This window comes from Mycobacterium sp. E1747 (assembly GCF_001667775.1).
Classification (GTDB): domain Bacteria; phylum Actinomycetota; class Actinomycetes; order Mycobacteriales; family Mycobacteriaceae; genus Mycobacterium.
This window is the reverse complement of record NZ_LZJI01000203.1, coordinates 1-57,671: the sequence shown is the minus strand read 5'-3', so window position 1 is coordinate 57,671 and position 57,671 is coordinate 1. Positions and strand designations below refer to the sequence as shown.

General features: G+C 66.6%; 51 protein-coding genes and 4 pseudogenes (1 of these 55 running past the window's edge). 27 read left to right on the top strand and 28 right to left on the bottom strand.

From position 1 onward, the window contains the following. Both purF and A5695_RS21035 read right to left on the bottom strand, forming a co-directional pair. A protein-coding gene (purF, locus tag A5695_RS21040; RefSeq protein WP_068086672.1) for an amidophosphoribosyltransferase crosses the window boundary here: on the bottom strand, nucleotides 1-1,025 show its 5' portion. The gene continues 502 nt to the left of window position 1, outside the view; 1,025 of the gene's 1,527 nt are visible here — the first part of the coding sequence; its start codon is at nucleotides 1,023-1,025; its stop codon lies beyond the left edge, outside the window. 138 nt (nucleotides 1,026-1,163) lie between these two features. Further along, nucleotides 1,164-1,553, bottom strand: coding sequence for a sterol carrier family protein (locus A5695_RS21035; protein WP_068086670.1), 390 nt, complete (start codon nucleotides 1,551-1,553; stop codon nucleotides 1,164-1,166). A 19-nt stretch (nucleotides 1,554-1,572) separates the two neighbouring features. Here A5695_RS21035 and A5695_RS21030 point away from each other — a divergent pair, with 19 nt between their 5' ends. Next, on the top strand, nucleotides 1,573-2,787 hold the full coding sequence (locus A5695_RS21030) for an MCE family protein (RefSeq protein WP_068086667.1): 1,215 nt from the start codon (nucleotides 1,573-1,575) through the stop codon (nucleotides 2,785-2,787). Here A5695_RS21030 and A5695_RS21025 read toward each other — a convergent pair. The 3 genes and pseudogenes from A5695_RS21025 to A5695_RS29205 all read right to left on the bottom strand — a co-directional run. Further along, entirely contained in the window at nucleotides 2,769-3,404 is a 636-nt protein-coding gene (locus A5695_RS21025; RefSeq protein ID WP_068086664.1) for a CPBP family intramembrane glutamic endopeptidase, read from the bottom strand. The genes A5695_RS21030 and A5695_RS21025 overlap by 19 nt on opposite strands. A gap of 19 nt (nucleotides 3,405-3,423) precedes the next feature. After that, a complete protein-coding gene (gene purL, locus A5695_RS21020) occupies nucleotides 3,424-5,721 on the bottom strand; it encodes a phosphoribosylformylglycinamidine synthase subunit PurL (RefSeq protein ID WP_068086658.1) in 2,298 nt (765 codons plus the stop codon). After that, nucleotides 5,718-5,882, bottom strand: a pseudogene (locus A5695_RS29205) (hypothetical protein); the annotation flags it as partial. The gene purL and the pseudogene A5695_RS29205, both read right to left, overlap by 4 nt. Nucleotides 5,883-6,156: 274 nt before the next feature. On the opposite strand from A5695_RS29205, the pseudogene A5695_RS27900 reads away from it, so the two are divergent. After that, a pseudogene (locus A5695_RS27900) lies at nucleotides 6,157-6,503 on the top strand (deazaflavin-dependent nitroreductase). Between the two features lie 45 nt (nucleotides 6,504-6,548). Further along, on the top strand, nucleotides 6,549-6,917 hold the full coding sequence (locus A5695_RS21010) for a DoxX family protein (protein WP_068086650.1): 369 nt from the start codon (nucleotides 6,549-6,551) through the stop codon (nucleotides 6,915-6,917). Nucleotides 6,918-6,941: 24 nt separating this feature from the next. On the opposite strand, the gene A5695_RS21005 is transcribed toward A5695_RS21010, so the two are convergent. Next, a complete protein-coding gene (locus A5695_RS21005) occupies nucleotides 6,942-8,204 on the bottom strand; it encodes a M18 family aminopeptidase (protein ID WP_197515575.1) in 1,263 nt (420 codons plus the stop codon). Between the two features lie 166 nt (nucleotides 8,205-8,370). On the opposite strand from A5695_RS21005, the gene A5695_RS21000 reads away from it, so the two are divergent. Genes A5695_RS21000 through A5695_RS27895 form a run of 3 tightly spaced genes read left to right on the top strand, consistent with a single transcriptional unit; the run spans nucleotide 8,371 to nucleotide 10,390 of the window. Then, the gene (locus tag A5695_RS21000; RefSeq protein ID WP_068086644.1) at nucleotides 8,371-9,378 is read left to right on the top strand and encodes a Dyp-type peroxidase; all 1,008 of its coding nucleotides are present in this window, start codon (nucleotides 8,371-8,373) and stop codon (nucleotides 9,376-9,378) included. After that, complete coding sequence (locus A5695_RS20995; protein ID WP_068086642.1) at nucleotides 9,378-10,175, top strand: family 1 encapsulin nanocompartment shell protein; 798 nt, start codon at nucleotides 9,378-9,380, stop codon at nucleotides 10,173-10,175. Before A5695_RS21000 ends, A5695_RS20995 begins: the two co-directional genes overlap by 1 nt. A gap of 38 nt (nucleotides 10,176-10,213) precedes the next feature. Continuing rightward, nucleotides 10,214-10,390, top strand: coding sequence for a hypothetical protein (locus A5695_RS27895; RefSeq protein ID WP_197515588.1), 177 nt, complete (start codon nucleotides 10,214-10,216; stop codon nucleotides 10,388-10,390). Between the two features lie 14 nt (nucleotides 10,391-10,404). Here the strand turns inward: A5695_RS27895 and A5695_RS20990 are convergent, their stop codons facing one another. Continuing rightward, nucleotides 10,405-12,108, bottom strand: a complete 1,704-nt coding sequence (locus A5695_RS20990; RefSeq protein WP_068086639.1) for an MOSC and FAD-binding oxidoreductase domain-containing protein — start codon at nucleotides 12,106-12,108, stop codon at nucleotides 10,405-10,407. 218 nt (nucleotides 12,109-12,326) lie between these two features. Here A5695_RS20990 and A5695_RS20985 point away from each other — a divergent pair, with 218 nt between their 5' ends. The 9 genes from A5695_RS20985 (at nucleotide 12,327) to A5695_RS20945 (ending at nucleotide 19,972) form a co-directional block, all read left to right on the top strand. After that, nucleotides 12,327-13,199 (top strand): alpha/beta fold hydrolase, encoded by an 873-nt coding sequence (locus A5695_RS20985; protein WP_068086636.1) that lies wholly within the window; start codon nucleotides 12,327-12,329, stop codon nucleotides 13,197-13,199. Nucleotides 13,200-13,266: 67 nt separating this feature from the next. Beyond that, nucleotides 13,267-13,956, top strand: a complete 690-nt coding sequence (locus A5695_RS20980) for a TetR/AcrR family transcriptional regulator (protein WP_068086632.1) — start codon at nucleotides 13,267-13,269, stop codon at nucleotides 13,954-13,956. After that, nucleotides 13,953-14,627 carry a TetR/AcrR family transcriptional regulator gene (locus A5695_RS20975; RefSeq protein WP_068086630.1) on the top strand — a complete coding sequence of 225 codons (675 nt, stop codon included), beginning with the start codon at nucleotides 13,953-13,955 and terminating at the stop codon, nucleotides 14,625-14,627. The genes A5695_RS20980 and A5695_RS20975 overlap by 4 nt, the downstream gene beginning before the upstream one ends. Before the next feature lie 142 nt (nucleotides 14,628-14,769). Beyond that, the gene (locus tag A5695_RS20970) at nucleotides 14,770-15,816 is read left to right on the top strand and encodes a zinc-binding dehydrogenase (RefSeq protein ID WP_068086627.1); all 1,047 of its coding nucleotides are present in this window, start codon (nucleotides 14,770-14,772) and stop codon (nucleotides 15,814-15,816) included. A gap of 42 nt (nucleotides 15,817-15,858) precedes the next feature. After that, nucleotides 15,859-16,740 carry a DUF427 domain-containing protein gene (locus A5695_RS20965; RefSeq protein ID WP_068086624.1) on the top strand — a complete coding sequence of 294 codons (882 nt, stop codon included), beginning with the start codon at nucleotides 15,859-15,861 and terminating at the stop codon, nucleotides 16,738-16,740. A 23-nt stretch (nucleotides 16,741-16,763) separates the two neighbouring features. Then, on the top strand, nucleotides 16,764-17,357 hold the full coding sequence (locus A5695_RS20960; RefSeq protein WP_068086621.1) for a TMEM175 family protein: 594 nt from the start codon (nucleotides 16,764-16,766) through the stop codon (nucleotides 17,355-17,357). A gap of 2 nt (nucleotides 17,358-17,359) precedes the next feature. Continuing rightward, on the top strand, nucleotides 17,360-18,034 hold the full coding sequence (locus A5695_RS20955; RefSeq protein ID WP_068086619.1) for a haloacid dehalogenase type II: 675 nt from the start codon (nucleotides 17,360-17,362) through the stop codon (nucleotides 18,032-18,034). A gap of 24 nt (nucleotides 18,035-18,058) precedes the next feature. After that, nucleotides 18,059-19,510, top strand: coding sequence for an NAD(P)/FAD-dependent oxidoreductase (locus A5695_RS20950; protein ID WP_068086616.1), 1,452 nt, complete (start codon nucleotides 18,059-18,061; stop codon nucleotides 19,508-19,510). A 3-nt stretch (nucleotides 19,511-19,513) separates the two neighbouring features. Continuing rightward, nucleotides 19,514-19,972 (top strand): cupin domain-containing protein, encoded by a 459-nt coding sequence (locus A5695_RS20945; RefSeq protein WP_068086613.1) that lies wholly within the window; start codon nucleotides 19,514-19,516, stop codon nucleotides 19,970-19,972. Here the strand turns inward: A5695_RS20945 and A5695_RS20940 are convergent. After that, nucleotides 19,966-20,364: a VOC family protein gene (locus A5695_RS20940; RefSeq protein WP_068086611.1), complete on the bottom strand. Its 399-nt coding sequence runs from the start codon at nucleotides 20,362-20,364 to the stop codon at nucleotides 19,966-19,968. The genes A5695_RS20945 and A5695_RS20940 overlap by 7 nt on opposite strands. Nucleotides 20,365-20,567: 203 nt before the next feature. Here A5695_RS20940 and A5695_RS20935 point away from each other — a divergent pair. After that, nucleotides 20,568-20,856 (top strand): annotated as a pseudogene (locus A5695_RS20935) (UTRA domain-containing protein); the annotation flags it as partial. A 115-nt stretch (nucleotides 20,857-20,971) separates the two neighbouring features. After that, nucleotides 20,972-21,439 carry a hypothetical protein gene (locus tag A5695_RS20930; RefSeq protein ID WP_068086603.1) on the top strand — a complete coding sequence of 156 codons (468 nt, stop codon included), beginning with the start codon at nucleotides 20,972-20,974 and terminating at the stop codon, nucleotides 21,437-21,439. Between the two features lie 141 nt (nucleotides 21,440-21,580). On the opposite strand, the gene purQ is transcribed toward A5695_RS20930, so the two are convergent. The 3 genes and pseudogenes from purQ to A5695_RS20915 all read right to left on the bottom strand — a co-directional run bounded on the left by purQ (nucleotide 21,581) and on the right by A5695_RS20915 (nucleotide 23,289). Beyond that, nucleotides 21,581-22,255 carry a phosphoribosylformylglycinamidine synthase subunit PurQ gene (purQ, locus tag A5695_RS20925; protein ID WP_068086600.1) on the bottom strand — a complete coding sequence of 225 codons (675 nt, stop codon included), beginning with the start codon at nucleotides 22,253-22,255 and terminating at the stop codon, nucleotides 21,581-21,583. Beyond that, entirely contained in the window at nucleotides 22,252-22,491 is a 240-nt protein-coding gene (purS, locus tag A5695_RS20920) for a phosphoribosylformylglycinamidine synthase subunit PurS (RefSeq protein WP_068086597.1), read from the bottom strand. Before purS ends, purQ begins: the two co-directional genes overlap by 4 nt. 61 nt (nucleotides 22,492-22,552) lie before the next feature. After that, nucleotides 22,553-23,289: pseudogene (locus A5695_RS20915) on the bottom strand (ATPase). Here A5695_RS20915 and A5695_RS20910 point away from each other — a divergent pair. Further along, nucleotides 23,266-23,904, top strand: coding sequence for an MBL fold metallo-hydrolase (locus A5695_RS20910; protein WP_068086589.1), 639 nt, complete (start codon nucleotides 23,266-23,268; stop codon nucleotides 23,902-23,904). The pseudogene A5695_RS20915 and the gene A5695_RS20910 overlap by 24 nt on opposite strands. A gap of 70 nt (nucleotides 23,905-23,974) precedes the next feature. Here the strand turns inward: A5695_RS20910 and A5695_RS20905 are convergent, their stop codons facing one another. Both A5695_RS20905 and A5695_RS20900 read right to left on the bottom strand, forming a co-directional pair. Continuing rightward, the gene (locus A5695_RS20905) at nucleotides 23,975-25,642 is read right to left on the bottom strand and encodes an FAD-binding dehydrogenase (protein ID WP_068086586.1); all 1,668 of its coding nucleotides are present in this window, start codon (nucleotides 25,640-25,642) and stop codon (nucleotides 23,975-23,977) included. A gap of 41 nt (nucleotides 25,643-25,683) precedes the next feature. Beyond that, nucleotides 25,684-26,388, bottom strand: coding sequence for a DUF2334 domain-containing protein (locus tag A5695_RS20900; protein WP_068086583.1), 705 nt, complete (start codon nucleotides 26,386-26,388; stop codon nucleotides 25,684-25,686). A 147-nt stretch (nucleotides 26,389-26,535) separates the two neighbouring features. Between A5695_RS20900 and A5695_RS20895 the strand changes: the two genes are divergently transcribed. Both A5695_RS20895 and A5695_RS20890 read left to right on the top strand, forming a co-directional pair. Further along, nucleotides 26,536-28,155 (top strand): DHA2 family efflux MFS transporter permease subunit, encoded by a 1,620-nt coding sequence (locus tag A5695_RS20895; RefSeq protein WP_068086580.1) that lies wholly within the window; start codon nucleotides 26,536-26,538, stop codon nucleotides 28,153-28,155. Between the two features lie 185 nt (nucleotides 28,156-28,340). Continuing rightward, entirely contained in the window at nucleotides 28,341-29,954 is a 1,614-nt protein-coding gene (locus A5695_RS20890) for a DHA2 family efflux MFS transporter permease subunit (RefSeq protein WP_068086577.1), read from the top strand. A 54-nt stretch (nucleotides 29,955-30,008) separates the two neighbouring features. On the opposite strand, the gene A5695_RS20885 is transcribed toward A5695_RS20890, so the two are convergent. Together A5695_RS20885 and A5695_RS20880 are read right to left on the bottom strand one after the other, a co-directional pair. Further along, nucleotides 30,009-32,153, bottom strand: coding sequence for a S9 family peptidase (locus A5695_RS20885; protein WP_068086574.1), 2,145 nt, complete (start codon nucleotides 32,151-32,153; stop codon nucleotides 30,009-30,011). Further along, a complete protein-coding gene (locus A5695_RS20880) occupies nucleotides 32,150-33,037 on the bottom strand; it encodes a phosphoribosylaminoimidazolesuccinocarboxamide synthase (RefSeq protein WP_068086571.1) in 888 nt (295 codons plus the stop codon). The genes A5695_RS20885 and A5695_RS20880 overlap by 4 nt, the downstream gene beginning before the upstream one ends. A 64-nt stretch (nucleotides 33,038-33,101) precedes the next feature. Between A5695_RS20880 and A5695_RS20875 the strand changes: the two genes are divergently transcribed. Beyond that, nucleotides 33,102-33,722 (top strand): hypothetical protein, encoded by a 621-nt coding sequence (locus A5695_RS20875; protein WP_068086568.1) that lies wholly within the window; start codon nucleotides 33,102-33,104, stop codon nucleotides 33,720-33,722. A gap of 160 nt (nucleotides 33,723-33,882) precedes the next feature. On the opposite strand, the gene adhP is transcribed toward A5695_RS20875, so the two are convergent. The 6 genes from adhP to A5695_RS20845 form a co-directional block, all read right to left on the bottom strand. Then, nucleotides 33,883-34,944, bottom strand: a complete 1,062-nt coding sequence (adhP, locus tag A5695_RS20870; protein ID WP_068086565.1) for an alcohol dehydrogenase AdhP — start codon at nucleotides 34,942-34,944, stop codon at nucleotides 33,883-33,885. Between the two features lie 29 nt (nucleotides 34,945-34,973). Further along, nucleotides 34,974-36,497: an aldehyde dehydrogenase family protein gene (locus A5695_RS20865; RefSeq protein WP_068086562.1), complete on the bottom strand. Its 1,524-nt coding sequence runs from the start codon at nucleotides 36,495-36,497 to the stop codon at nucleotides 34,974-34,976. Between the two features lie 98 nt (nucleotides 36,498-36,595). After that, nucleotides 36,596-37,885: a transcriptional regulator gene (locus A5695_RS20860; RefSeq protein WP_369830218.1), complete on the bottom strand. Its 1,290-nt coding sequence runs from the start codon at nucleotides 37,883-37,885 to the stop codon at nucleotides 36,596-36,598. Between the two features lie 286 nt (nucleotides 37,886-38,171). Next, a complete protein-coding gene (locus tag A5695_RS20855) occupies nucleotides 38,172-39,419 on the bottom strand; it encodes a cytochrome P450 (protein WP_068086555.1) in 1,248 nt (415 codons plus the stop codon). Then, nucleotides 39,416-40,834, bottom strand: a complete 1,419-nt coding sequence (gene purB / locus A5695_RS20850; RefSeq protein ID WP_068086552.1) for an adenylosuccinate lyase — start codon at nucleotides 40,832-40,834, stop codon at nucleotides 39,416-39,418. Before purB ends, A5695_RS20855 begins: the two co-directional genes overlap by 4 nt. A 385-nt stretch (nucleotides 40,835-41,219) precedes the next feature. Then, on the bottom strand, nucleotides 41,220-41,882 hold the full coding sequence (locus A5695_RS20845) for a TetR/AcrR family transcriptional regulator (protein ID WP_068086549.1): 663 nt from the start codon (nucleotides 41,880-41,882) through the stop codon (nucleotides 41,220-41,222). A 73-nt stretch (nucleotides 41,883-41,955) separates the two neighbouring features. Here A5695_RS20845 and A5695_RS20840 point away from each other — a divergent pair, with 73 nt between their 5' ends. Together A5695_RS20840 and A5695_RS20835 are read left to right on the top strand one after the other, a co-directional pair. After that, a complete protein-coding gene (locus tag A5695_RS20840) occupies nucleotides 41,956-42,864 on the top strand; it encodes an alpha/beta hydrolase-fold protein (protein ID WP_068086546.1) in 909 nt (302 codons plus the stop codon). Nucleotides 42,865-42,939: 75 nt separating this feature from the next. Beyond that, the gene (locus tag A5695_RS20835; RefSeq protein ID WP_068087055.1) at nucleotides 42,940-44,523 is read left to right on the top strand and encodes a gamma-glutamyltransferase family protein; all 1,584 of its coding nucleotides are present in this window, start codon (nucleotides 42,940-42,942) and stop codon (nucleotides 44,521-44,523) included. Here the strand turns inward: A5695_RS20835 and purD are convergent. Further along, nucleotides 44,517-45,788, bottom strand: a complete 1,272-nt coding sequence (gene purD / locus A5695_RS20830; RefSeq protein ID WP_068086543.1) for a phosphoribosylamine--glycine ligase — start codon at nucleotides 45,786-45,788, stop codon at nucleotides 44,517-44,519. The two genes, A5695_RS20835 and purD, sit on opposite strands and share 7 nt — an antisense overlap. Nucleotides 45,789-45,838: 50 nt before the next feature. Further along, nucleotides 45,839-46,201, bottom strand: a complete 363-nt coding sequence (locus A5695_RS20825; RefSeq protein ID WP_231974922.1) for a MarR family winged helix-turn-helix transcriptional regulator — start codon at nucleotides 46,199-46,201, stop codon at nucleotides 45,839-45,841. 127 nt (nucleotides 46,202-46,328) lie between these two features. Between A5695_RS20825 and A5695_RS20820 the strand changes: the two genes are divergently transcribed. Next, nucleotides 46,329-47,414, top strand: coding sequence for an aldo/keto reductase (locus A5695_RS20820; RefSeq protein WP_068086537.1), 1,086 nt, complete (start codon nucleotides 46,329-46,331; stop codon nucleotides 47,412-47,414). Here A5695_RS20820 and A5695_RS20815 read toward each other — a convergent pair. Further along, nucleotides 47,408-48,616: a serine hydrolase domain-containing protein gene (locus A5695_RS20815; protein ID WP_068086534.1), complete on the bottom strand. Its 1,209-nt coding sequence runs from the start codon at nucleotides 48,614-48,616 to the stop codon at nucleotides 47,408-47,410. The genes A5695_RS20820 and A5695_RS20815 overlap by 7 nt on opposite strands. 141 nt (nucleotides 48,617-48,757) lie before the next feature. Between A5695_RS20815 and A5695_RS20810 the strand changes: the two genes are divergently transcribed. Next, the gene (locus A5695_RS20810) at nucleotides 48,758-52,081 is read left to right on the top strand and encodes a LuxR family transcriptional regulator (RefSeq protein ID WP_068086531.1); all 3,324 of its coding nucleotides are present in this window, start codon (nucleotides 48,758-48,760) and stop codon (nucleotides 52,079-52,081) included. Here A5695_RS20810 and A5695_RS20805 read toward each other — a convergent pair whose 3' ends face one another. The 4 genes from A5695_RS20805 to A5695_RS20790 are packed head-to-tail and all read right to left on the bottom strand — an operon-like array spanning nucleotide 52,082 to nucleotide 55,652. Continuing rightward, entirely contained in the window at nucleotides 52,082-52,516 is a 435-nt protein-coding gene (locus A5695_RS20805) for a carboxymuconolactone decarboxylase family protein (RefSeq protein WP_068086529.1), read from the bottom strand. Then, nucleotides 52,516-53,373 (bottom strand): NAD(P)-dependent oxidoreductase, encoded by an 858-nt coding sequence (locus A5695_RS20800; protein ID WP_068086526.1) that lies wholly within the window; start codon nucleotides 53,371-53,373, stop codon nucleotides 52,516-52,518. Before A5695_RS20800 ends, A5695_RS20805 begins: the two co-directional genes overlap by 1 nt. Before the next feature lie 44 nt (nucleotides 53,374-53,417). Next, entirely contained in the window at nucleotides 53,418-54,167 is a 750-nt protein-coding gene (locus A5695_RS20795; protein ID WP_067269394.1) for an SDR family oxidoreductase, read from the bottom strand. A gap of 18 nt (nucleotides 54,168-54,185) precedes the next feature. Beyond that, nucleotides 54,186-55,652 (bottom strand): aldehyde dehydrogenase, encoded by a 1,467-nt coding sequence (locus A5695_RS20790; protein ID WP_068086523.1) that lies wholly within the window; start codon nucleotides 55,650-55,652, stop codon nucleotides 54,186-54,188. Between the two features lie 208 nt (nucleotides 55,653-55,860). On the opposite strand from A5695_RS20790, the gene A5695_RS20785 reads away from it, so the two are divergent. Together A5695_RS20785 and A5695_RS20780 are read left to right on the top strand one after the other, a co-directional pair. After that, nucleotides 55,861-56,499 carry a TetR/AcrR family transcriptional regulator gene (locus tag A5695_RS20785; protein ID WP_068086520.1) on the top strand — a complete coding sequence of 213 codons (639 nt, stop codon included), beginning with the start codon at nucleotides 55,861-55,863 and terminating at the stop codon, nucleotides 56,497-56,499. Then, on the top strand, nucleotides 56,496-57,671 hold a 1,176-nt coding region (locus tag A5695_RS20780), incomplete at its 3' end, for a cytochrome P450 (protein ID WP_068086517.1). The genes A5695_RS20785 and A5695_RS20780, both read left to right, overlap by 4 nt.

Genomic DNA, 57,671 nt, shown 5'->3' with positions numbered 1-57,671 from the left:
ATGGTTTGGGACGGCTGGATGAAGGTCCGTCCGACGTAGGCGTTCTTCATCAGACCCTGGCCATAGGGAATGCCGGACTCCTGCGCGTATCCGACCGCGGCGGGGGTGCCCGACTCCGGGACCCCGATCACCAGGTCGGCATCGACGCGGCATTCACGGGCCAGCCGGCGACCGATCTCCACCCGGGTGGCGTGCACGGACCGGCCGGCGATCGTGCTGTCCGGGCGCGCCAGGTAGACGTACTCGAAGACGCAGCCCTTCGGGGTGGGGTTGGCGAATCGGGTGGAGCGCACGCCGTCGGCGTCGATCGCGAGCAACTCACCCGGCTCGATATCGCGCACAAACGACGCGCCGACGATGTCGAGCGCGGCCGTTTCGGAGGCCACCACCCAGCCGCGGTCGAGGCGGCCGAGCGAAAGTGGCCGCACCCCATGGGGATCGCGTGCGGCATACAGGGTGTTCTCGTCCATGAACGTCAGGCAGAACGCGCCGCGCACGGTCGGCAGCAGGTCCAGCGCGGACTGTTCGAGGGTGGAATCCGCGGCGCCGTGGGCGAGCAGGGCGCCCAGGATGTCGGAGTCCGTCGTCGCAGGGGCGGGGCAACGCCGCGCGATCAGCCCCGCGTCGCGGGCGCGGGCGGCAAGTTCGGCGGTGTTGACCAGATTGCCGTTGTGTCCCAGCGCAACACCCGTGCCGGCGGCGGTGTTGCGGAACACCGGCTGTGCGTTCTCCCAAGTGGTGTCGCCCGTGGTGGAGTAGCGGCAATGCCCGATGGCGACGTGGCCCGGCATCGCCGCGAGGGTCTGCTCGTCGAACACCTGACTGACCAGACCCAGGTCTTTGAAGACGAGAACCTGCGAGCCGTCGGCGACGGCGATACCGGCGGCTTCCTGCCCGCGGTGCTGCAGGGCGTACAAGCCGTAGTAGGTGAGTTTTGCGACATCCTCGCCGGGGGCCCAGACCCCGAATACACCACACTCTTCACGAGGCGAGTTCAGGTCCTGCTCGGGTTCCTGCACGGTCACGATTGGGCGGCTCCCTGGGGAACGATTGGTGACGTAACGGAGTCTACGGGTCCGACGCCGCCGACTGCGAATTGGCAGCGCGTGTTGCGCGCCGAAAATTCCCTTTTCCGTCCCTAAACCTGCAGTTCAGGGTTATATTCAGCTGACATCGAACAGGGGCAGCCAGTGTTCGATCTCACCCGCGCGCGACCCGGAAAGGCTCAGCACACCGGCGCCCTTCGCCGCTTGGAACGACAGCGTCCCGGTCGCCAACTGCAGCCACGTTCGCGGATCGGTCTCCACCACGTTGGGCGGCGTGCCGCGGGTGTGCCTGGGCCCGGCGATGCATTGCACCGCGACGAACGGCGAGATCCGCACCTCCACGCTGGCCCCCGGCGCCACTGCGGCCAGGGTACGGGCCGTGAGCCGCACGGCGGCGCCGAGGCTCTCGCGGTCGGGAGCGGGCCGGGACGCGTCCCGCAACCAATCCGCAACGGCCAACACGGCCTGGCGGGTCTTTGCCGGATCGGCCTTTTGACGGGCGGCCATACCCTAGGGTCTCAAACTCATGAAGCGTCGTCGCTTGCGGCGCGAGCCACCGTACAAGTCCGTCGGCCTCGTGACGCTCGTCGTCGCGGGGTTGGTCGGGTCGCTGCTGTATCTGCAGTTTCGCGGGGAGCTCACGCCGACAACGAAGCTGACGATGGTGGCTCCCCGGGCCGGCCTGGTGTTGGATCCCGGTTCCAAGGTCACCTACAACGGCGTCCAGATCGGCCGCGTGGCGGGCATTTCCGAGATCACCCGCGACGGCAGGCCGGCCGCCAAGGTGACGCTGGATATCACCCCCAGGTATCTGAAGCTGATCCCCGCCAACGTGGCGGCCACCGTCAAGGCGACCACGGCATTCGGCAACAAGTACGTCGCCTTGAGTTCGCCGCTTAAGCCCGCGGCCCAATCGATCACATCGTCGATCGTGGTCGACGCGACTGCGGTCACCACCGAGTTCAACACCGTGTTCGAGACGCTCACCTCGATCGCGGAGAAGGTGGATCCGGTCAAGGTGAGCCTGACCCTCAGCGCGGCGGCGCAAGCGCTGGCCGGATCGGGTGGGAAGTTCGGCGCCGCTTTGGTCGACGGCAACGCGATACTGGACGACGTAAACCCCAGGATGCCGGCCATCCGCACCGACGTCGCGCGGTTGGCCGCCCTCGGTGAGACCTACGCCAACGCCTCGCCGGACCTATGGGACGCCCTCGACCACGCGGTGACCGCGGCACGCACGCTGAACCGGCAACAGGCCGATCTGGACGCGGCGCTGCTCGCGGCGGCGGGGCTGGGCGGTGCGGGCGCCGACGTTTTCGGGCGCGGCGGCCCTTATCTGGCGCGCGGTGCCATCGATCTGGTCACCTCCAGCCAGCTTCTCGACGAGTACAGCCCGGAAATCTTTTGCACCATAAGGAATTTCGGTGAAGTTGGGCCAAGGATCCACAACGCGCTCGGCGACAACGGCTACTCGCTCGGCGCCCATGCGGCCGGCGGCATCACCGGTGCGCCAAGCCCGTACATCTGGCCGGAGAACCTGCCCCGCACCAACGCTCGGGGCGGACCCGGTGGCCGGCCGGGCTGTTGGCAGACGATCACCCGAGAACTGTGGCCGGCCCCGCTGCTGGTGATGGACACCGGCGCGAGCATGGCCCCCTACAACCACTTCGAGCTTGGCTCCCCACTTTTCACCGAGCACGTGTGGGGCCGGCAGCTAGGTGACTACACCATCAACCCGTGACGCCGCACGACCAGTGCGGCGATAGCGCCGGCCTCGTTGATGGCGAAGTGCACCAGCATGGGTGCGGCCACACTGCCGGAACAGTCTGCGAGCCAACCGAATAGCCAGCCCGCGACGCCCGTCACCAAGACGGTACCCAGCACCGGATCGCCTGCCGCCCGCGCGTCCGCAACATGGGAGAGCCCGAAGCTCGCCGCTTGCAACAACCTCGCGCCGGACCTGCCGTAGGCACCTGAAGCGGCGGTGGCCAGCGCCGCGCGGAACGCGGCCTCCTCCGCCCATACGGTGCCGACGGGGATGCGCACCAGCAGCCAGCCGGCCGCCGACCCGGTGAGCTGCCGGCCGGCCATGGACGACCGCACCCGCGGAACCGCCGTCGTAGCGGCGATCGAACTCGCCACGGCCGCGCCGGCCGCGGACCCTACCCGCAGCCCGGCACACAGCCGCGGCGGAGAAAGCCCCAGCGGTGCACGCGTCACAACCACCAGCACCCCGGCCGCGGCCGCCTGCATCGTCACCCGCCATGCCGTGGGCAGGCGGGGGGCGACGAAACTCCAGCCCACCAGGGCGGCGGCCAAGGACAGCGCACGGACCCGACGGGAATCGTGCTTGCCCATCAGGAGTCGCCGCTACCGCTCATCCGAAGAGGCGGGGCAGCACCGCCTCGGACGTCTCGCGCAGTTCGGCCAGCGACACGGTGAACAGGCCCTGCACCTCCACCGCGTCCGAGGCTTGATCGACGACGCCGATGCGCACCGCCGGCAGCCCGCGCGCCTCACACATCGCCCGGAACCGGCTTTCCTCGGTGCGCGGCACCGCCACCAAGACCCTGCCCGCCGACTCGGAGAACAACGTCACGAAGGGATCGACACCCTCGGGAAGCACTATGCGGCAACCCGTTTCACCGGCGAGTGCCGCCTCGACGATGGCCTGCGCGAGCCCACCTTCGGACAGGTCATGCGCGGCCGACACCAGCCCGTCGCGTGAGGCCGCGCTCAGCACTTCGGCCAGCAGCTTTTCGCGCGCAAGGTCGACCGCGGGCGGCAGCCCGCCCAGGTGGTCGGCGCTCACCTGCGCCCAGACGGAACCGTCGAATTCGTCGCGCGTATCGCCCAGCAGCATCAGGGTCTCGCCGGGCTCGTCACCCAGGCCCGTCGGAATGCGCCGGCCCACATCGTCGAGGACGCCGAGCACACCGACCACCGGCGTGGGCAGGATCGCCGCCGACCCGGTCTGGTTGTAGAAGCTGACGTTACCGCCGGTCACCGGAATGCCAAGGGCGGCACAACCATCGGCCAGCCCCCGCACCGCCTGCGAGAACTGCCACATCACCCCGGGATCTTCCGGCGAACCGAAGTTGAGGCAGTTGGTCACCGCTACGGGGGTCGCGCCCGTGACGGCGACGTTGCGGTAGGCCTCCGCCAGGGCGAGTTGGGCTCCGACATAGGGATCCAGCAGTGTGTAACGACCCGACGCGTCGGTCGACAGCGCGATGCCCCGGCCCGTGGCCTCGTCGACGCGAAGCACGCCGCCGTCGGCATGCTCGGCCAGGACGGTGTTGCCGCGGACGTAGCGGTCGTATTGTTCGGTGATGAATGCGCGGCTGCAGAGGTGCGGGCTGCCCAGCAGTGCAAGCAAAGTGGCGCGCAGCTCCTTCCCCGTTTTCGGCCGCGACAGACCCGTCGACCGGTTGGCGTTCAGCGCGTCCTGCGAGTCTGGGCGCGCGACCGGCCGCTGATACACCGGCCCCTCGTGCGCCACCGTGCGCGGCGGCACGTCCACGACAGTCTCGCCGTGCCAGGTGATGCGCAACCGGTCGCCATCGGTGACCTCGCCGATCACGGTGGCCAGAACTTCCCACTTGCGGCACACCGCCAGGAACGCGTCTACGTTCTCCGGGGCGACGACCGCGCACATCCGCTCCTGCGACTCGCTGCAGAGCACTTCGGCGGGAGTCATATCTTTGGCTCGCAGCGGAACGGTGTCGAGCTCGATGGCCATCCCGCCGTCGCCAGCCGACGCGAGTTCTGAAGTGGCACATGATAATCCGGCGCCGCCGAGGTCCTGGATGCCGATCACCAGGCCGCCCGCATAGAGCTCGAGGCAGCACTCGATGAGCACCTTCTCCATGAACGGGTCGCCCACTTGCACCGAAGGCAGCTTCTTGCGGGATCCCTCGCTGTCGAACGTGTCCGACGCCAGCACCGACACCCCGCCGATGCCGTCCAGACCGGTGCGCGCACCGAACAGGATGATCTTGTTGCCGGCACCCGAGGCGAACGCCAGGTGCAGGTCTTCCTGACGTAATACGCCCACGCACAACGCGTTTACCAACGGATTGCCGGCGTAGCACGCGTCGAAGACGGTCTCGCCGCCGATGTTGGGCAGCCCCAGCGAGTTGCCGTAGCCGCCGATGCCGCGGACCACCCCGTCGACCACCCGGCGTGTGTCTGGTGCGTCGGCAGCGCCGAACCGAAGCTGATCCATCACCGCGACGGGTCGCGCGCCCATCGCCATGATGTCGCGGACGATGCCGCCGACGCCGGTCGCCGCTCCCTGGTAGGGCTCGACGTACGAGGGATGGTTGTGCGATTCCACCTTGAAAGTGACGGCCCAGCCGTCGCCGATGTCGACCACGCCGGCGTTCTCGCCGATGCCGGCGAGCATGCCCGCGCGCATCTCGTCGGTGGTGGTCTCGCCGAAGTAGCGCAGGTGCACCTTGGACGACTTGTACGAGCAGTGCTCACTCCACATCACCGAGTACATCGCCAGCTCGGCGTCGGTGGGCCGGCGGCCCAGGATCTCGCGGATTCGCTGGTACTCGTCGTCTTTAAGGCCCAGCTCGGCGAAGGGCTGCGGCTGGTCGGGGCTGGCAGCGGCGTGCTCGACGGTGTCGATCGCCTGGGCGCGGGCGCTCGTCCCGGGGACTGTCACGCCAGACAGTCTAGGGCGGTGCTCCCGCCACCGTCGGGTCGACGTGGAGGCGATTGGCCGACCACGCAGAAGACGTTGCCCTCGGGGCCGGCCAGCACCACCCAGCGGAAATTGTCGCCGAACTTGTGCCGGCTGACCTCGGTGGCACCGGCAGCCGCCAGAACGCGGCTTGAGCCAGCGCCAGCGATGCCAACCTTGCGCTGGTGGCGCGGGCGAATCACCCGGGGCCAACGCGAGGCGGTGCCAGTCATCCGCCGTCATCAATCCTCCTCGCCGAGATTGCGCGCTGAGAGGACGACGAGACGACGCGTCGAAAAGTGGCGCACCCGTGTGTAACTTTTCGCGCCACCTATCCGTCCTTGGATACGGGTTGCCGTTCGGCCGGCCACGCCGGCGGGCCCGCCCTCAACAGCGAAATACGTGACAGGAGAAGAAATGTCCCGCCCGCGGCCCCCTCGTTGGCTGAAGCCAATGAACAAGTTCATGATCGCCCTGCAAAGACTTGGCACACCGACTGGACCGCCCATGGTTTTGACGGTGCCGGGCCGTAAAACGGGGCGACCCGAACGCTTGGCAAGGGCCGAAAGATAGGACGCGTCAGGATAACCGAGTTGACGGCCGACGAAGCTCGCCCAGTGTTGCGCCAATATCCGGCGGAAGTGCCGGTCGGTGTGGGGTTTCTGAAACGCTCCGACCTGGTGCGCCAGGGCAATCCCGAAGAAGTCGAGGCGCTGGCCGGCCGGATCGCCGTGTTCCGACTAGATCCGATCCCGGCGAACTGATACCGAACGATTTCCCACTGACCGACCAGCTATGGAAGCCGCAATATGCACACCGCATACCTCGTCGTGACGATACCTGCCATCGTTCTCAACGGCTTTTCCGGCGTGAGCGCACTGGTGCACTTCGCACCCATCATTGCGCCCATGCAACGGGCCGGCGTCCCGGTGTCCTGGTTGACCTTTCCGATCGGCACCCTGAAAACCCTGGGCGCCCTTGGGCTGATCGCCGGCCTGTGGGTCCCGGGAATCGGCGTCGCCGCGTCAGCGGGACTGAGCATCTTCTTTATCTGCGCGATGTACACGCACGTCCTGGCCCACGACATCTCCGGGCAGTTCGCACTGGCCGGGTTCCTGCTTGCCTTCAACGTCGCGACCTGCACGCTCACCGTAATCGCGCACCCGCTCGTCCTCTAGGACGAGCCCCATCATTCGGCCCCGCTAGGGCTTCGGCGAAAGGAACGCCTCCATCGCCGCCGAGTAGGCGGCCACGTCGTGCGCGCCCATCAACTCGCGCGCGGAGTGCATGGCCAACTGCGCGGCGCCGACGTCGACGGTCGGGATGCCGGTCCGAGCCGAGGCCAACGGCCCGATCGTCGACCCGCACGGCAGGTCGGCCCGGTGCTCGTAGCGCTGCAGACCGACCCCGGCCTGCCGGCAGGCGAGCTCGAAGGCAGCGGCCGTACGTCCGTCGGTGGCATAACGCAGGTTGGGGTGCACCTTGAGCACCGGTCCGCCGTTCACCTCGATCAAGTGGCTGGGCTCGTGGCGCTCCGGATAGTTGGGATGGGTGGCATGGGCCATGTCCGCCGACGCCAGCAGCGACTCGGGCAGCCGACGCAGGAAGTCTTCGCGGGTGCCCCCGGCCGCCAGCACGATCCGTTCCAGGACGGTGCCGAGCAGGTCGGACTGGGCGCCGTGGTCGGAGGACGACCCCACCTCCTCGTGGTCGAAGACCACCAGCACGGGCAGGAATGCCCGCGGTTCAGCGGCCACGAGAGCCTCCGTACCCGCGTAGCAGCTGGCTTGGTTGTCCAGGCGCGGCGCGCTGAGCAGGTCGCCGTCGACACCGATCACCGTCGACGGGGTCAGGTCGTGGGTCATCAGGTCGGCGGACAGCACGCTGGCCGGCGTCACCCCGGCGCGGTCGGCGACGAAGTCGATGAACGGCTTCATGTCCGCACCGGCTCCCCAAACCGCGTTGACGTGGCGTTGCGGGTCGAGGGTCAGCGACTTGCGGTCCTCGGCGAGGTGGATGGCCAGCTGGGGCACCCGCAGGATCGGGTCGTCGATCCGCACGAGCCGATGTTCGACCGCGGCGCCGTCATGCACCGACAACCGTCCACTGATGCCCAGGTCGCGATCCAACCAGGAGTTGAGCCACGCCCCGCCGTACGGCTCCAGCGCGACCACGCGCCAGCCGGCGACCACCCGATCGGGATGTTGCTTGACCCGCAGATTCGGGCTGTCGGTATGCGCGCCGACGATCCGGAATGGGCCGCCCGCGCCGTCGGAATTCCAGGCCACCAGCGAACCGGCGGCCCGCACAGTGAAGTAGCGGCCCGGTTCCGCCGGCCACCTGTCGGCCTCGCTCAATTGGGTGAATCCGGCGGCGATCAGCCGCGCGGCCACTGTGGCGCAGACATGAAATGGCGACGGAGAAGCGTCGATGAAATCGCAGAGGCCTGCGGCGCTGGCCGACATGTTGATCATCATGGCTGTCGACGACGATGGTCGCCACGCTGGGCCCAATTGCGCGGCTCCTTCTTCGCGCACTTCATGCGCTCAGCGTCACCACGCTAGGCCCAATTGCGCGGCTCCTTCTTCGCGCACTTCATGCGCTCAGCGTCACCACGCTAGGGTCAGCAGGGTGCCTCCCGTCCAGCCACAGCCCATCCTCGAGCCGTTGACGCCTGCGGCGGTCTTCCTGGTCGTGACCATCGACGATGGCGGCGAAGCGACGGTGCACGACACGCTGCCCGAAATTTCCGGACTGGTACGCGCAATCGGATTTCGCGAGCCGCCGAAACGGTTGTCGGCCATCGCCTCTATCGGCTCGCAGGCCTGGGATCGCTTGTTCTCTGGGCCCCGTCCCGCAGAGTTGCACCCCTTCGTCGAACTGAACGGCCCGCGGCACAGCGCCCCGGCCACCCCCGGCGACCTGCTGTTCCACCTCCGGGCGGAGAGCCTGGACGTCTGTTTCGAGTTGGCTGACCGCATCCTGCGGTCGATGGCCGGTGCGGTCACCGTCGTGGACGAGGTACACGGATTCCGCTATTTCGACAATCGCGACCTGCTGGGCTTCGTGGACGGCACCGAAAACCCGGACGGCCCGCTCGCCGTCAGCGCCACCACCATCGGCGCCGAGGATCCCGATTTCGAAGGCTCGTGCTACGTGCATGTGCAGAAGTACCTGCACGAAATGTCCTCGTGGAACGCGCTCTCGGTCACCGAGCAGGAGCTGGTGATCGGACGTACGAAGCTGGAGAACCTCGAGCTGGATGACGAGGAAAAGCCGGCCAACTCCCACATCGCCCTCAACGTCATCACCGACGCGGACGGCACCGAACTGAAGATCGTGCGACACAACATGCCGTTCGGTCGGCTCGGAAAGGGCGAGTACGGCACGTACTTCATCGGGTATTCCCGTACGCCCGAAGTGACCGAACAGATGCTGCGCAACATGTTTCTCGGCGATCCACCCGGCAACACCGACCGCATCCTCGAGTTCTCCACCGCGGTCACCGGTGGCCTGTTCTTCTCCCCCACCGTCGACTTCCTCGACGATCCACCGCCACTGCCCGCAGCGCCCGTGGCGAAAATGCCTGCCGTGCAAGACGGCTCACTTTCGATCGGCAGCTTGAAAGGAACCACTTGATGAACAACCTCTACCGCGAATTGGCCCCGGTCACCGACGCGGCCTGGAAAGAAATTGAAACTGAGGCGTCTCGGACGTTCAAGCGCCATATCGCCGGACGCCGGGTGGTCGACGTCAGCGAGCCGGGAGGTCCGGTCACCGCAGCGGTCAGCACCGGTCGCCTGGTCGACGTGGCGTCACCTTCCGACGGCGTCGAGGCTCACCTGCGGGCAAGCAAACCCCTTGTCCGGCTGCGTGTTCCGTTCACGCTGTCCCGTTACGAAATTGACAACGTGGAGCGCGGAGCGCAGGATTCGGACTGGGACCCGGTCAAGGACGCTGCCAAGAAGCTGGCGTTCGTCGAGGACCGCGCGATCTTCGAGGGCTACCCCGCCGCGTCGATCGACGGCATTCGCACCTGCAGCTCGAACAAGCCGCTGACCTTGCCGGCGGATCCCCGCGAGATTCCGGACGTCATCACGCAGGCGATCTCCGAACTGCGGCTGGCCGGTGTCGACGGTCCATATTCGGTGCTGTTGTCCGCCGACGTCTATACGAAGGTCAGCGAGACCACCGAACACGGTTACCCGATCCTCGAGCACATCGACCGCCTGGTCCCCGGGGACATCATCTGGGCGCCGGCCATCGACGGTGCTTTCGTGCTCACCACCCGCGGCGGCGACTTCGATCTGCAGCTCGGAACCGACGTGTCGATCGGCTACAGCAGCCATGACGCGGAGAGCGTGCAGCTGTATCTGCAGGAGACGCTGACGTTCCTGTGCTACACCGCGGAGGCGTCGGTCCCGCTGAGCTCCTAGGAATAACGGCGGCGGACGGCTGCTGTCGGGAAAGAGCCGTGTCCGGTATCGGCCGCGAGATCGCGCTACAGCTCGCCGGGCGCGGGGTGGAGGTCGTGGTGCACGGCCGCAGCGCCGACCGCGGCGGCGGATCGGTGGTCAGCGTGAGCACTGTCGGCTATGTGGACGGCGCCGTCCTGCCCGCAACCGGCGGCCTGCGCGCAATCGCAGCCTGACACAACGATTCTCGTTACAGATCCAGCACGAGGTCGGTTTCCGGAGCCGCCGAGCAGATGAGCACCGTCCCTGGCTCGGGCGGCTCCAGAGGCTGCTGGACGTAGGTGGCTCTGCCGGCGACGACGCCGGTGACGCACAGGTGACAGACGCCGCTTCGGCAAGAGAACCGGGTGGGCACGTCGCAGGCCTCCGCCAGCTCGAGGATGCTCCCGTATGCGGACGACCAGGCGGCCGTCAGGCCGCTGCGCGCGAAGGTGATTGGCGGCCCCGTCCCCGCAAGCCCCGCCGGAAGATGCGGCGGCTTGCGCGGGGTGTCGTCGATGATCCCCGGGTTGATCGGCGGCAGGGCTCCGAATAGTTCGCTATGAATCCGCTGGGGATCTAGACCGCCAGCGGCGAGTGCGTCGCGCATGTCGCTCATGAACTGGGTTGGGCCGCACAGGTATGCCGTGGCATCGGCCGGTATACCTAGCGCCGCGATGGCCGGGCGGTCCAATCGGCCTTGTGTCTGGGTGTAGAACACCGACTGCCGCGCGCTCGGCAGAGATTCGATCAGGCTAGCGACTTCCGTTGCGAACGCTTGTGTTTCGCGGTTTCGGGCAATGTGCAACCACCAGATGTCACGTCCATTGCCAGCCGCCGCGAGCGCGTGCAGCATGGCCAGGACGGGTGTGATGCCAATTCCCGCCGACATCAGCAACACCGGACCATCGCCATCGGTGAGGTAGAACTCGCCGCGCGGTGCGGCGGCCTCGATGACCGAGCCCGGCTCGACGTGCTCGTGCAGCCACGAGCTCACCAATCCGTGCTCTTCGCGCTTGACGCTGATGCGATAACGCCCCGCGGCGGGGTCGCCGGAGAGGGAGTAACTGCGCAGCGGCGCCGGCGCGCCCGCGCCGGGGATTCGCACCGTCAGATATTGCCCGGGAAGCGGCGCCGGCAGGGCGGAACGATCCTCGGCTTCCAGCTCGATGGACATCACCTGCGGGCTTTCCCGGTGTATTCCCCTGACCCGCAAGGGCCGAAAACCATCCCACGCCGGTGTCGCGCTTGGCGGCTCGGACGCCGATCCCTGCGGTGTTGCGAGCATGTCCCGGAATGACTGCTGCCACCCCGGACTGAGCGCGGGGACATCGACGATCTTGTGGAGCAGCTCGAGATCACGGTTCGGCAGGTACAACAGCGCATCGACGTCGGCGACGCTGAGCTCATGGCGACCACGGCGGATACGCGTGATGTCATCGCCGGCGCAAACCCGTCCCTCGGAGAGCACTCGGAAGTAGAAACCCGGCCGGCGTTGGGAGACAAGCAGGTTCGGCATCCTGGGTTCGTTCATGCGCATTCCGACCCGGAAGCAGGTGACGCGGGGCTGGGTGACCTCAAACTCGGCTTCACCGATTCGGTAGCGGTCACCGATGCACACGTCGGCATCGGGCAGCCCGCTGATGGTGAAGTTCTCCCCGAAGTGGCCCGGCACGAGGTCGTCGCGACCCAAGTATTTTTTCCAGAAATCGTATGACTCGGTCTGATACACCATGACGGCGCGCTGCTCGCCGCCGTGGCCGCCGAGATCACCCTGGCCGTCGCCGTCGATGTTCAGGCGGCGCACCATGACCGGCCCTTCGACCGGGATTTTCCAGATCCCCGTGTAGACGGTCTTGTCCCGCCAGTGCACGTTCTGGGGCAGCCCCACGTTTACCGAGACCAGCTTGGCCACAGCGCCACCTCCGCAGGCCCCGAATTCCAGGGCTGGCTCACACTATGTCAGCCCGAAGGCAACGGCAACACGTCACGGAACACAGCCGTGAGCGGTAGCGCGATTGTTGCGCGGAACAAGTTCTGGTGCATAATGGGATGTATAACCCAGAATATCCCGGTGGCGGCAACTTCGTTGCAAGCCGCTCGGCATTCGAGGGCGAAATAAGGAGGAAAGCCATGGCGGCTGTTCATCATCGCTATGCCAACGTCGACGGTCAGCGGCTCTTCTTCCGCGAAGCGGGTGACCCGAACGCTCCCGCGCTGGTGCTGTTGCACGGGTTTCCCACCAGCTCCTACATGTTCCGCCATCTGATCCCCGTTCTTGCCGACCGCTATCACGTCATCGCGCCGGATCACCTGGGCTTCGGGCTCTCCGACGCACCGTCCGTCCAGAAGTTCGACTACACCTTCGACGCGCTGACCGACATCACTGCCGCGTTGCTGCGCGCGGTCCACGTCGGCCGGTATGCGATGTACGTCCAGGACTACGGTGCGCCGATCGGCTGGCGGCTGGCGCTGCGCGACCCGTCGTCGATCACCGCGATCATCACCCAGAACGGCAATGGCTACGACGCGGGATTCGTCGACAGCTTCTGGAAGATCGTGCGGGCTTACCAAAGTGAACAAACACCCGGCAACGAGGCGGCGGTCCGGCAGTTCCTCACGCTGGACGCCACCCGCTGGCAATATGTCACCGGCGTCCCCGACGAGACCCTCGTCGACCCCGAATCGTGGCATCACGATTACGCGCTCATATCGCGACCGGGCAACGACTTGGTGCAGCTGAAACTGTTGCGGGACTACGCAACCAACGCGCCGCTCTACCCGCGTTTGCACGAATACTTCCGCGCCAGCCAGGTACCGCTGCTGGCGGTGTGGGGCCGCGGCGACGAGATCTTCGGCCCAGCCGGCGCCACGGCGTTCGCCGATGACCTGCCCAATGCCGAGATCCGCTTGCTCGACGGCGGGCACTTCCTGCTGGAGTCCGCACTGGACGAGGTCGCCGGGCTGATCCGCGGCTTCCTCGACAAGGTAGACATGGCCGCCTGACCGGCCCGCTGAAATGAATGGGTTGGATATCCCATAGTTTGGAGCGCTCGCGGGTTAGCCTGACGCCATGGCCCATCCCGGTGTTCACGATGAACAACGGTTGACCGCCAAGGGGCGCGCCACCCGGGATCGCGTCGTGGAAGCGGCCGCCCAACTGATCGTCACCGAGGGCCTGTCCGCGGCGAACATGGAGAACGTTCGCAGGGCCGCGTCGGTCAGCGGTTCCCAGCTTGCCCATTACTTCGCCGACAAGGGCGCGCTGATCCGCGCGGTTCTCCGGCGCCAGATTGGGGTGGTCCTCGACTTTCACCGGCAGCCCAAGCTAGGAGGCCTGGCGTCGTTCGACGACTTCGAGCGTTGGGGTGATCTCAACATGCGGTACCTCAGGCGCATCGGATTTTTCGGCACGCCCACCTACCACGCACTTGCCGCCCAGCTGGCGAAGTCCGACGACCCGACGCGTGAAACGCTGGCGACCGGCTATTGGCAGTGGGTCGACCTGCTCGAGGCCGCGATCCAGCGGATGAAAGATGACGGCGTCTTGGTCGCGGACGCCGACCCTCGACGCTTGGCGATGGTCATTGTCGCCGCCCATCAGGGCGGTGGCACCTTGGCCTTCACCTACCGGGCGGAATGGCCGCATGCCGACGCAGTTCGCTTCGCGATCAACTACCTGCGCACCTTCGCCGCCGACCCCGACGAGCGGGTGCCAAGACCTGCGCGGCGTCCGCGACGACGCGCGAGGACCGCCACGTGAGCGACGACAGCCCAGCACAATTCACCCGCAAGGGCCTGGCGACTCGCGCGCGCATCATCGACGCCGCCGCGCGGCTCATGTTCGAGCGTGGCGTCGCCAACACCAGCATCGAGCAGGTGCGGCGTGCAGCGCGAGTGGGCGGCTCACAGGTCGCGCACTACTTCCGGGACAAACGCGATCTGACCCGTCAGGTGATTTCCACCCGCCGCGACGACGTGCGAGCTTTCCACACTCAGCCACCGTTGGGCGCCCTCGACAGCTTCGCCGCGCTGCAGGCCTGGGCCGACGCCTGCATCGCCGACGTCGACACCGTGTACCGGGTCGGCGGTTGCGTCTACGGCTCCTTGGCGGGCGAGCTGATCGATGCCGACGACGAAATTCACGACGATCTCTCCGCCGGTTATGACGCGTGGATCGGTTTGTTCGAGACCGGTCTTACGGCGATGCGCCGGCGCGGCGACCTGCGCCCTGACGCCGATCCGCGGCACCTGGCGGTGTCGTTGGTCGTCGCCCACCAAGGCGGGGCCATGCTGACGTACTCGACCGGGGACGCGGAACCGCTGCGCGCCGCCGTCAACGCCGCCGTCTACTACGTTCGCTCGTTCGCGCCGCGAACGCGCAAGGGCCGATCCACTTCGACCCGGCGCCGCGGCACTTCCCGATCCGGGTGACGTTACCGCCCGCTGGACATACTGGGATGGCTAGCCCATAATAATTGGGTTGATTGGCCCAGTAACGTCTGGCGGCAGCTCACCAGTTCCGACACAACCGTTGATGTCCCAGCGTCCGCTGAATACTTGGGAGGAGCGGCGCGTGTCCACCACCGATGCGCCTGAGCTACCCACCGCCCCCGCGATGGTGCGCGAGCAGCCCGGCGGCGAGACCATGCGCGCGATCGTCCTGAAAGGGTTCGGCGGCCTGGACAGCTTGGCCTACGAAGACATTCCGAAGCCGCTGCCCAGGGACGGCGAAGTGGTGATCGAGGTCAAGGCCTTCGGTATCAATCACGCCGAGCTGCACATGCGCCGGGGCGAATGGGCCGAAGCCGCGGAGGTCAGCGGCATTGAATGCGTCGGCGTCGTCGATTCCTGCCCGGGCGGCGAGTTCCCCGTTGGCGCCAAGGTCGCGGCATTGATGGGCGGCCTGGGCCGAACCATCAATGGCAGCTACGCGCAGTACACCCGCGTGCGCGCGGCGAACGTCGCCCTCATCGAATCCGATCTGCCCTGGCCGCAGTTGGCCGCGCTGCCCGAAACCTACGCGGTCGCTTGGACCTGCCTCTTCCGCAACCTCGACCTGAAGTCCGGACAGACGTTGGTCCTGCGCGGCGCGACCTCGTCGCTCGGGCAGGCCGCGCTCAAGATGGCCGTCGCCGCCGGCGCACGCGTCATTGCCACCGCGCGAAGCCACGTCCGGTTTCCGATCCTTGAGGGGCTGGGCGCATCCCGCGTCGAAGTGGAAAGGCACGATTTGGCCGACCATCTCTCCGAGGCCAAGCAGGTCGATGCCGTCCTGGACTTGGTCGGCAACAGCACCATCCTGGACTCCCTCGACATGTTGCGCCGTGGCGGAACGGCCTGCCTGGCGGGATGGCTGGGCGGGCTCGAACCGATCGGAAATTTCAACCCGCTGTTGCGCATGGCGAGCGGGGTCAACTGGAACTTCTTTGGCAGCTTCGTGTTTGGGGAACCTGGCTTTCCGCTATCTGATGTCCCCCTGCAAGACATCGCGCGGCAGGTCGCACAGGGCAGGCTGGAGGCCAAGCCGTCCCGCGTCTTCGCTTTCGACGAGATTCACGAGGCGCACCGCGTGATGGAATCGGGAGAAGCCGGCGGCAAGATGGTCGTCGTGATGCGGTGAGAAGCCTGTCCGGCAACGATTTCGCGGAGGAGGGACTCAACAATGGGGCTGGCATGGCAGCAAGGTCCGCTTGCAACCGGATCGGTGGGACGGTTCCTGACCGAGGGGCCGCTACCACGACGGTTGCTGTACGTGGAGCCGCTGCGGCGGCGGATGCGAGTGCTTTTCGCGGACAGATGGATCGCCGACAGCGAGAACGTAGTTCTGTTGCATGAGCCTGGCCGCTATCCGGTCGCCTACTTCCCACTCGGCGATATCGAGGCCGGGGTCCTGGCGGCCGAAGACAGGCTCACGCAGCATGAGGACTTGCGCGACACAAAGTGGTTCACTATCAAAGTCGCGGAGCGGGCGACCAGCCACGCCGCCTGGCAGCACACGGCCCTGCCACCGTATGCATCGATCCTCGACGGGCACCTGGCATTCGCGTGGCGCGCTATGGACGCCTTCTACGAAGAGGACGAACGCATCGTCGGACATGCTGCCGATGCCTATCATCGGATCGATATCCGTTCCACTGCAAGGCATCTGACCGTACGCAACGGCGACCGGGTGATTGCCGACACCAGGCGTCCGCTCGCCCTGTACGAATCCGGGTTCGCGCCGCGCTGGTACGTGACACGCGAGGACATTGACGAATCTGCCCTCGAACTGGTTGACACGCAGACCTTTTGCCCATACAAGGGGATCTGCTCCTACTACGATATCGGCGACCGCAAGCGCGCGGCGTGGTCTTATCGGAACGCCTGGCGCGAGGTGATGCGAGTCAGTGACTTGGTGTCCTTCGAACCGGACAAGATCGACGTCTACCTCGACGGCAAGCAGCTGCGGCTCGAGCCCGGCCAGACCGTCATTCCCCACGGGGTCGACCGGGGGCTCGACACAGATGAGGTCTTAGGGAAGACACCAACCGCGGGGATCAAATAAGGACTTCGGCCTGAGGAGGCGTAGTGGTCGGGCGGAAAACCAACCCGGACAGGGTAGGAGCATTCTCCGACGGGGTTTTCGCGGTGCTGATCACGATCCTGGTGCTCGAGCTCAGGCCGCCGGCCGCCCACAGCTTCAGCGCGTTGCTACCCCTGTGGCCGACCGGCCTGAGTTATGTGGTGAGCTACCTGTTCATCGCGATCGTGTGGGTCAACCATCATCACTTGCTCAGCTACGCGGAGCTGGCGACGCCGCGGTTGGTGTGGTCGAATTTCGCACACTTGTTTTCGGTCTCGCTCATTCCGATCACCACCGAGTGGATCGCCGACAGCAGGCTCGCCGCGGCGCCCGTGGCCTTGTACGCGTTCGTCTTCGTCCTCGTCAACGTCACCTATCTGGCGTTATGCCGCGAAGTGATCGATCGGCCGGCCCACGAAGACCTCACCGATCGGATGCGCAGGCTCATGCGGATGAGATCCTTCATCACGGTCGGCGTTTTCACAACGGCCGGGTTGACCGCCCTCTGGTGGCCGTTGCTGGGAATGACATTGATTTGCCTTTGTTTGATCGGGTATCTACGACCGGACGTTCCCAATCTGAGGAAGGTCGAAGCCTGATCATGCCCGTGCCGTCCGTCCTGGTGTTCGACGTTAACGAGACGTTGGTCGACATCGAGTCGCTGTCACCGCTTTTCGCTGAACGGTTCGGCGACCGGCGAGTGCTTCGCGAGTGGTTCGCCCAGTTGGTCATGTACTCGATGTCGGCGACATTGGCGGACTGTTATGTGGACTTCTCCACACTGGCTCAAGGCGTGTTTCGCATGGTTGGCGATATCCACGGGGTGGCCGTCTCCGACGCTGACGCGCACCGCCTGAAGACCGGCTTGCTCACCATGCCCGCCCACCCGGACGCGGCGGAGGGACTCGCCAGGTTGAAAGACAACGGTTTTCGCCTGATCACGCTGACCAACTCACCACCCAACCCGGATGGGCCCACGGCACTGCAGAGTTCCGGTCTGGCCGAATTCTTCGAACACCAATTGAGCGTCGACGCATGCCACGCCTTCAAGCCGTCGCCCGCCGTGTACCGATACGCGTGCGAGACGCTCGAAGTGGCCCCGGCCGACTGCATGATGGTGGCCGCCCACGCGTGGGACATCCTAGGTGCCCAGAATGTCGGCTTCAGCGGGGCGCTCATCGCCCGGCCCGGCAATCTGGCCGTCGAGGGGCTGCCCCCACCGAACTTGGTGGCGCGTGACCTGCCCCAGCTCGCCGCACAGCTGATCGACAACTGAATACAACCGGGGAGGACACCAAAGATGACACATGAAGAGACCGGCTATGACGTCGTTGTGCTCGGCGCCGGGCCGATCGGGCAGAACGCCGCAGAGCGTGCCCGGGCCGCGGGCCTGAGCGTCGCGCTGGTCGAGCGCGAACTCGTCGGCGGCGAGTGTTCCTACTGGGCCTGCGTGCCCAGTAAAGCCCTGCTGCGTCCGGTGATCGCCGTCGCGGAGGTCCGCCAAGTCGACGGCGCGCGTGAGGCGGTCAGCGGGCCCATCAGCGTTGCGGGGGTCTTCGGCCGCCGCAACCGCTACGTCACCGACTGGGACGACACCGGCCAGGCCGACTGGGTGGCTGGCATCGGCGCCACCCTGGTACGCGGCCATGGCCGATTGGACGGCGCCCGGCGAGTCGCGGTCACCGCGTCCGACGGAGCCACGTCCGTCGTGACCGCGCGGCACGCCGTCGTGGTCTGCACCGGCAGCCGGCCCCTGCTGCCCGACTTGCCCGGCATCGACGAAGCGCGGCCGTGGACCAACCGTCAGGCCACCGACAGTAGTTCGGTCCCCGAGCGGCTCGCGGTGGTGGGCGCCGGCGGTGTGGGCGTCGAAATGGCAACCGCATGGCGAGGATTGGGCTCTCAGGTGACGCTCCTCGCACGGGGTTCGGGCCTACTGCCGCGGATGGAGCCCTTCGTCGGTGAGCTCATGGGACGTGGCCTCGCCGATGCGGGCGTCGACGTGCGCGTCGGTGTATCGGTGCGCGCGCTGCGCCGGCCCGGCGGCGCAGAGGTGACCCTGGTACTGGACGATGGCTCCGAATTGGTGGTCGACGAAGTGCTTTTCGCGACGGGCCGCGCACCGCTCACCGACGACATCGGCCTGCGCACCGTCGGGCTAACACCCGGCGACTGGCTCGACGTCGACGACACCTGCCAAGTGCGGGCCGTCGAAGACGGTTGGCTCTACGCGGCGGGCGACGTCAATCACCGCGCCCTGCTGACTCATCAGGGGAAGTACCAGGGCCGCATCGCCGGAGCGGCCATCGGAGCCCGGGCCGCGGGTGACGCGGTGGACACCGCGCCGTGGGGCCGGCACGCAACCACCGCCGACCATTACGCCGTGCCGCAGGCCTTCTTCACCGTTCCCGAAGCCGCCGCGGTCGGCCTGACGGCCCGGCAGGCCGAACAGGCCGGCCATCGGGTGCGGACCGTCGATGTGCAGATCGGTGACCTCGTGACGGGGGCGAAGCTTTATGCGGACGGGTACGCCGGGCGGGCGCGGATGGTGGTGGACCTCGATCGCGGTTGCTTGCTTGGGGTCACGCTGGTCGGGCCGGGGGTCACCGAAATTCTCCATTCCGCCACCATCGCCGTCGCGGGCGAGGTGCCCGTCGACCGGTTGTGGCACGCCGTGCCCTGCTTCCCCACGATCAGCGAGCTTTGGCTGCGGCTCCTCGAGGCGTATCGGGATGCGTCGGACCATAATTGACACATGGCCACCGCAGACGGATTCCACCCGGACTTCGAGGAGACAACACCGCAGGCAACCCACAACCGGGTGCACCACGTCAAGGCAGCCGATATCAGCTCCGACACCGCGCAGTCGGAGGGACTGCGCCGCTTCGCCGCGCTCAGCCGGACGTCGGTCGGTGCCGAAAAACTCTGGATGGGCGAGACGCACGCGTCGCCCTCGACCGTCTCGTCCGACCACCATCACGGCGACTCGGAAACCGCCATCTACGTGCGCAGCGGCCACCCGGAATTCGTCTTCCACGACGGAGCGCAAGAGGTACGTATCTCGACTTCACCCGGCGACTATGTGTTCATCCCCCCGTATCTGCCGCACCGAGAGGAAAACCCCGACCCCGACACACCGGCGGAGGTGGTCATCGCGCGCAGCACCCAGGAGGCCGTCGTGGTGAACCTGCCGGCGTTGTATCCCCTTCAGTAAACGGCGATTTCGACAAGATTCCCATCGACGTCCCGGCAGTAGTGCGAGGTCATCGGACCCAAGGCCCCCGTCCTGGTGACGGGCCCCGCGACGATCTCCGCTCCACAACGCACGAGGTGGGAGCGCACCTCGTCCGGCCCGCAACGAGTGATGAAACACAGGTCCTCGGACCCCGCCGCTTCGACCGAACCGGTGACCCACTCGGGGTCATCGCCCAGCGCCCCGACGGGCCGCAGGTTCAGTTTTTGCTCCCCGAACCGCAAAGCGATTCGGTTGGACGACCCGAACGTTTCCCGCCGCATCCCAAGAACGCGCTCGTACCATGCGGCGGTGGCCTCGACGTCTCGGCAGTTCAGCACCACATGGTCGATCCGTTCCACGACGAGCCCCACGTCCGGCCCTCCCTACGGCTGAGGAAAATCATTCGGCACCAGACTAATCCGACTCAGCCCAACGCTTCGTCGACGACAGAACGGCGGCCACCTTTACGCCCCGCTCACCAGACGTTTGAGTACGCCTTATGACCACTGGGTCGCCGGACCTCGAGACTGCCGACCTTTCGGGTTAGGCGGGGCTGCGTCCCCGCGAGCACCCGATGGAAAGCACCTACACGATGTGGGCGCGCCGCCTCGAGGTCCCCGTCGCCCGCGCCACCTACGAGATTCACGCGGCCGGCGCCTCCCTCGAGGTAGCCGGCGCGTTGCATCGGCCATTGGGTTCTCCGGTGCTTGTGCTCGAACGCATAAGTCACGGCAAAGACGACAAGGCCCTTGAGGTCGCGGAGTTTTATAACCGCCCCGAGCGATACCGGTTTTCCCTGACGCTGCCAAGGAACCGTGCCGGGCCCCGGCGCCGGGATCGTCGAGCGGCGTGTGACCGACTGACCTCGGCGGCCGACGGAACCCGCCCCCATTCGCTCAGCCAATTCTCAACACATTCTTCGGTGACTCATGGTTCGTCTCCCAGCATCCGCAAAGCCACCGGCCGCAACATGTTTTCATGACGAACGAGCCCACGTGCGCGAACCTGGTCGAACGGTACCTGCGCGTCCGAGGGCGGCGCTATTTCCGCGGCCACCACGATGGCGAATACTTCTTCGTCACCAGCGCCAACCCGCGGCGCTTGCACGTCCATCTCGAGATCTCGCCCGCGCACGGCGATGTGCTGATCATTCGCGTCACTCCCGGCTACTTCTTCCCCGCCTCCGAGCGACCCTGGCTGGTGCACTTCTCGGACACGTGGAACCGCCAGGACCGCGAGGTGACGGCGATCGTGCACGGGTCATCCGATCCGCACCGGATCGGCGTGGTCGCGCGCAGGTCGCACTGGATCCGACGGAACGTCTCGTTCGACGATTTCGCTGCCTTCGTCGACCGCACCATCGCGGACGCGACCGAGTTGTTCGACGACCTCAACCCGGCCGTCGAACTGCCGACGGCGCATCCGTTGTTGCGCGACGCCGGCTGATCCTGCCGGTTAAGTCCTCACCCCAACGGGCGGGAGCGACGTGCGTGTTCCGCGCCGCTGAACCGCGAGCCCCGAAATCCCGAGTGGCACCACCGCTTGGCGCGCGCCCCCGCCGTGTGGAGGCGCCCGGCGGGTTTCCGCCTAGACCGAAAGTGCCGCGTCCAACACCGAATAAAACAGGCCCAAGCCGTCGTCGGACGGGCCCGTCAACGCTTCGATGGCGTGCTCGGGATGCGGCATCAGTCCGACCACCCGGCCGTTGGCGGAGCTGACGCCGGCGATGTCGTGCAGCGAGCCGTTGGGATTGTCGTGGTAGCGGAATACCACCCGGCCTTCGCCCTCGAGCTCTTCGACGACGTCGGCCGGCGCCACGTAGCGACCCTCGCCGGACTTCAGCGGTACCAGCAGGTCCGCATCGGGCTCGAAGCGCGACGTCCAGGCCGTCGACGTCGACGCCACGCGCAACCACACATCGCGGCAGACGAAGTGCAAACCGACGTTGCGGGTCAGGGCCCCCGGCAGCAGCCCCGCCTCGCAGAGCACCTGAAACCCGTTGCAGATGCCCAAAACTGGCATGCCGCGGTTCGCGGCGGCCACCACTTCACCCATCACCGGGGCGAACCTGGCGATTGCACCCGCCCGCAGGTAGTCACCGTAGGAGAAACCGCCGGGCACCACCACCGCGTCGACGCCCTTGAGGTCGGCATCGGCGTGCCACAGGCTGACGGCCTCGGCACCGACACGCCGCGCCGCCCGGGCGGCGTCGACGTCGTCCAGCGTCCCGGGGAACGTGATGATGCCGATCCGCGCGGTCACCGGGGCTCCCGGCTGATCGTCCAGTCCTCGATCACGGTGTTCGCCAAAAGCGTCTCCGCTATGTCGGCGAGCACCGAGTCGTCGACGGTTTCGTCCACTTCGAGTTCGAACCTTTTGCCTTGTCTGACTTCTGAGATCCCCGGATGACCGAGCCGGCCTAACGCGCCGACGATCGCCTGACCCTGCGGGTCGAGAATCTCCGCTTTGGGCATCACATGAACGACTACCCGGCCCACCGGCGCTCCTCCTCAGATTTGTGTCCGCGCCAACTCTACCGGCGAAAGCGCAGCTCGGCCGCTACGGGCACGACGCAATGTAGGCCTCGCACAGGGGCGCGGTCATCGCGTTCAGCACCGGATCGTCGGCCATGGCAGGCCAAGCAACCTGCGGCGGTGCCGACGACCAGAGCGTGAGTTCGCTGATCGTGCTGCTCGACGGGTGGGCGACCAGATAGGTGTGCATGACGATGGGACCGCTGATCACCGCGGCCATCCGGGTGGTTTCGTCGGTAGTGATCGATGGGGATTGCAGCGGCGCCCGCTGCTGACAGGAGCGCAGCGCGCCCACGGCAGCACTGAACGCCGAAGAAGCGATGGCGCCGCCGCTGGCCGTATCGCCGCGCCAGTGCAGGATCTGCGCCTGCAACTGCCACTGCCCCTCGGGATGGGCGACGGTGGCGCGCGCCACGACCGCCGCGCCGCGGGGGTCCCGCACCACCGGAGCCGTGGCGCAGAGCTCCTCGAACCGGAATCGGGGCGCGGGCGCCGCCCCGGTCACCTGCGCCGCCAGCCCCGCCAGCGCGGGCCAACCGTAAACGGGGTCCAGTGGCACGGCCCGTCGCTGGATCCAGGCGGAATCCGGGATCTGGTCGCATACGGGCGGGCAAGCCTGCGGGTCGGTATGTGCGGGCACCGCGACGACCAACGCCACCGCGAGGCCGCCGACCACCACGATGGTCGCCAGGATCACCCGCATCGGCATCACCCTTCCGTCAGGGCACAATCGTAGACATGCAACTGACGCATTTCGGCCACTCCTGTCTACTTGCAGAATTCGACCAGGCCCGCGTGCTCTTCGATCCCGGAACCTTCGCGCACGGTTTCGAGGGCATAACCGGGCTGTCGGCCATCCTGATCACCCATCAGCACCCCGACCACGTGGACGGCGCCCGCCTGCCGGCGCTGCTCGAAGGCAACCCGGGCGCGGCCCTGTACGCCGACCCGCAAACCGCCGCCCAGCTCGGGGCGCCGTGCCAGGCGGTGCACGTCGGTGACCAACTGCGGATCGGTGAACTGACAGTGCGCGCCGTGGGCGGCAAACACGCCGTCATCCACCCGGAAATCCCTGTGATAGAGAACATTTCGTTTCTGGTGGGCGACGGCGATCATCGGGCCAGACTGATGCATCCCGGTGATGCGCTGTTCGTGCCCGACGAGCCGGTCGACGTGTTGGCTACGCCGGCGGCCGCGCCGTGGATGAAGATCTCCGAGGCCGTCGACTATCTGCGAGCGGTCGCGCCCGCGCGCGCCGTGCCCATCCACCAAGGGATCATCGCCCCCGACGCGCGCGGCATCTATTACGGCCGGCTCACCGAGATGACCACCACCGACTTCCAAGTGCTCCCCGAAGAGGACGCAGTCACCTTCTAGGGCGAATAGACGCAAAATCGCACAATCGGTGCCCCCGCACTGCGATTTTGCGTCTGCTCGCCCGAAGCCGCTAGGCGATATCGTCGCCGACACCGCGGCCGGCGGCGCGCCCGGAGAAGATGCACCCGCCCAAGAATGTGCCCTCCAGGGCGCGGTAGCCGTGCACGCCGCCCCCGCCGAACCCGGCCACCTCGCCCGCGGCGTACAACCCGGTCAGCGGCGTCCCGTCGGCCTTCAGCACACGGCCGGCCAGGTCGGTCTCTATGCCGCCCAACGTCTTTCGGGTCAGGATGTGCAACTTGACCGCGATCATCGGCCCCGCCTTGGGGTCGGTCAGCCGGTGGGGTGCCACCACCCGTCCCAGCCGATCGCCCAGATAGCCGCGGGCGGCGCGGATGGCGGTGATCTGTCCGTCCTTGCTGAACTTGTTGGCCACCTCGCGGTCGCGGGCGGTCACCTCGGCCTCCACGGTGGCGTAGTCCAGCGGCGCCACGTCGGACAGCTTGTTCATCGCGGTTACCAACTCGCGCAACGTGTTCGCGCTGACGAAGTCCACTCCCCGGTCGACGAACGCCTGCACCGGGCCGGGCGGCCCGGGGCGCGCCCGGTTACGCAGCAGCTCGCGCAGGCTCTGCCCGGTCAGATCGGGATTCTGTTCCTGCCCGGAGAGTGCGAATTCTTTCTCAATGATCTTGGCGTTCAAAACGAACCATGTGTAGTCATACTCGGATCTGGTGATGTATTCCAACGTGCCCAGGGTGTCGAAGCCGGGGTACAGCGGTACCGGTAGCCGCTTGCCCGTCGCGTCGAGCCACAACGACGACGGTCCGGGGATGATGCGGATGCCGTGCAGCGGCCAGATGGGATCGTAGTTGGTGATTCCCTCCGTGTAGTGCCACATCCGGTCCGGGTTGATCACCCGTGCGCCGGCCCGCTGGGAAATGCCGATCATCCTGCCGTCGACGTGGGCGGGCACCCCGCTAAGTAGCTGCTCGGGTATGCGGCCCATGCGCTCGGGCCAATTCTTACGCACCAGCTCATGGTTGCCGCCGATCCCGCCGCTCGTGACGATCACCGCGGGCACGCGGAACTCGAACTGCCCCACGGGTGTTCGTGACGACGCCACACCCCTGGGTACGGCCGAAGGCTCGAGCACCGTGCCCCGGACACCGGTCACCGCGCCACCCTCGACGATCAACTCGTCGACCCGGTGGCGGTGTGCGAAGCGCACGGTAGAGCGGTCCCGCAGCTGACGGGCGAAGATTTCAACCAGGGCCGGCCCGGTACCCCAGGTGATATGGAAGCGGGGGACCGAATTGCCGTGTCCCTGTGCGTCATAGCCGCCGCGTTCGGCCCAGCCCACCAGCGGGAAGATCTTCAGCCCCCGGTCACGCAGCCAACGGCGCTTCTCTCCCGCGGCGAAATCGACATAGGCGTGCGCCCATTGGCGTGGCCAGTAGTCCTCGGGCCGATCGAATGCCGCGGTACCGAGCCAGTCTTGTAGGGCGAGTTCGTGGCTGTCGCGAATCCCCAGCCGGCGCTGCTCGGGGCTGTCGACGAAGAACAGGCCACCGAACGACCAGAAGGCTTGCCCACCCAGGTTGGCGCTGCTCTCCTGGTCGAGGATCAACACCCGCAGCCCCCGGTCCACCAATTCGCAGGCGGCCACCAAGCCCGCGAGTCCCGCGCCGACGATGACGGCGTCGGCGCCGAGCCCCGCGGCCGAAGAATCGCTCATGTCCGACCAGGGTAGTGCCCGCGCCGAGCGGGGGCGCTTCGTCAGGCCGCGTCGAGAATGGCCTTGTCGCGCCGCCAGCGGTACACCGTCGGTGCGCAGCCATGCATCAGCGACAGGTCCACGGCGTCGACCATGGCCTGCAGGGGCCCGGGCTTGCGCAAGTGGCGGGCGGCCACGGCGACCCGCACGACGCCGCCCCGGCGGGCGATCCGCTCGGCGGACAGCACCACCATCCGGCACCACCACGGCTCGGTGAGAAAGCCTTCCCCGATGCCCAATACGCGCGAGCGCACGGTGGCGTGCTGGGCCAGGTCGGTGATTCCGTGCAGATCCGCGAGTAGCCGAAAACCGTTGTCGGGCAAGGCTTTGACCACGCCCGGGGACACCACCCAGCCGGGCGCAGCGAACAGCCGGGTGCGCAGGCCGAGGTGCTCGAGCACCCGGTCGGCGGCCATTAGCCGCAGGTTGGCCTCGTGGGCGCGCAGGATGGCGAACTCACCGCGACGCTTCTTGGTGGCCGCATCGTCATAGCCGTGCAGCACGATCGCGTCGCCACCGGACCTGCGCTCGGTCAGCCATTCGACCGTGTGCGGGTCGCGGTCGAGCCGATAGTCGCCGCTGAGCCGGGGAGCAACCAAGAGCGACACCGGCACGTTACGAGCATCCATTTGAGCGCAGAACGCCTCGACGTCGTTCAGGGTGCGTTCGCCGATCCCCGAGACCGAGACGATCAATTTTCCAGCCACACCCGCAGTTTGACGACCTCAGGTTTCGGAACGGTGAAGGACACGCAGACGGCAGGCGTATATCGATACCGCTGGGCCGCAGGTCGGGCGACCTGCGCGCCACCCGGAACGGGCCCCGCGCCCACACGGTGAAGGAATCAGTTCGATATGCTAAGCAACGCCATGGATCAGGCCCCGTACGTGGCGGCCGACACGCCGCCGCCTTTCGACCCCGCCCCGCAGCCGGGCGCGGGCGAGCGGGACTATCCGGATAAGCTGGACGCCGGCCTGCTGCGGATTTCCGGAGTGTGCATCCTGGCCACGGTCATGGCGATCGTGGACGTCACCGTCGTCAGCGTGGCCCAGCGCACCTTCATCGACCAATTCGGGTCTTCACAGGCGGTCGTCGCATGGACGATGACGGGCTACACGCTGGCGTTGGCGACGGTCATACCGATCACCGGGTGGGCGGCCGACCGGTTCGGCACCAAACGGCTTTTCCTGGGCTCCGTGCTCGCCTTCACACTGGGCTCCCTTCTGTGCGCGCTGGCCGCAAATATCCTGCAGCTCATTGCCTTTCGGGTAGCCCAAGGGATCGGTGGCGGCATGCTGCTGCCCCTGAGTTTCGTGATCTTGACGCGTGAAGCGGGCCCGCGGCGACTCGGTCGCCTGATGTCGATTCTGAGCATCCCGATGCTGCTCGCCCCGATCGGTGGCCCGATCCTGGGCGGCTGGCTCATCGACACGTCGAGCTGGCGGTGGATATTCCTGATCAACCTGCCGATCGGACTCGTGACCATCGCACTCGGGGCGATCGTCTTTCCCCGGGACCACCCGTCGCGGTCGGAAACCTTCGACCTCGTCGGCGTGCTGCTGCTGTCACCCGGGCTGGCCATGTTCTTGTTCGCGGTGTCATCGATCCCGCGATGCGGCACCATCGCCGACCGCCACGTGCTCATACCGGCCACCATCGGCCTCGCCCTGATCGCCGGGTTCGTCGCGCACGCGTGGCACCGCACCGATCATCCACTCATTGATCTGCGGTTGTTCCGCAACCCGGTGCTCACCCACGCCAATGTGACGATGGTGGTCTTCGCCGGCGCCTTCTTCGGCGCCGGCCTACTCCTGCCGAGTTACTTCCAAGAGGTGCTGCACCAGACGCCGATGCAGGCGGGCCTGCTCATGATCCCCCAGGGACTCGGCGCGATGCTGACCATGCGTCTGACCGGGCCCTTGGTGGACCGACAGGGGCCCGGCAAGGTCGTGCTGGTCGGTATCGCGCTGATCACCGCCGGCCTCGGCACGTTCGCCATCGGCGTGGCCAGGCAGGCGGACTACTCGCCCACGCTGCTGATTGGGCTGGCAATCATGGGCCTCGGGATGGGCTGCACCATGATGCCGTTGTCCGTCGCCGCGGTGCAGGCGCTGGCCCCCCACCAGATCGCCAGCGGCACGACGCTGATGAGTGTCAGCCATCAGGTAGGCGGGTCGGTCGGCACGGCCTTGATGTCGATGATCCTGACCAATCAGTTCAATCGCAGCGACAACATCGTCGCCGCCAACAAACTCGCGGCGCTACAGCAGCAGGCCGCGGTCAGCGGGGTTCCCGTCGACCAGGCCGCGATACCGCGCCAGACGCTGAGCGCCGGCTTTTGGGACAACGTCGTGCATGACCTTTCCCGCGCCTATACGTCGGTATTTGTGATAGCCGTGGTGTTAGTGGTGTTCACGATCATTCCGGCGTCTTTTCTGCCGAAAAAGCCGGCGAGCCAAACGGTGGGCCATTAGCACGCACGAGCGCCGTGCAAGTGGGTGAAGCTGCAGGCAGCAGGGCGCGGTGCGACGCCGTGCCGATCCAGTTCACGGTCCTGGGTATGGTGGTGAGCTGATATCGAACCAAGCCCAAACGGCAGATTAAGACGGGGGCCGGAGCAAACGTCTGAAAGGGTCCGCGTGAGGGTACGGGTACAGATATGCTCGGCAACGCCATGCAGAAGGCCGATTCCGTGACTTCCGACCCCCCAGTGCCGAGTGCTGCCACCGGACAATCAAACGCGGACGAGCGGCAGTATCCCGACAAGCTGGACGCCGCACTGTTCCGGGTCGCGGCCGTGTGTGGGATGGCCACGATCATGGCGCTGCTGGACACCACGGTGGTCAGCGTGGCGCAACGCACCTTCGCCGCACAGTTCGGATCCACCCTGGCCGTTGTGTCGTGGACCATGGCGGGCTACATGCTGGCGTTGGCAACCGTGATCCCGGTCACCGGTTGGGCAGTCGATCGATTCGGCACCAAACGACTGTTCATGGGCGCGGTTTTTGTTTTCACCCTAGGCTCGCTGCTCTGCGCCTTGGCGCCAAACATCCTGGCGCTCATCATGTTCCGCGTAGTACAGGGTCTCGGCGGCGGTATGCTCATGCCGCTGAGTTCGATGATCCTGACACGCGAGGCCGGCCCCCAACGACTTGGTCGCTTGATAGCGATAGGCGGCATTCCGCTGATACTTGCGCCAATCGGTGCGCCCATTCTGGGCGGCTGGGTGATCGACACCTACGGCTGGGAGTGGATCTTCCTGATCAACCTGCCGATCGGAGTCACCACCATCCTGCTTGCCGCGATCCTGTTCCCGAAAGACCGTCCCGAGCCGAGCGAGGCGCTCGACTTCACCGGTGCGCTGCTGTTATCGCCGGGCGTGGCGATCTTCCTGTGTGGGGTATCGTCCATTCCCGGACGCCATACGGTAGCCGACCGATACGTCCTGATACCGGTGATCATCGGCCTCATCCTGATTACCGCGTTCGTCTTGCACGCCTGGCGTCGCACTGATCATCCGCTTATCGACTTGAGGTTGCTGAAGAACCGGGTGGTCACGCAGGCCAACCTGACGCTGCTGGTCTTCACCGTCGGCTACGTAGGAGCCGGGCTCACGTTGCCGAGCTACTTCCAGCTGGTAATGAACGAAACCCCGATGCAGTCGGCGATGAGCCTGATCCCCCAGGCCCTGGGAGCCGCGTTGACCATGCCACTTGCCGGGGTGTACGCGGACAAGCGCGGCCCGGGCAAGGTCGTGTTGCTCGGCCTCCCCCTGATCGCGGGAGGTCTGGGCATCTTCGCCTTCGGCGTGGCCAGGCATGCCGACTATCTACCTACGCTGCTGATCGGGTTGGCGATCATGGGACTGGGTATCGGCTGCACCACCGCGCCGCTCGGCGCGGCGGTCGTTCAGGCACTTTCCCCAGCCCAGATCGCACGCGGCACGACCTTGGTGAGTGTCAACCTCGAGGTGAGTAGCTCCATCGGAGCCTCCCTGATGGCTGTCATCGTGACGACTCAGATCAACCGCAACGACATCATCGCGGGCAAGGCCGCGTCCGCGCCGTCCAACGTCGGCGGGCACGGGCCGGGGGCTGAGGCCTCGGGAGCAGCGCGGCACGCGCTGCCGCCCGATGTCGCGAGCGCCCTGTTGAACAATCTTTCCCACGCGTACACGACGGTCTTCGTACTGGCGGTCGCTCTGGTGGCGTTCACCATCATCCCGGCGGCTTTCCTACCGAAGAGTGCGCCGGTCCGACCGACCGACGACTAGGCCGCCGTCGGCTGGTATCTCGCCGCGGCGCGACCCCGGCGAGATCGGTGCGGCTCAGCTACCCCTGGGACCGTCGTTCTGGCCGCCGGTGTCGTCGGAATTGGCGGCGGCCAACAGCCAGGCGTATTGGAAAGCGGTCTCCTGCCACGCTTTGTAGCGACCGCTGACTCCGCCGTGACCGGCGTTCATCTGCGTCTTCAGCAGGATCGGGCTGCCGTTGCCGTTGGCATGCCGCAACGCTGCCACCCACTTGGCGGGCTCGACGTAGTAGACCCTGGTGTCGTTGAGCGAAGTCATCGCCAGGATGGCCGGATACCGCTTGGCTTCGACGTTTTCATACGGCGAATATGACTTCATGTACGAGTAGACGTCCTTGTCCTGCAAGGGGTTTCCCCATTCATCCCATTCGGTGACGGTCAGCGGCAAGGACGGATCGAGGATGGTGGTGAGCGGGTCGACGAACGGCACCTGCGCGAGGATTCCGGCGAACAGTTCCGGCGCCAGGTTGGCCACCGCCCCCATCAGTAGGCCGCCCGCGCTCCCGCCAAGGGCCACTAGTCGGCGCGGCCGGGTGACGCCCGTCTCTACCAAATGCTTTGCCACCGCGACGAAATCGGTGAAGGTGTTCTTCTTCTCCAGCAGCTTGCCATGCTCGTACCACGGCCGGCCCATCTCACCGCCGCCGCGGACATGGGCGATCGCAAACACCATGCCCCGGTCCAGCAGCGACAGCCGCGCGATGGAAAAGCTGGGATCGGTGCATATCTCGTAGGCACCGTAGCCGTACAGCAGCGTCGGTGCGGGAAACTCGACCCCGACGCGGTGCACGATGGACACCGGAATGCGGGCGCCGTCGTCGGCGATCGCCCAGTCACGCCGCTCCACGTAGTCGGTCGTACGGTAACCGCCGAGCACGGGTTGTTCGCGCAGCAACGTGCGTTCACCGGTGACGAAGTCGATGTCGTATACCCGCGCCGGGACGACCAGCGACCCCGCTCTGATCCGCAGCTTGGGCGCATGCCAGTTCGGGTTGCCGGCAAGACCGGCCGACATCAGCTCGGAGTCGAAGGAAATCTCCTCGGGCTCGCCGTATTCCCCGTCGGTGGCGACATCCCACACCTGCAGGCGGGGCAGCGCCTCTCGCCGGTAGCTCACCACCAAATGGCCCGCGAAGGCGTCCACGCCGTCGAGCCGCACGTCGTCGCGGTGCGGAATGAGCGTGCGCTGTTGCGTAGGGTCGCTCACCGGAGCTTCGGTCAGGGTGAAGTTGACCGCGTCCTCGTTGTGCAGGATCAGGAACCGGTCCTGCCCGCCGACGACCGCGTGTTCGACCGCGTACTCGATGCCTTCGCGCCGTGGCAGCACCACGGTGAACGCTGCCCGCGGGTCCGCGGCGTCCGCGTACCGATACTCGGAGGTGATCGAGGAACCCGATGCGATGAATACGTAGGCCTCGCTGCGAGTCAGCCCGACGCCAAGCCAAAATCGTTCGTCGGCTTCGTGATATACCAGCTCGGAGGGCTCGCCGGAGCCCACGCGATAGCGCCAGACCTTGTCGGGGCGGTGGGCCGCATCCAGAGTCAGGTAGTACACCGTGTGGTTGTCGGCCGCCCAGGTCGCGCCCGCCCCGATGTCGGCGATCTCGTCTTGATAGAGCTCGCCGGTGCGCAAGTCCTTGAAACGCAACGTATAGCGTTCGTCGCCGACGGTGTCGACGGAGTACGCCAGCAGATTCCCGTCCAGGGTTACGGTGGCGGCACCGAGCGCGAAAAATTCGTGGCCCTGCGCCTCGGCGTTCGAGTCGAGCAGGATCTGCTCGCCGGGCACTTCGGTGTCCTCCTCCAGGATCGGCGGATCCCAGTCATCGGGATTGCTTACTGGGCAACGGCATTGAACCCGGTACTGCTTGCCCTCGAAAGTACGGGCGTAATACCACCAGTCGCCCTGGCGCGTCGGAACCGACAGATCGGTCTCTTTGGTACGTGCCTTGATCTCGTCAAAGATTTTCTGCCGCAACGGTTCGAGGTCAGCCGTCATCTTGTCGACGTAGTCGTTTTCCGCCTCGAGGTAAGCGATGACCTCGGGATCGGACTTTTCACGCAGCCATTCATAGGGATCGATAAAGACGTCTCCGTGATGCTCACGCCGTTTCTCCTGCCGCTTCGCGACGGGCGGTACCGGGGCTGCGGCCGAAGTCACGCGCCGATCCAGTCGCCGAAACTCAAGCCGGAAATGCGTTCGTAAGCATCGATATAGCGATCGCGGGTGGCGTCGATAATGTCGTCGGGCAGCGGTGGTGGCGGCTGCGAGCCGTTGCGGTCCCAGCCAGACTGGGGGCTGGTGAGCCAATTGCGAACGAACTGCTTGTCGAAGCTCGTCTGCACCACACCAACCCGATACTCATCGGCCGGCCAGTATCGCGAGGAGTCCGGCGTGAAGATCTCGTCGGCCAGCAGCAGGTTGCCGTCGCGGTCGGTGCCGAACTCAAACTTGGTGTCGGCGATGATGATTCCCTTCGTCAGGGCGTGATCGGCAGCCTGAACATAGGTCTGCAGCGTGCGGTCGCGCAGCTGGTTGGCGCGGACCCCGCCCACCAACTCGATCACCTCGTCGAACGAGATGTTTTCGTCGTGGTCCCCCAGCGCGGCTTTGGTGGCGGGGGTGAAGAGCGGCTCGGAGAATTTGCTGGCCTCGACCAGGCCGGGCGGCAGCGTGATGCCGCAGACCGTACCGGTCGCCTGATAGTCCAACAGGCCGGACCCGGTGAGGTAACCACGCGCCACACACTCCACCGGCAGCATGTCCAGCCGCCGCACCACCAGCCCACGGCCCAGGACCTCCGCGGGGATGCGCGGGTCATCCGGTGGACCGGCCAGGTGGTTGGGCGCGTCTACCAGACCGAAGAAGAAGACGCTCATCGCGGTCAGGATGCGGCCTTTGTCCGGGATCGTGCTGTCGAGGACGTAGTCGTACGCCGAGATCCGGTCGGTCGCGACCAGCAGCAGGTGTTCGTCGTCGACGGAAAAGATCTCGCGGACCTTTCCGCTGGCCAGATGCTGGTATTCGGACAGTGCGGGGCGCATCGGGCCAGCCTAACGGGCACCCGAATAGGGGTCGCGTGTCGGGAGCTGTGCTGGGATCGAGAGTATGACCCCGCGGTTCCTGCCCTACTCCACCCGACCGGGCCGGCTGATGGCCCAACTGCTCAGCGACTTCGCCGTAGTTGTCTGGACCGCTATCTGGCTGCTCGTCGGCTTGGCGGTTTACGACGCCGTGTCCACCATCGCCGAGGCCGGCCGGCAGGTCGAGAGCGGCGCGCACGGCATCGCCGGCAACCTGGCGTCGGCCGGCCACGGTGCCCAGCACATTCCCTTGGTGGGCGACGCAGTCAGCCATCCGCTGAATTCCGCCAGCCAGGCCGCGCTCGATCTTGCCGGCGCGGGCCACGACTTGGACGCGACGGCCAGCTGGCTGGCGGTCTTGCTGGCGATGGCCATCGCGGCCGTCCCGATCCTCGTCGCGGATCTGCCGTGGCTTCTGCTGCGGCTGCGGTTCTTTCGACGGAAATTGACGGTGACCGCCCTGGCCGCAACGCCGGCCGGGGAGCAACTCCTTGCCCTGCGGGCATTGACAAACCGGCCGCCGGGGAAGCTCGCCGCTGTCAGCGCGGATCCGGTCGGTGGATGGCGCCGGGAGGATCCGCTCACCATCCGGGCCCTGGCCGCGCTCGAATTACGGTCGGCCGGCATCGCGCTGCGCGCGCGCTGACGGCGCTTACTGCTCGGACCTACTGACCCGAATCGCCTCGGACACAACAGGATCGACCAACGCCGACGTGTCGCCAAGCTCGCGGCCCTCGACCACATCCCGCGGCATTCGTGGAGAATCTATTCGGCGATAGCGTCCAATTGTCTATCGTTTGCGGTGATTACCGGTAGTCGATCACGATACGACCGTCGATCTGGCCGCGCTCCATACGCTCGAAGACGCCATTGATGTCCTCGAGCGTGGCGCTTTCCACCGTGGGATGGATCAGTCCGCGGGCGTAGAAGTCCAGTGCTTCGATCATGTCCTGGCGGGTACCGACGATCGAACCGCGGATCGTCAGGCCTTTCAACACGATGTCGAAGATCGGCGCGGGGAAGTCGCCCGGTGGCAGCCCGTTGAAAACGATTGTGCCGCCGCGGCGCGCCAGCCCGATGGCCTGGCCGAATGCCTGCGGATGCACGGCGGTGACCAGCACGCCGTGCGCGCCGCCGGTGGCCTTCTGTACCTCCTCGACCACATCGTGGTTGCGGGCGTTGACGGCGATTTCGGCGCCGAGTCGGGTGGCCAGGGCCAGCTTGTCATCGTCGATATCGATGGCCACCACGCGCAAGCCCATGGCGCGGGCGTACTGGACGGCCACGTGACCGAGGCCGCCTATTCCGGAGATGGCGACCCACTGGCCGGGCCGGGTGTCGGTCACCTTCAGGCCCTTGTAGACCGTTACGCCGGCGCACAGGATGGGGGCAACCTCCAGCGGATCGGCTCCCTCGGGGATGCGGGCGGCGTAGGCGGCATTGACGAGCATGTAGGTGCCGAAACTCCCGTTGACGGTGTAGCCCCCGTTGCGTTGGTTTTCGCACAAAGTCTCCCAGCCGGTGCGGCAGTGTTCGCAGCTGCCGCACGCCGACCACAGCCAGGCGTTGCCGACTTTGTCGCCGACCTCAAGATCGGCGACGCCGTCGCCGAGCGCGACCACGATCCCGCAACCCTCGTGGCCGGGGACGAACGGTGGCTTTGGCTTGACCGGCCAATCGCCATGTGCGGCATGAAGATCCGTGTGGCACACGCCGGAGGTCTCAAGTTTGACCAGCACCTCCCCGTAGCCGGGGGTCGGCAGGGCGAGTTCCTCGATGCGCAACGGCTGGCGGAATTCGGTGACGACCGCCGCGCGCATGGTTCCGGTCGCTTGGGATGTGCTTGAGGCAGCAAGGGTTTGGGTCATGACGGTTCCAATCGTTGGAGGGATCTCGGTCAGAAGAAGCCCTGGGCCTTGGTGCTGTAAGACACCAAGAGGTTCTTCGTCTGCTGGTAGTGGTCGAGCATCATCTTGTGGTTCTCGCGGCCGATGCCCGACTGCTTGTAGCCGCCGAACGCCGCATGGGCCGGGTAGACGTGGTAGCAATTCGTCCACACGCGGCCAGCCTTGATGTCGCGGCCAGCGCGGTAAGCGGTGTTGCCGTTGCGGGACCACACACCGGCACCCAGTCCGTACAGGGTGTCGTTGGCGATCCGGATGGCGTCGTCGTAGTCGGTGAAGGAGGTGACCGCGACGACCGGGCCGAAGATCTCTTCCTGGAAGATCCGCATGGTGTTCGTGCCCTCGAAGATGGTGGGCTGCACATAGTAACCGCCGTTGAGGTCGCCGCCCAGTTCGGCGCGCTCACCACCAGTGACGACCCGGGCGCCTTCGTCCCTACCGATCTCGATGTAGGACAGGATCTTCTGGAGCTGGTCGTTGGAGGCCTGCGCTCCGATCATCGTTTCGGTGTTCAGTGGATCGCCCTGACGCACCGCCTTGGTGCGGATCGCCGCCAGCTCGAGGAACTCGCCATATATGTCGGCCTGAATCAAGCCGCGCGACGGGCACGTGCACACCTCGCCCTGGTTGAGGGCGAACATCGTGAAGCCCTCCAACGCCTTGTCCTGGTAATCGTCGTGGGCGGCCAGCACGTCGGAGAAGAAGATGTTCGGGCTCTTGCCGCCCAACTCCAGCGTCACCGGGATCAGGTTCTGGCTGGCGTATTGCATGATCAGCCGCCCGGTCGTGGTCTCGCCGGTGAAGGCGACCTTGGCGATCCGGTCGCTCGACGCCAGCGGCTTGCCGGCCTCGACGCCGAATCCGTTGACCACGTTGACCACACCGGGCGGCAGCAGATCACCGATCAGACTCATCAGGTACAGGATCGACGCGGGCGTCTGCTCGGCGGGCTTGAGCACGACGGCGTTGCCGGCGGCCAGCGCCGGGGCCAGCTTCCACGTCGCCATCAGGATCGGGAAGTTCCAAGGGATGATCTGGGCGACGACACCCAGCGGTTCGTGGAAGTGATAAGCCACGGTGTCGTGGTCGACCTGGCTCAGCGAGCCCTCCTGGGCGCGGATGGCCCCGGCGAAATACCGGAAGTGGTCGATTGCCAGCGGGATGTCGGCGGCCAGCGTCTCGCGGATCGGCTTACCGTTGTCCCAGGATTCGGCCAACGCAAGCGATTCGACATTCGCTTCCATCCGGTCGGCGATGGTGTTCAGGATCGCCGCCCGTTCGGCCGCGGTCGTCTTGCCCCAGGCGGGAGCCGCCGCATGGGCGGCGTCGAGCGCCGCGTCGACGTCGGCGTCGGTCGATCGCGGCACCTCACAAAATGCGGCACCGGTCACCGGCGTCGGATTCTCGAAATACCGGCCACCCGCCGGCGGCACCCATTCGCCGCCGACGAAGTTGCCGTAGCGGGACTCGAACGTCATCAGTGAACCGGGTTCGCTCGGACGTGCGAATACGGTCATGCGGCCACCTGCCTTATCGACTAGTTGTGTCGGCTGTCACACAAGGTAGGTAAGGGGGGGTTGCAGCACGGTTGCACACGTTGCGATGCCGAGGCGGCTTAGGTGAGGTCGAAGTCGAGACCGGCCAGATGGCCCTGCGCTTGCGCCCGTTCCGGCGAGCCGATCGGTGAGCGGTCATGCAGCATCTGCCACCCGTGCCGGTCGTCGCGCGCCTCGGGCAATTTCAGCCAATCCGCGAGGAGGACAATATTGTTCGACGCGATGACAGCTGCGCGGAGGGTACTGGCGAGTTCGGCGCGCAACCTCGCCACACCCGGCGACGCCGATTGCGGCAACAGCGCGCCGGCGTAGCAGCGGAGCGCTTCCGCGACGTCGCCGCGGCGCACCGCGTCGAAAACATCACCGATATCGCTGGCGATGGGTTCGGTGAGCCGGTAAGGGCGCGAGCTGATCAGGCGCTCCCCCACCACGCGTCGCAGCCGCGACATCTCGGCGCGGATGGTCACCACATCGAGATCCCTGTCGTCGAGCAGCACTGCGAGGTGGTCCGCGCTGAGCCCCTCGGGGTGCCGGTCGAGGAGGACCAAGATATCGGCGTGGCGGCCGGTCAAGACCGCGGGCGGGCCCCCCGCCAGGCGGCAGGTGGGGCGTGCCGCGCCAAGCACCGTCAGCCGCGCCTCGCCGGAAACCACCGGCCCGCGGGCGCTCGCGCACAACAGCGCCAGGTGGTTCTCCACCGCGACGCCCGTCGCACGCATCAGCCCCAGCGTCTGCGGCGAGGCGACACTCTCGCCGCCGGTGATGTCGATGGCGCCGATCAGAGCACCGGTCGTCGGATCATGCAGGGGCACCGCGGTGCAGTTCCATGGCTGCACAAGGCGACAAAAGTGTTCCGAACCTCGGATCTGGAGTTCACGATCCAGCGCCAGCGCGGTACCGGGCGCGTTGGTCCCCGCACCACGCTCACTCCAATCGGCACCGGGCACGAAATCCATCAACTCGGCTTTCCGGCATGCCTCGCGGTCGCCGTCCACCCATAACAGCGTCCCGTCGGCTGCGGTCACCGCGACGACGACACCCGACGCGGCGGCATCGTCGATCAGCAGGCGACGGATGACGGGCAGGGCCGGTGCGAGCGGGTGGGCACTGCGCAACCGCTCTACCGTGACCGGCGCCGAAGAGGTCTGTCCACCACCGCGGTCCGGGTCGACACCCGTCGCCAGACTGCGCCTCCAGCTGTCCGCGACGAGACGTCGCACCGGAGTGGAATCGAGATAGGTCGAACCGACTTGACCCCCGACGAAGAGCTCGTGCAACTCGTGCAGCGCCGGCGCCGAAAGCCGCGGCGCAGCTACTCCGTCCGCACTCTTCATCCTCGTCACCAACAATACAATCGTCGCGCCACCAGTGATTCAGCAAGCGCGTGAGCTCACGATACTGAAATCCAGCTGAACCGACATAGGGACCTTTGGCCCCGTTCGGGAAGGCTTACGACTGCGGAGATTCGGGTGCACCACCACGCGGCAGTTAACCGGGTTGTGCATCGAGCGACACTAGTCACAGGCTGGCCGCCCGCACGGGGTCCACCGGGCAGCCCTGGCCAGCGATCGGATCGCCAGGCTGGCAATTGTCACGCGGACCGTCAGGGTCCAGCTATCTGCCTCGAACGGATCGTCACCGCTCCTCGCGGAGTTCCACGACCAGGTGACGGATGCCGGTGTGCCGATTACTGCGAGCCCATTCGACCGGCCGGACCACCCGCACCGCGCCAAACCGGGAGAACAGCTCCTCGTAGAGCACGCGCAGTTCCAACCGGGCCAGATTGGCGCCCAGGCAGTAGTGCACGCCCTGACCGAAGCCCAAGTGCGGATTGGGCTTTCGGGTGATGTCGAATTCGTCGGCGCGCTGAAATGCACCGGGGTCCCGGTTCGCCGAGCCCTCCCAGACCTGGACCTTTTGCCCCGCCAGGATCGACTGCCCGCCCAACGTGACGTCGCGCGTGGCGGTGCGCCGTTTGGACGGCGACGGCGAGGTCCACCGCACGATCTCCTCCACGGCGGTCGGCAGCGCGTCGAGATCCGCACGCAGGACCCGCAACTGCTCCGGGTGGTCGGCCAGCGCCAGTAGGCCGCCGGCGACCGCATTGCGCGTCGTCTCCGCGCCGGCGCTGAACAGCAGGCTGAAGAACAGATAGAGCTCGAGATCCGACAGCGACGGCGCGTCCAAGTCGTCGACCGTCGCGTTCGCGACGACCGACAGCATGTCGTCGGTCGGCTCCGCTCGCTTCGAGGCGATCAACCGCTGGCCGTAGTCGTACATCCGCGACCCGGCCTCCTCCACCGACAGCTGCGATAATTTGGCCTTGCGTGAACCGCCGAAATCGAACTGCGGCTCGATGGCCTCGAACAGCCAATGTCGTTCGGACTCGGGCACTCCCAGCAGAATGCAGATCATCTGCATCGGCAGTTCGGCGGCGATGTCGACCAGAAAGTCGAACGGTTCGCCTGGCACCACCGCATCGAGCAGCCGGCGCGCCCGCGCCCGCAGATCATCCTCGACCAGCCGGATCATTCGCGGCGTCAGCCCGGAGCTCACGAGTCGCCGGATCAGGGAATGGCGCGGATCGTCCATCATGTTGAGCACCTGCCCGGCGATCGCCAGGTCCTGCAGCAACGTGCCGCCATAGGGACGCCCGCCGCCGGTGACCGAGGAATATGTCGTCGGGTCCTTGAGCACCTCAAGGGTTTCCGGATACGTCGCGACGGACCAGAAGCCCTCGCCGTCGGGCGTGTTGTCGGTCGGCTCATGCCAGTACACCGGCGCCTCGCGGCGGTGGATGGCAAACAGGTCGTGCGGAAATCCGTTGGCGAAGTTGTCCAAATCGGTGAAGTCGATCCCCGCGAGCGCGCCGGCGAGGGTCACAGGATCGCGCCCGGAGCGTACTTGGCGGCGTCCGGGTACCGGCTCACCAACGCCTCCACCAACGCGGCGACCTCGTCCACCTGGTCACCGGCGGCGCCGATGAACGCCTTCTTGTCGGCCAGCGCGGCGTCCAGCGCCGCCCGGTCCAGCGGCAGCCGCTCGTCGGCGGCCAACCGGTCCAGCAGGTCAGGCTCCGCGCCGCGTTCCCGCATCGCCAGGGCCGTCGCGACCGCATGCTCGCGGATGACGTGATGCGCGGCCTCGCGTCCCATGCCCGCGCGGACGGCGGCGATGAGCACCTTGGTGGTGGCCAGGAACGGCAGGTAGCGGTCCAGCTCGCGGGCGATCACCGCCGGGTAGGCGCCGAACTCGTCGAGCACCGTCAGGAACGTCTCGATCTGTCCGTCAATCGCAAAGAAGCTGTCCGGCAAGGCAACTCGGCGCACCACCGAGCAGAACACGTCGCCCTCGTTCCACTGGGCGCCCGCCAGCTCGGCGGCCATCGAGGCGTAGCCGCGCAGCACCACCTGCAGCCCATTGACCCGCTCACAACTTCGGGTGTTCATCTTGTGCGGCATCGCCGAGGACCCGACCTGGCCCGGCGCGAACCCCTCGGTGACGAGCTCGTGCCCGGCCATCAGCCGGATGGTGTGGGCCATCGACGAGGGCCCGGCGCCCAGCTGGACCAGAGCCGAGAGCACGTCGTGGTCCAGCGAACGCGGGTATACCTGCCCAACGCTGGTCAAAACGCTTGCGAAGCCCAGGAATTCGGCTACTCGCCGCTCCAGTTCGGCCAACTTGTCCGCGTCGCCGCCCAGCAGGTCCAGCATGTCCTGGGCGGTGCCCATCGGACCTTTGATGCCGCGCAGCGGGTAGCGGTCGATCAACTCGCGCAGTCGAGTCAGCGCGATGAGCGTCTCTTGCGCGGCAGAGGCGAACCGCTTGCCCAACGTGGTTGCCTGCGCGGCGACGTTGTGACTGCGTCCGGCCATCACCAGATCGCGGTAGGCCACCCCCCGCTCCGCGAGCCGCGCCGCGACGGCCACGCCGTGGGAGAACACCAGTTCCAGCGACCGCCGGATCTGTAGCTGCTCCACATTCTCGGTGAGGTCGCGGCTGGTCATGCCCTTGTGCACGTGTTCGTGGCCGGCCAGCGCGTTGAATTCTTCGATGCGAGCCTTGACGTCGTGGCGCAGCACTCGCTCGCGGTCCGCGATCGAGGCCAGATCGACGTCCTCGAGCACCCGCTCGTAATCGGCGATCGCGTCCTGCGGGACGTCCACACCCAGCTCCGCCTGCGCCCGCAGCACCGCCAGCCACAGCCGGCGTTCCGCGACGACCTTGGCCTCCGGCGACCAGATCGCGACCATCTCCGCGCTGGCGTACCGGGTGGCCAGGACGTTCGGAATGCTCACAGACATAGAGCTTACGATCGGCCCGCCCCGCCGACCGGCTTGCGGTCACATTGGCCACATCTGCCTCTGCGCCGCTGGTCTCAAGTGCCCGCCTCCGAGCGCTCACCGCCGCCGGATATCGCTGCGAGGCGGGCACACCCACCAACCCTCCCGGGGCGGGGACCGTGCGGCCCATGTGACGGCCACCGGCCCCATACCCTGGGCAGGATGTATTTCGCCGGCCTCGAATCTGGCCTGGGCAGGGCGCAAACCCCACGGGAGTGGCGGTCGTCGACAGCGGGGGCCACCTCGTGCACATCGGCGCCGCAGGCGAGGATCCGATCGACGCCGTCGTCTGCGCCTACGTGGCGCTGTACGCACAACGCTGCCCGGCCGACGTGACGATCTACGGCGACTTCGCCACCGGGTACATCGTGACGCCATCGCTGCCCGCCGACCGCGCGGGCCGTTGATCGATCGGCGCGAGCACGTCGATGAGGTCGACGACCGTCCCCAGCGCCGCCGCGCGAGGATCACGACCCTCGACCAAAGCGGACACCACGGAACCGTCCACCGCGCAGATCAGCGTGCATACCAACTCGATGTGCACCGTGCGGCCCGATCGCTCGATGGCCTCGGCCACGGCCTCGGCGCGCTGCCGCAGGCTGCGCCGCATGGTCTCGCGCAGTGCCGGCAGGCGGGTGCACGCGATGTGCCGCTCGTAGCGCGAAATCAATTGGTCGCTGAGTCCCGGGCTGGACACGTCGCCGACAAGCAGGTCCACCAACACCTCGGCGATGGTTTCCGGACCGCGACGCCGGCGGGAAAGCGCGGTAACTCGTGACCGCAGCTGCGCCACCTCGATCATCGCGATGTGTTCGACGGCGCGCGCGATCAAATCGTCAAGGGACGAGAAGTAATACGTCGTCGACGCCAAGGGGAGTCCGGCACGCCGAGCGACGGCGCGGTGCCGCACCGCCTCGAAGCCGCCCTCGGCGAGCAGCTCGGCGGCCGCGCTGACAAGCGCATACCGTCGACGTTCTCCCTTGGGAGTAACCGCTGCCGTCACGAGTAGCCATCGTGCCAGCCAAAGTGGTACTGCATTGCCATTTCCGCCAAACGGCCCGCCAAACGAACATGGCATGATGGCCCGCATGCCCGACCTGAGCCGCCGTGCCTTGCTGGGCCTCGGAGCCAGCGCGGCCGCGGGCGCGGTCGGCACTTATGCCCTCGACATTCTGTTCAAGCCCCGACCGTCCCAGGCCATGCCGGTGTCGCCGGTCGGCACCCGCGCGCCGCTGGCGCCGCCCCCGTCCGCTCCCCTCGAGCCGGCTCAGCCGGCGCCCACCATGGTGACCGGTTCCTTCGTCTCGGCGGCGCGCGGCGGCATCAACACCAACTGGGCGATCGCGCGCCCGCCCGGGCAGACCAAGACGCTGCGACCGGTGATCGCGCTGCACGGTAAAGGCAGTGACGCGTCGACGGTGATGGCCGGCGGCGTCGAACAGGGTTTGGCGCAAGCCGTCAACGCCGGGCTGCCACCCTTCGCGGTGGTCGCCGTGGACGGCGGGGGCAGCTATTGGCACAAGAGGACCTCCGGCGAGGACAGCGGAGCCATGGTGCTCGACGAGCTCATCCCCCTGCTGGGCAACCAGGGCCTGGACACCTCACGGGTGGCATTCCTGGGGTGGTCGATGGGAGGTTATGGCGCGTTGCTGCTCGGTGGTCGGCTGGGTCCGGCGCGCACCGCGGCCATCTGCGCGGTCAGTCCCGCACTATGGCTGTCCTCCGGCGCGGCTGCACCCGGCGCGTTCGACGGGCCCGACGACTTCGCGGCGAACTCGGTGTTCGACACGCCGGCGCTGGCGTCAATTCCGATCCGGATCGATTGTGGTGACAGCGATCCGTTCTACGGCGCCACCAAGCAATTCATCGCCCAACTGCCCCATCCACCGGCGGGCGGGTTCTCACCTGGCGGGCACAACGCGGAGTTCTGGAGTTCGCAACTGCCGGCCGAGCTGACCTGGATGGCGCCGCTGTTGACGGCGTGATTGCGCGTGGCCACCGAGCGTCACGCCAGCGCGGCGCTGGGCACCGAGCGTCACGCCAGCGTTACCCTCGCGAGGGTGACCGCACCCTTCGATTGGGAATTCCCGTACGCGTGGCCGCGAAAGCCCATCCTGGCGGGAAACGTTGTGTGCACGTCACAACCGCTGGCCGCCCAAGCGGGTCTTCGGATGCTCGCCGAGGGTGGAAGCGCGGTGGACGCGGCCGTCGCCACCGCCATCGCCCTGACGGTGGTGGAGCCGGTATCCAACGGCATCGGCTCGGACGCCTTCGCGATCGTGTGGGACGGCCGCCAGTTGCACGGACTGAACGCGTCGGGCCGCTCGCCCGCGGCCTGGACCCCGGAATACTTCGGCGACAAGGCCGTTCCCGCGCTCGGCTGGAACGCGGTGACCGTGCCCGGCGCGGTGTCGGCGTGGACGCAACTGCATGCCAAGTTCGGCAGGCTTGCGTTCGAAAAGCTCTTTGGGCCCGCAATCGACTACGCCCACAAGGGTTTTCTGGTCTCGCCCACGGTCGCCGATCAGTGGGCGGCTCAGCTGCCGCTCTTTGCGAAGCAGCCGGGCTTCGCGGCGGCGTTCATGCCTGGCGGGCGGGCACCGAAACCCGGTGAAGTGTTCAGGTTTGCCGAGCAGGCGGCCACGCTGGAGACAATCGCCGCGACCGACGGCGAAGCGTTCTACCGCGGGGAGCTGGCAGAGCGGCTCGAGGCACACGCGCTAGCCAATGACGGCGTGATACGGGCCAGCGACCTCGCGGCCCACCGCGCCGACTGGGTGGGCACCATCAGCGGAACCTACCGTGGGTACACCGTTCACGAGATCCCGCCCAACGGCCAGGGCATCGTGGCGTTGATCGCGCTCGGGATACTTCAGCATTTCGACATGTCTTCGCTGCCAGTCGATTCGGCCGACAGTTTGCACCTGCAGATCGAGGCGCTCAAGCTGGCCTTTGCCGACGCGCAGGCCTACGTCTGCGACATCGACCACATGCGGGTCCGTCCGGAGGACCTGTTGGACGCGGAGTATCTGAGGCAGCGGGCCGGCCTGATCGACCGCAATCAGGCCAAGCCGGCGTCGGCCGGCACTCCCGGTGGCGGCACCGTATACCTCACCGCTGCCGACGCTTCGGGGATGATGGTGTCGATGATCCAGTCGAACTACATGGGATTCGGGTCTGGCGTGGTGGTGCCGGGAACTGGCATCTCGCTACAAAACCGCGGAGCGGGTTTCGTTGCGGATCAAGATCATCCGAATCGGGTCGGGCCGAACAAGCGGCCCTTCCAGACGATCATCCCGGGCTTCGTCACCAAGGACGGCGCGCCGGTGATGAGCTTCGGGGTGATGGGCGGCCCGATGCAACCCCAGGGGCACGTGCAGGTCCTGGTCCGCATCGCCGACTACGGCCAAAACCCGCAAGCGGCTTGTGACGGTCCCCGGTTTCGCTGGGTGCAGGGCATGCAGGTCAGCTGTGAGCCGGGGTTTCCCACGTCGACCCTCGACGAATTGCGTCGCCGCGGGCACGACCTGCTCGCGGTGGACGACTACAACCAGTTCGGCAGCTGCCAGGCGATCTGGCGGCTCGACGGCGGATATTTCGCGGTCAGCGATCCCCGCCGCGACGGCCAAGCCGCGGGTTACTGAATGCTGACCTTGCCTTCGGCGGCCAGCTGCGCGATGTCACCTCGAAAGTGGCTGCCGGGCAGCCGAATCGAGCCCATCAAGTGGTAAGCCTGCTCCCGCGCGGCGGCGAGGTCGGCGCCGGTACCGACCACCGACAGCACCCGACCTCCCGAAGAGACGACCTCCCCGTCGTCGCGCCGCGCCGTGCCCGCGTGCAACACGCCCTCGGCCTCGGCGCCGGCAACCACGTCCCCGACACGGGGACGGCCGGGATAGTTCTCCGCCGCCAGCACCACCGTGACGGCCGCACCGTGGTGCCAGCGCAACTTGCCGAAGTCGGCGAGCTTGCCGGTGCCCGCGGCGTAGAGCAGCTGGCCGAGCGGTGAATCCAACAACGCCAGCACGGCCTGGGTCTCGGGATCGCCGAAACGGCAGTTGAATTCGACCACCGCCGGCCCCTTGCCGGTTATCGCCAGCCCGACGTACAGCAAACCGCAGAACGGGCTGCCGCGCTGAACCATCTCAGCCGCAACAGGTTCGACGATGTTGACGACGATGTCGCGGTACACCTCGTCGGGAAGCCAGGGAACCGGTGCGTAGGCGCCCATCCCGCCGGTGTTCGGGCCGGTATCGCCGTCGCCGACGCGCTTGAAGTCCTGCGCGGGCAGCAGCGGGACGACGGTTTCACCGTCGACGACGCAGAACAGCGACACCTCGGGTCCGTCCAGGAACGACTCGAGCAGCACGGGGTGGCCCGCCTCGAGCAGCCCGGCGGCGTGCGCGCGCGCGATACCGCGATCCGCGGTCACCACCACGCCCTTGCCGGCGGCCAGCCGGTCGTCCTTCACCACCCAGGCCGGGTCACCCGCCGGAGGCCCGAACCGGTCCAGGGCGGCATCCAAATGGGCGGGGCTGTCAACGGTTTCGCTGGCCGCGGTGCGCACGCCCGCCGCGGTCATGACCTCCTTGGCGAACGCCTTGGACCCTTCGATGCGAGCGGCGTCCTTACTGGGCCCGAAGCAGACGATGCCGGCGGTTCGCAGGGCGTCTGCCACGCCCAACACCAGCGGGACCTCGGGACCGATGACCACCAGGTCGGCCCGGACCTCGCGCGCCAGAGCCACAACGTCGGGACCCGAGGTGATGTCCACGTCGTGCTGCTCGGCGACCCGAGCGGTGCCGGCGTTGCCCGGAGCGACAAATAGGTCCGTGACCTGCGGGTCTTTCCGAAGTGCCAGCAGCAGCGCATGTTCTCGCGCACCCGAACCGATTACCAGGACTCGCACGACACGTCAGACTAGCCGGGGCGAACGCCATACGCCTACGGCACCCGCGTTCACAGAACCTTTTCAAGCAGATTCTTGAGGTCGTTTCGCTGCGCGACGGTGAGCCTTTCGAGACGCTTGTCGAACTCGGCGGACAGCAGCGCCATGCCGTCGCTGGCGGCTTTGCGTCCGGCCGGGGTCAGCAGGAGTCGATGGCGCCGCAGATCGGTGGTGTCGATCTCGCGGCGCACGAAGCCGGCGGCCTCAAGCCGTTTGAGATAAACCGTGACCGTCGCCTTCGGCATGCTCAGCGTGGTCGCGAGTTCGGCAGGGTAGGGGTGCTCGTCTATCTCCGCGAGCAGGAACAGTTCCTTGGATTCGAGCCCTAGCGCGCAGATGTCAGTCTCGGCGCACGAGATGACCGACAGCAGCATCCGGTAGTTCAGCGACCAGATCTTGGCTGTATCGACCGCCGGCGCCGACTTGCCAGATCGTTCAGACATGAACTAGTTTAAAAATGAATAACCCCATAATCGAACAACCTACCAGAAAGCGGCCACCATGCCTCTGGATCAGTACGTGACACTCGGACGCTCCGGCCTGCGCGTCAGCCCGTTGTGCCTGGGGGCCATGACGTTCGGCGAAGACCTTGGCTGGGGCACCAGTGTGAACGAGTCCCAACAGATCATCGATCGATACACCGACCTCGGCGGCAACTTCATCGACACCGCCAACTTCTACACCCGAAGCCACTCCGAGAAGATCATCGGCGACCACGTCGGACGCGATCCAGGCCGCCGGGATCGCCTGGTGATCGCCACCAAGTTCAGCGGCAACTTGTATCCGGGCGATCCGAACGGCGGTGGCTCGGGCCGCAAGTCGGTGATCAACGCGTGCGAAAACTCGCTGCGGCGTCTGCAGACTGAGTACATCGACCTGTACTGGCTGCACATCTGGGACGCGAACACACCCATCGACGAGACGATGGCGGCGCTCGATGATCTCGTCCGCGCAGGCAAGGTGCGCTACATCGGCGTTTCGGACACCCCGGCGTGGAAGATCGCCCAGGCCAATCTCATCGCCCGGTTCCGCGGCTGGTCGAGTTTCGTCGGCTTGCAGGTCGAGTACTCGCTGCTGGAACGCTCCATCGAACAGGAACTGGTTCCGATGGCGTCGGAATTCGGCCTCGGCATCACGCCGTGGTCACCCCTCAAGGGCGGTGCGCTCAGCGGCAAATACACCAGGGCCAACGCCGGCAGGCAGGACCCCGGTCGCGGCGCGATGGTCAACGCCTTCCTCAACGAAAAGACCTACGCGCTGATCGACGAACTCGAGACCCTCGCCAAGGCCCACGACACGACCGTCGCCAGCGTGGCGCTGGCCTGGGTGCGGGCGCAGCCCGGCGTCTCGTCCGTCATCATCGGGGCACGCAGGCTCTCGCAGCTCGACGACAACGTCCGCGCCGTCGATGTCGGCCTCAGCGCCGACGAACTGGATCGGCTCGATGGGCTGACCAAGCCGACGTTCGGGTTTCCGAACAATATGCTGGAGATGGCGCCGGGCATTCTCAACGGTGGGACGTCGGTCAACGGCGTCTCGGGGCCGATCTCCGAGTACGCGATGCCTAAGGGCGTGCGGCCTTACTGATCACCCAGTGACTCGTAGATCAGCCGCGTGTATTTCCGCGTCCGATCGGTTCCAGCCGACGTCACTTGTCCCATCTTGTTCATCACATAAGCGAACGTAGTGCGGCGGTCGGGGCTCATGACCACCATTGACCCGCCCCAACCACCCCAATAGCAGGTCCTCTCGTCGGGGATGTCAGGCACCGCCTCCGGGTGGGGCAAGGCAAACCCGATGCCCCACCGTGCCGGCATTGCAAGCACCAGATCGGTGCCATTGGCCTGCTCCTCGAAGATCAAGTCGATGGTGTCAGGCCCTAGGAGCCGGACGCCATTGACTGTGCCGCCCAACGAGATCGGCGAGAGGGCCCGGACCAGCGAACGCGCGTTGGCGTGTCCGTTGGCCGACCCGATCTCCGCCCGGCGCCACGCGGAAGTCTCGGCAGCCAAGGCCGTCTCCGAGGCGGGCGGGATCGCAACGAACGTCTTGTACATCGGATGGTCATGGGGAAGCGCTTCGAACGGCACGTCCAGCGGAGGCGGCGGGACCAGCTCGGCGATTCTGTGGTCGTCTTCGGGCCGCGCACCGATCTGCAGGTCAGCGCCGAGCGGCTCGGCGATCTCTTGTCGCACAAACTGTTTCAGAGTCATGCCGGTGACTCTGCGGACCAGCTCGCCGACGAGGTGGCCAATGGTCACCGCGTGATATCCCGACGCGGTGCCCGGTGGCCACCACGGCGCCTGCCCGGCGAGCTGAGAAGTGGATTTCTCCCAGTCGTACACGTCCTCCAGAGCGAAGGGCGGCTCCCAGCCGGACACCCCAGAGGTGTGGCTGAGGATGTGGCGCACCTCGATGTCCTGCTTGCCATTGGCGGCGAACTCGGGCCAATACTTGGAGACCGGAGCGAACGGATCGAGCAGGCCGCGGTCGACCAGCATCAGCGCGGCCAGCGCGGTCACGTTCTTGGTGCTGGAAAAGACGTTGACGATAGTGTCTTCCGACCATTCGCGGGTTCTCGCCCTGTCGGCGTGCCCGCCCCAGACGTCCACGACGAGCTCGCCGCCGAGATCGATGGTGATCGCGGCACCGAGTTCACCGCCGGTGCCGACTTCGTCGGCCAGCGCGGCGACGAGATCCTCGAAACGGCTGTCGTAGTGACCGTGCAGCACGCCCGTTGTGAAGTGTGCATCGATCGCGTCGCCGGCAAGACTGGTCTGACCATTCATGGGTACCTCCTTCAATCCGAGAAACCCAGTGTGGGACGCCGGCCAGCGAAGAACATTGGCCAAAGTGCGTAGATCCACTGCCGAAGCTTCCGAGGGGACGTATAGGCCTTTCTGCTGATGTTTGCCGCACCTGATCGACGCATGCTGGCTAACATGACTGAGACCGAGCAGTGCGTCGACACACTGGGTTTGAACTGGAGCGATTTGGAGTTGAGCGAGCTCCCGACGGGAACGGTGACGTTGCTGCTGGCCGACGTCGAGGGTTCGACGCGGGCTTGGCAGACCCAGCCCGACGAAATGCGGGCCGCCGTTGCGCGACTCGACCAGGCACTGTCAGACCTGGTGCCCGGGCACAACGGGGTCCGTCCGGTTGAACAAGGCGAGGGCGACAGCTTCGTCGTCGCCTTCGCGCGTGCCAGCGATGCCGCCGCGTTTGCGCTCGGGCTACAGCTCACCGCGCTTGCGCCGATCCATCTACGAATCGGACTGCATACCGGCGAGGTCCAACTGCGCGACGAGGCAAACTACGTCGGGCCGACCATCAACCGCGCCGCACGGCTGCGGGACCTGGCTCACGGGGGCCAGACGGTCCTGTCCGCTACGACGAGCGATCTGCTGGCCGACGGACCGCCCGCCGAAGCGTGGCTTCTTGACCTCGGCACCCACCCGCTGCGCGACCTCCCTCGGCCCGAACGAATCACGCAGCTGTGTCACGCCGATCTCCGCAACGACTTTCCCCCGCTTCGGACGCCGAAAAGTACCGGATCGCAGCATCTCCCGCAGCAGCTGACCAGTTTCGTCGGACGCAACGCCGAGATCGAGACCGTTCGTCAGCTCGTCGCCGACAACCGGTTGGTGACGCTCACCGGCGCCGGTGGCGTGGGGAAGACGCGGCTGGCGCTTCAGGTCGCCGGCAACGCCGACGGCAATTTCGCCGACGGGGTTTGGTACGCCGACCTGGCCCCCATCACCGACCCCGAGGTTGTGCCGGTCGCGGTGACCCGGGCGTTGGGGCTGCCCGACCAGGCCGGGCGTTCGACGATGGACACCCTCATTCGTGCCATATCGGGTCGGCACATCCTCGTGGTGTTGGACAACTGCGAACACCTGATCGACGCGTCCGCCGCGCTGGTCATCGCGCTGCTGGGCGCCTCCCCGGCAGTCCGGATCCTCGCCACCAGCCGAGAACCGATCCGGGTGGCCGGGGAGATCGCCTGGGGCGTGCCCTCTTTGTCTCTCGCCGACGAGGCGGTGGCATTGTTCATCGACCGTGCCCGCCACGTTCGTCCGGATTTCACTGTGACCGAGTGCCATTCGGCCACCGTGACGGAAATCTGCCGGCGCCTGGACGGCATACCCTTGGCGATCGAGCTCGCGGCCGCACGCGTCCGCGCGCTTTCGCTGACGCAGATCCTCGACAGCCTGCATGATCGGTTCCGGCTGCTGACTGGCGGTGAGCGAACCGCGGTGCGCCGCCAGCAGACCCTGCGCGCGTCAGTCGACTGGTCGCATGCGCTGCTGACAGAGCCCGAACGGGTCCTCTTCCGTCGCGCCGCGGTGTTCCTTGGCGGATTTGACCTGAATGCGGCGCAAGCGGTTTGCACCGACAGCGAGATCGAGCGCTACCAAACCCTCGATCAGCTCACGCTACTCATCGACAAGTCACTCATCACTATCGAAGACGGTGACCTAGGGTCGCGATACCGGATGCTGGAGACGGTCCGCCAGTATGCGCTGGAGAAGCTTGGGGAGGCCGGCGAGGCCGACGCGGTGCGCGCCCGCCACCGCGACCACTATGCGGCGCTCGCGGCGGAGCTCGATGTGCCCGGGCGCATCGATCATCAGGACCGAATCGAGCAGGCCACGGTCGAGATGGACAACCTGCGTGCGGCATTCGCGTGGTGCCGTGAAAACAACGAGATCCCGCGGGCTTTGCAGCTCGCATCCGCGTTGCAAACGCTGTGGACCACTCGCGGCCGCGTGCGGGAGGGAACTGCCTGGTTCGACGCGGCGCTCGCTGACGCCGCCGCGCACGACGTAGAGGTGCCGCTCGCCGTTCGGGCCCGAGCGCTCGCGGACAAAGCCACACTCGAGGGCGCGCAAACCATCCACGAAAACATGGACGAGGCGCTGGAGGCGCTCGCACTCGCCCGCGAGATCGGGGAACCGGCGTTGCTGGTTCGCGCGCTCGCCGGTTGCGGGATCATCTTCGCTTACAACGCGGTTGCTGCCGACACCTATTTCACGGAAGCACTCGGACTTGCCCGCATGGTGGGAGATGACCGGAGTTTGAGCCAGATTCTCGCGTTTCAAGCCTTCGCGGCGGTTACCGGCAAAGGCGACCCGGTGGAGGCGCGCGCCGCAGGCGAAGAAGGCCGCGACATCGCTGATGTGATCGGCGACGGCTACGCCTCTCGCGGGTGCCGGTGGTGTATCGGATTGGCGCAGTGGTGGGAAGGCGATCTGGGCGGGGCCATAGCACAATTCCGGGAGCTGGTGGCCGAGTCGGATGCCGCCCACGACGAAACGTGGAGGATGGCCAGTCTGGTCAGCCTCGGCCACATGCTCGCCTACACCGGCCACACCGGTGCGGCCCGGGCCGCCGCGGATGCGGCCGTGGAAGCCGCCTGCGACCTCGGTTCGTTCAACCAGGGTTACGCCTACGCTGCGTTGGCCGATGCGATGCTGGCGGCAGGTGATATCGCCGCCTCGACGAAGGCCGCCGACGCGGCGTGGCAGCGCTTAAAGGTTCAACCCGAGCTGGCTGTCGTCAACGTCATTCCGCTGGCGGAGATCGCGCTGGCATTGGGGGACCTGACGGAGGCGCGCCGATGGGCCGACGATGCCATAGCTGTAGCCGCCGGCGCGCATCGGGCATTCGCACTGACCAAGCGTGCCCGGGTCGCGATCGCGCAAGGCGATTGCGGGCAGGCGCAACGCGATGCGCACGATGCGCTGAGCGCAGCGGTGGACCTCAAAGCGCTCTTCGTCATTCCCGAGGTCTTCGATTGCCTGGCGACACTTGCCATTGGCTTTGGTGCGAACCGGGAGGCTGCACGTCTCCTGGGAATGGCGAACGCGCTACGCGACCGAACCGGCTATGTGCGCTTCAAGATCTACGACGAGGCCCACAAGGCTTCCGTGGCCCGCCTGCGAGAATCTCTGGGCGATAACGACTTCGAAGGAGCATGGGCCGAAGGAGAGACCCTATCCATCGAGGAGGCTATCGCATATGCCCGACGCGGCCGCGGCGCACGCAAACGACCCGCTACGGGCTGGGAGTCACTAACACCCGCCGAGGTCAACGTGGTAAGGCTCGTCAGCGAAGGACTACCGAACAAAGACGTCGCCGCGCGCCTCTTCGTCTCGGCGCGCACCGTGCAAGCCCACCTCAGCCACGTCTACTCCAAACTGGGCATTAGCTCGAGAGTTCAGCTCGCGCAGGAGGCTTCACGCCACGCCTGATCAATCCTTGTCGCCGGAGTGCATCTTCAACGCGGCGTCCACGTTGGCCTTTTTGTCCTCTGCCGCGTTTTTGGCCTCGGCCTTCTTGCGCTTGGCGATCACGGCATCGACGGCGCCGTTGAGCGCGGAACCCAGGGGGAAACCGAGATAGTGGGTGACGAAGACCGCCATCTCCTTCAACTCGGTCTCGGTGAGCTCCCCGTTGAGCAACGCGGCATTGATCTGGATCTCGGCCAGATCGCGGTTTCCGATCGCGGTCACCGCGGTCAACGTCATGATGCGCTTGTCGCGCATCGACAATCCAGGTCGCGTCCAGATGCTGCCGAACAGATGGTCGACGGTGAGGTCGAAATACGCATCACCCTCGACATTGGGCATCTCCCAGCCGTAGACCTCGTTCATCTTCTCGAGGCCCTTGCGGCGCCGTTCTTCCATCACGCTTCTTTCTCTGTGTGTGGTACCCCAAGGCCGGCCGCCAGCCCCTCATACGCCAACCGGGCCAGCGGCAGGTCGACCGACACCGCCTCGCCCAACGCCAGCGCCAGACTCAGGTCCTTCTCGCCCAGACCACGGGTGTGCATGAACGGCTGATAGAGAAAGTGTTCTGGCTGAAGGTCATTCATGTCATCGCGGACCATGATCGCCCCCGGCCCGCCAGTGAGGGCATCGGTGTGCCGAACCACCCGGCCCAGCGCCTGCAGATCCAGGCCCGCCGCCTCGGCCAGCTTCATGGCCTCACACGCCGCGGCGTACGACGTGAAGGTCAACATGTTGCGGGCCAGCTTCATTCGCGTCCCCGCCCCTGGCTCGCCGGCGTGGATGACCACCGCCGCCCAGTGCTTGAACGCCGGCTTGATCCGCTCGTACACCTCGCGCTCGGCGCCCACCATCGTGGCCAGCTCACCTTTCGCAGCGGCGGCCGCACCGCCGCTGACGGGTGCGTCGACGACGTGAATACCTTGGGGTTTGTGTTCGGCCGCCAGCTCGACGGCGGTGGTGTCGCTGATGGTCGAATGAATCGCGATGACGGTGCCGGGCTTGGCGTGGGCGGCCAGCTCGCCAACCACCTCGCGCACCTGGGCGTCGTTGAGCACGGTGACGTGGATGATGTCGGCGGCGGCGACGTCCGCGACGCTGTCGGCCAGGCCGGCGCCCTTCTCGGCCAGCGGCGTCATCGCCTCCGTGCGGATGTCGTAAACCGTTACCCCGCCGGGCCACTCGGTCATCTTCGTGGCCATCGGGGCGCCCATGTTGCCTAGACCGACGTAGCCCAGCTTCACCTGATCTCCCACACGCGCCGCCTCCTCATCACTTCGCTCCGCGTCGTCGCCGGCGGCTATGACCGAATGATCTGTCCGCCGTCGACGTTGAAGATTTGCCCGGTGATCCACGATGCCTCATCGGAAAGCAGGAACAGGCACATCCCGACCAGATCCTCGGGAGTCCCCATCCGCGACAAGGGCAGACCCTTGACGATGTCGGCGACCATCTCCTGCGGGGTGGTCGTCCGGTTCGCCTCGGTGTCGATGGGGCCGGGCGCGATCGCGTTGATCCGGATGTTCTGGCCGCCAAGCTCACGCGAGAGCTGTTGCGTCAGACCGTTGACCCCCACCTTGGCCAGGCCGTAATAGTTCGAGTACAACCAGGCCGCCGTGGACGACTGGTTCACGATCGCCCCACCGCCGCGCTTGGCCATCTTCTTGTAGACGGCGCGGGTGCACCACAACGCGCCATCGAGGTTGACGCTCATGAACTTCTTGTAGTACTCGGGGTCGATGGTGAGCAGGAAGTCCAGCTTCATGCCCCCGAAGATCGCCGCGTTGTTGACGAGGTAGTCGATGCCGCCGAACTCCGCCAGCGTGCGATCCGCCATCGCCTTGGCCGACGCCGGGTCGGACACGTCGACCGGGATGCTGATCGCCGTTCCGCCGTCGGCGGAGATCTGCTTGGCCACCGCTTCGGCCGCCTCCGCGTTGATGTCGGCGACTACCACCGCCGCGCCCTCCCGGGCGAGCGCCTCGGCATAGGCCTGGCCGATGCCGCCGCCGGAGCCGGTGACGATGCCGACCTTGTTCTCAAACCGCATGCTCTCGAACTCCTCTACTTAGATCGCCGTCGCGATGGTCTTGATTTCCAGGTATTCCTCGAAGCCGGCCAGACCCATCTCGCGACCGTTTCCGGACTGCTTGTAACCGCCGAAGGGTGCATCGGCCGAGTACCACACGCCGCCATTGACATTGATCGTTCCCGCGCGGACCCGCGCGGCGACCCTCGCTGCCCTATCGGGATCGACGCCGAACACCGTGCCCGACAACCCGTATGGCGAGTCGTTGGCAATGCGGATCGCGTCGTCGTCCCCGTCATGCGCAATGACCGTCAGGACGGGGCCGAAGATCTCCTCGCGCGCGCAGCGCGCGTCGTTGCCCAGCCCCGCGATCACCGTCGGCTCGATGAAGAAACCGACCTCGCGGTCGGCCGGGCGGCCGCCACCGCAGGCGAACGTCCCGCCTTCGGCGATGGCCGAGTCGAGGTAGCCCTGTATCCGGTCCCGCTGACGCGCCGAAATCACCGGTCCACAGATGGTTCCGGGGTCGGTGGGGTCACCCGCCTTGATGCCACCCATCGTTGCGGCAGCGATGGCGACGGCCTCGTCATACTTCGCGCGCGGCACCACCAGCCGGGTGGTGATGGCACATCCCTGCCCGGCGTGCATGCACACCGAGAACCCTGCCATCCCCACCGCACCGCCCAGGTCGGCATCGTCGAGCACGATGAACGCCGATTTGCCGCCCAGCTCGAGGAAGACTTTCTTGATGGTCGCGGCGCCGTCGGCCATCACGGCGCGGCCCGTGGCCGTCGACCCGGTGAACGAAATCATGTCCACCCGAGGGTCTTTGGCTAGCAGCGCACCGACACCGTGGTCGCTGGATGTCACGATGTTGATCACACCGGGTGGAAAATCGGTGTGTTCGGCGATCAGTTCCCCGAGCACGGCGGCACACCAGGGCGTGTCGGGTGCCGGCTTCAGGACGACGGTATTACCGGCGGCCAGCGCGGGTCCGATCTTGGCGAGGTTGATCTGGTGGGGAAAGTTCCACGGAGTGATGGCGCCGACGACGCCGACGGCCTCTCGGGCGATAGTGCGGCGGGTGGGGATGCCCATCGGTGACGCCTCGCCGAGATCGGTGTTGTATTCGTAGGATTCGGCGGTGTCGGCCGCGAAGGCGAGGTCGTTGACGGGAACTTCGAGTTGAGCGATCGAGGTGAGCATCCGGGGCGCGCCGACTTCGGCGATGGTCAGGTCGCGTAGCTCTTCGAGGTGCTGCTGCATCGCCTTCCGCAGTTGCCGCACGCACCGCACACGTAGTTCGGTGTCGCGCGACCAGTCCGTTTCGTCGAAGGCGCGCCGGGCGGCATCGATGGCGGTATCCATGTCCTGCGCGTCGGCGTCGGCCGCCGCCCCCAGGACTTCCTCGGTCGCCGGATTGATCGTCGGGAAGGTGCCGGCACTGCCGGGCGACATCTTGCCGTCGATGAAGAGTGCACTCACGCCGTCGGCCAGCAAGGTCATCTCCCGCTCCCGTCTGTGCGGCCAATCGCGCACGCAAATCGAGTGGACAGTTGTCCGATAATCTCCGACCGAACCATAGCCGCCGCGCCATCTACGGTGCAAGAGCCGATCGCGCAGGCGGGGGCAGCTGGCCGCCGGTTGGCGCGTTGCCCTGCAAGTTTGCCGATCGTGCTTGCTTCCCGTCGCAGCTATCCGATAGCGTGGACACGTGTCCAGCGATGCCCTGGTTACTGTCTCATCCCAGGTAGGCCACCAGACCGGAGAGCCGGTGCGCAACCGCCGCCAGGAGGAGACGTTCCGCAAGGTGCTCGCGGCCGGCATCGAGACGCTGCGGGAGAAGTCCTACGCCGACCTCACGGTGCGCGCGGTCGCAGCTCGCGCCAAAGTCGCCCCCGCCACCGCGTACACGTACTTCTCGTCGAAGAACCACCTGATCGCCGAGGTCTACCTCGACCTGGTGCGGCAAGTCCCTTATTTCACCGACGTCAACGACCCGATGCCCGACCGGGTCGAGCAGGTGTTGCGCCACCTGGCCCTGGTGGTCGCCGACGAACCCGAGGTCAGCGCCGCGTGCACGACGGCGTTGCTCAGCGGCGGCGCCGAGCCCGCCGTGGCCGCCGCGCGCGACCGGATTGGCGCCGAGATACACCGCAGGATCACGTCCGCCATGGGGCCCGACGCCGATCCCACCGCCGTTTCCGCGTTGGAGATGTCCTTCTTCGGGGCGCTGGTGCAGGCCGGCAGCGGCGAATTCACCTACCGAGAGATCGCCGACCGGCTGGCCTACGTGGTGCGGCTGATCCTCACCGGCGCTGCAGAGACAAGCCAGGAGACGAGCAACGAATGACCGTTAAAGTTGGCGACCACGACCTGGTCCTCGATCCCTACGACTACGACTTCCACGAGAATCCGTATCCGTACTACAAGCGGCTGCGCGATGAGGCCCCGCTGTATCGCAATGAGGACCTGAAGTTTTGGGCGCTGTCGCGGCACCAAGACGTGCTGCAGGGATTCCGCAACAGCACGACGCTGTCCAACAAATACGGCGTCTCGTTGGATCCGGCATCCCGCGGTCCACACGCGTCCAAGACGATGTCGTTCCTGGCGATGGACGACCCCGCACATCTGCGGCTGCGGACACTGGTGTCAAAAGGGTTCACACCCAGGAGGATTCGAGAACTCGAGCCGCGCGTCACCGAGATCGCCACACGGCACCTCGACGCCATGCTGGAAAGGGCGAAAGACGGCGTGGTCGATTACGTCGACGAGTTCGCCGGGAAGCTTCCGATGGACGTCATCTCCGAGTTGATGGGCGTTCCCGAGCCGGATCGAGTTCAGGTCCGAGCCTGGGCCGACGGCGTGATGCACCGCGACGAGGGCGTCACCGACGTACCGCCGGAGGCGGTCGAGGCTTCCATCAACCTGATCGTCTACTACCAGGGCATGGTGGCTGAGCGGCGCAAGAAGCTGACAGACGACCTGACCTCGGCGCTGCTGGAGGCCGAGATCGACGGCGACCGCCTCACCGACGACGAGGTACTCGGCTTCATGTTCCTGATGGTGATCGCCGGAAACGAGACCACCACCAAACTCCTTGCCAATGCGGCCTTTTGGGGACACAAGAATCCGGATCAACTGACCCCCGTCTATGCCGACCTTTCGCTGGTCCCGCAGTGGGTCGAGGAGACCCTGCGCTACGACACGTCCAGCCAGATCCTGGCCCGTACCGTGTCCGGGGAGCTCACCCTCTACGACACCACCCTCCCTGAGGGCGACGTCCTGCTGCTGTTGCCCGGTTCGGGCCATCGCGACGAGCGGGTCTTCGAGGCCCCCGACAACTTCCTGATCGGACGCGAAATCGGGCCCAAGCTACTGAGTTTCGGCAGTGGCGCACACTTCTGCCTCGGCGCGCATCTGGCCCGGATGGAAGCCCGGGTTGCGCTCGCCGAGTTGTTCAAGCGAATCCGCGGACATTGCTCGAGTGAACGCGGACGGCGTTGGGCTCGTCCACCTCGTATC

Coding starts and splice junctions, on each gene's coding strand:
- A5695_RS20995 (WP_068086642.1), top strand. CDS start 9,378: ATGAACAACCTCTACCGCGAATTGGCCCCGGTCACCGACGCGGCCTGG.
- A5695_RS20950 (WP_068086616.1), top strand. CDS start 18,059: ATGACACATGAAGAGACCGGCTATGACGTCGTTGTGCTCGGCGCCGGG.
- A5695_RS20945 (WP_068086613.1), top strand. CDS start 19,514: ATGGCCACCGCAGACGGATTCCACCCGGACTTCGAGGAGACAACACCG.
- A5695_RS20805 (WP_068086529.1), bottom strand. CDS start 52,516: ATGGAAGAACGGCGCCGCAAGGGCCTCGAGAAGATGAACGAGGTCTAC.
- A5695_RS20825 (WP_231974922.1), bottom strand. CDS start 46,201: ATGCTGCTGTCGGTCATCTCGTGCGCCGAGACTGACATCTGCGCGCTA.
- A5695_RS21025 (WP_068086664.1), bottom strand. CDS start 3,404: ATGGGCAAGCACGATTCCCGTCGGGTCCGTGCGCTGTCCTTGGCCGCC.
- A5695_RS20820 (WP_068086537.1), top strand. CDS start 46,329: ATGCCTCTGGATCAGTACGTGACACTCGGACGCTCCGGCCTGCGCGTC.
- A5695_RS20895 (WP_068086580.1), top strand. CDS start 26,536: ATGCTAAGCAACGCCATGGATCAGGCCCCGTACGTGGCGGCCGACACG.
- A5695_RS20840 (WP_068086546.1), top strand. CDS start 41,956: ATGATGGCCCGCATGCCCGACCTGAGCCGCCGTGCCTTGCTGGGCCTC.
- A5695_RS20965 (WP_068086624.1), top strand. CDS start 15,859: ATGGGGCTGGCATGGCAGCAAGGTCCGCTTGCAACCGGATCGGTGGGA.
- A5695_RS20790 (WP_068086523.1), bottom strand. CDS start 55,652: ATGACCTTGCTGGCCGACGGCGTGAGTGCACTCTTCATCGACGGCAAG.
- A5695_RS21035 (WP_068086670.1), bottom strand. CDS start 1,553: ATGGCCGCCCGTCAAAAGGCCGATCCGGCAAAGACCCGCCAGGCCGTG.
- A5695_RS20955 (WP_068086619.1), top strand. CDS start 17,360: ATGCCCGTGCCGTCCGTCCTGGTGTTCGACGTTAACGAGACGTTGGTC.
- A5695_RS21010 (WP_068086650.1), top strand. CDS start 6,549: ATGCACACCGCATACCTCGTCGTGACGATACCTGCCATCGTTCTCAAC.
- A5695_RS20880 (WP_068086571.1), bottom strand. CDS start 33,037: ATGCGCCCCGCACTGTCCGAATACCAGCATCTGGCCAGCGGAAAGGTC.
- A5695_RS20930 (WP_068086603.1), top strand. CDS start 20,972: ATGACGAACGAGCCCACGTGCGCGAACCTGGTCGAACGGTACCTGCGC.
- adhP (WP_068086565.1), bottom strand. CDS start 34,944: ATGACCCAAACCCTTGCTGCCTCAAGCACATCCCAAGCGACCGGAACC.
- A5695_RS20815 (WP_068086534.1), bottom strand. CDS start 48,616: ATGAATGGTCAGACCAGTCTTGCCGGCGACGCGATCGATGCACACTTC.
- A5695_RS20875 (WP_068086568.1), top strand. CDS start 33,102: ATGACCCCGCGGTTCCTGCCCTACTCCACCCGACCGGGCCGGCTGATG.
- A5695_RS20865 (WP_068086562.1), bottom strand. CDS start 36,497: ATGACCGTATTCGCACGTCCGAGCGAACCCGGTTCACTGATGACGTTC.
- A5695_RS20810 (WP_068086531.1), top strand. CDS start 48,758: ATGCTGGCTAACATGACTGAGACCGAGCAGTGCGTCGACACACTGGGT.
- A5695_RS20910 (WP_068086589.1), top strand. CDS start 23,266: ATGCAACTGACGCATTTCGGCCACTCCTGTCTACTTGCAGAATTCGAC.
- A5695_RS20795 (WP_067269394.1), bottom strand. CDS start 54,167: ATGCGGTTTGAGAACAAGGTCGGCATCGTCACCGGCTCCGGCGGCGGC.
- A5695_RS20905 (WP_068086586.1), bottom strand. CDS start 25,642: ATGAGCGATTCTTCGGCCGCGGGGCTCGGCGCCGACGCCGTCATCGTC.
- A5695_RS21005 (WP_197515575.1), bottom strand. CDS start 8,204: ATGTCGGCCAGCGCCGCAGGCCTCTGCGATTTCATCGACGCTTCTCCG.
- A5695_RS21030 (WP_068086667.1), top strand. CDS start 1,573: ATGAAGCGTCGTCGCTTGCGGCGCGAGCCACCGTACAAGTCCGTCGGC.
- A5695_RS20980 (WP_068086632.1), top strand. CDS start 13,267: ATGGCCCATCCCGGTGTTCACGATGAACAACGGTTGACCGCCAAGGGG.
- A5695_RS20890 (WP_068086577.1), top strand. CDS start 28,341: ATGCTCGGCAACGCCATGCAGAAGGCCGATTCCGTGACTTCCGACCCC.
- A5695_RS20985 (WP_068086636.1), top strand. CDS start 12,327: ATGGCGGCTGTTCATCATCGCTATGCCAACGTCGACGGTCAGCGGCTC.